The organism is Oscillospiraceae bacterium, from assembly GCA_015067255.1.
GTDB lineage: Bacteria > Bacillota > Clostridia > Oscillospirales > SIG519 > SIG519.
Genome location: SVMS01000017.1, coordinates 1 through 44,445, shown reverse-complemented (window position 1 = coordinate 44,445; position 44,445 = coordinate 1). Strand labels below are relative to the sequence as shown.

At 38.4% G+C, this 44,445-nt stretch carries 37 protein-coding genes; 31 read left to right on the top strand and 6 right to left on the bottom strand.

Annotated features, from left to right (window positions below):
* Positions 1 to 303: 303 nt before the first annotated feature.
* The 4 genes from E7480_05380 to E7480_05365 all read left to right on the top strand — a co-directional run bounded on the left by E7480_05380 (position 304) and on the right by E7480_05365 (position 7,179).
* Entirely contained in the window at positions 304 to 1,185 is an 882-nt protein-coding gene (locus E7480_05380) for a hypothetical protein (protein ID MBE6904021.1), read from the top strand.
* 167 nt (positions 1,186 to 1,352) lie between these two features.
* Positions 1,353 to 3,167, top strand: a complete 1,815-nt coding sequence (locus E7480_05375; protein ID MBE6904020.1) for a DUF4153 domain-containing protein — start codon at positions 1,353 to 1,355, stop codon at positions 3,165 to 3,167.
* Positions 3,168 to 3,455: 288 nt separating this feature from the next.
* Positions 3,456 to 5,075 carry a hypothetical protein gene (locus tag E7480_05370; GenBank protein ID MBE6904019.1) on the top strand — a complete coding sequence of 540 codons (1,620 nt, stop codon included), beginning with the start codon at positions 3,456 to 3,458 and terminating at the stop codon, positions 5,073 to 5,075.
* Positions 5,076 to 5,100: 25 nt separating this feature from the next.
* Positions 5,101 to 7,179 carry a hypothetical protein gene (locus E7480_05365; protein ID MBE6904018.1) on the top strand — a complete coding sequence of 693 codons (2,079 nt, stop codon included), beginning with the start codon at positions 5,101 to 5,103 and terminating at the stop codon, positions 7,177 to 7,179.
* 447 nt (positions 7,180 to 7,626) lie between these two features.
* Here the strand turns inward: E7480_05365 and E7480_05360 are convergent, their stop codons facing one another.
* Both E7480_05360 and E7480_05355 read right to left on the bottom strand, forming a co-directional pair.
* Positions 7,627 to 8,856: an ATP-binding protein gene (locus E7480_05360; protein ID MBE6904017.1), complete on the bottom strand. Its 1,230-nt coding sequence runs from the start codon at positions 8,854 to 8,856 to the stop codon at positions 7,627 to 7,629.
* Positions 8,857 to 9,297: 441 nt separating this feature from the next.
* Positions 9,298 to 11,649, bottom strand: a complete 2,352-nt coding sequence (locus E7480_05355) for a DNA translocase FtsK (protein MBE6904016.1) — start codon at positions 11,647 to 11,649, stop codon at positions 9,298 to 9,300.
* Between the two features lie 142 nt (positions 11,650 to 11,791).
* On the opposite strand from E7480_05355, the gene E7480_05350 reads away from it, so the two are divergent.
* The 6 genes from E7480_05350 (at position 11,792) to E7480_05325 (ending at position 18,964) form a co-directional block, all read left to right on the top strand.
* Positions 11,792 to 13,714 carry an aconitate hydratase gene (locus E7480_05350; protein ID MBE6904015.1) on the top strand — a complete coding sequence of 641 codons (1,923 nt, stop codon included), beginning with the start codon at positions 11,792 to 11,794 and terminating at the stop codon, positions 13,712 to 13,714.
* 14 nt (positions 13,715 to 13,728) lie between these two features.
* Positions 13,729 to 14,889, top strand: a complete 1,161-nt coding sequence (locus tag E7480_05345; protein MBE6904014.1) for an isocitrate/isopropylmalate dehydrogenase family protein — start codon at positions 13,729 to 13,731, stop codon at positions 14,887 to 14,889.
* A 15-nt stretch (positions 14,890 to 14,904) separates the two neighbouring features.
* Complete coding sequence (locus E7480_05340) at positions 14,905 to 15,540, top strand: redox-sensing transcriptional repressor Rex (GenBank protein ID MBE6904013.1); 636 nt, start codon at positions 14,905 to 14,907, stop codon at positions 15,538 to 15,540.
* Between the two features lie 526 nt (positions 15,541 to 16,066).
* On the top strand, positions 16,067 to 16,834 hold the full coding sequence (locus tag E7480_05335) for an ABC transporter ATP-binding protein (protein MBE6904012.1): 768 nt from the start codon (positions 16,067 to 16,069) through the stop codon (positions 16,832 to 16,834).
* On the top strand, positions 16,821 to 17,639 hold the full coding sequence (locus tag E7480_05330) for an ABC transporter permease (GenBank protein ID MBE6904011.1): 819 nt from the start codon (positions 16,821 to 16,823) through the stop codon (positions 17,637 to 17,639). Before E7480_05335 ends, E7480_05330 begins: the two co-directional genes overlap by 14 nt.
* Positions 17,640 to 17,962: 323 nt before the next feature.
* A complete protein-coding gene (locus E7480_05325) occupies positions 17,963 to 18,964 on the top strand; it encodes an ABC transporter substrate-binding protein (protein MBE6904010.1) in 1,002 nt (333 codons plus the stop codon).
* 52 nt (positions 18,965 to 19,016) lie between these two features.
* On the opposite strand, the gene nagA is transcribed toward E7480_05325, so the two are convergent.
* A complete protein-coding gene (gene nagA, locus E7480_05320; protein MBE6904009.1) occupies positions 19,017 to 20,147 on the bottom strand; it encodes an N-acetylglucosamine-6-phosphate deacetylase in 1,131 nt (376 codons plus the stop codon).
* Positions 20,148 to 20,153: 6 nt separating this feature from the next.
* Complete coding sequence (locus E7480_05315) at positions 20,154 to 20,831, bottom strand: UDP-N-acetylglucosamine diphosphorylase (protein ID MBE6904008.1); 678 nt, start codon at positions 20,829 to 20,831, stop codon at positions 20,154 to 20,156.
* 91 nt (positions 20,832 to 20,922) lie between these two features.
* On the opposite strand from E7480_05315, the gene E7480_05310 reads away from it, so the two are divergent.
* The 7 genes from E7480_05310 (at position 20,923) to E7480_05280 (ending at position 27,129) form a co-directional block, all read left to right on the top strand.
* Positions 20,923 to 21,594, top strand: coding sequence for an ABC transporter ATP-binding protein (locus E7480_05310; GenBank protein ID MBE6904007.1), 672 nt, complete (start codon positions 20,923 to 20,925; stop codon positions 21,592 to 21,594).
* A 126-nt stretch (positions 21,595 to 21,720) separates the two neighbouring features.
* Entirely contained in the window at positions 21,721 to 22,752 is a 1,032-nt protein-coding gene (locus E7480_05305; protein ID MBE6904006.1) for an AI-2E family transporter, read from the top strand.
* A gap of 16 nt (positions 22,753 to 22,768) precedes the next feature.
* Entirely contained in the window at positions 22,769 to 23,974 is a 1,206-nt protein-coding gene (locus E7480_05300; protein ID MBE6904005.1) for a CapA family protein, read from the top strand.
* A gap of 12 nt (positions 23,975 to 23,986) precedes the next feature.
* A complete protein-coding gene (locus tag E7480_05295; protein MBE6904004.1) occupies positions 23,987 to 24,706 on the top strand; it encodes a WecB/TagA/CpsF family glycosyltransferase in 720 nt (239 codons plus the stop codon).
* Positions 24,707 to 24,737: 31 nt separating this feature from the next.
* Entirely contained in the window at positions 24,738 to 25,502 is a 765-nt protein-coding gene (locus tag E7480_05290) for an FAD-dependent thymidylate synthase (protein MBE6904003.1), read from the top strand.
* 16 nt (positions 25,503 to 25,518) lie between these two features.
* Positions 25,519 to 26,397 (top strand): DUF2156 domain-containing protein, encoded by an 879-nt coding sequence (locus E7480_05285; protein MBE6904002.1) that lies wholly within the window; start codon positions 25,519 to 25,521, stop codon positions 26,395 to 26,397.
* A gap of 192 nt (positions 26,398 to 26,589) precedes the next feature.
* Positions 26,590 to 27,129 (top strand): NUDIX hydrolase, encoded by a 540-nt coding sequence (locus E7480_05280; GenBank protein ID MBE6904001.1) that lies wholly within the window; start codon positions 26,590 to 26,592, stop codon positions 27,127 to 27,129.
* Here the strand turns inward: E7480_05280 and E7480_05275 are convergent.
* Both E7480_05275 and E7480_05270 read right to left on the bottom strand, forming a co-directional pair.
* Positions 27,115 to 27,363, bottom strand: a complete 249-nt coding sequence (locus E7480_05275; protein ID MBE6904000.1) for a SigmaK-factor processing regulatory BofA — start codon at positions 27,361 to 27,363, stop codon at positions 27,115 to 27,117. The two genes, E7480_05280 and E7480_05275, sit on opposite strands and share 15 nt — an antisense overlap.
* 16 nt (positions 27,364 to 27,379) lie before the next feature.
* Positions 27,380 to 27,604: a DUF2508 family protein gene (locus E7480_05270; GenBank protein ID MBE6903999.1), complete on the bottom strand. Its 225-nt coding sequence runs from the start codon at positions 27,602 to 27,604 to the stop codon at positions 27,380 to 27,382.
* Between the two features lie 78 nt (positions 27,605 to 27,682).
* On the opposite strand from E7480_05270, the gene E7480_05265 reads away from it, so the two are divergent.
* The 14 genes from E7480_05265 (at position 27,683) to ftsZ (ending at position 44,325) form a co-directional block, all read left to right on the top strand.
* Complete coding sequence (locus E7480_05265) at positions 27,683 to 28,846, top strand: amidohydrolase (protein MBE6903998.1); 1,164 nt, start codon at positions 27,683 to 27,685, stop codon at positions 28,844 to 28,846.
* 109 nt (positions 28,847 to 28,955) lie between these two features.
* The gene (locus tag E7480_05260) at positions 28,956 to 30,209 is read left to right on the top strand and encodes a VWA domain-containing protein (protein ID MBE6903997.1); all 1,254 of its coding nucleotides are present in this window, start codon (positions 28,956 to 28,958) and stop codon (positions 30,207 to 30,209) included.
* A gap of 276 nt (positions 30,210 to 30,485) precedes the next feature.
* Entirely contained in the window at positions 30,486 to 30,914 is a 429-nt protein-coding gene (gene mraZ / locus E7480_05255) for a division/cell wall cluster transcriptional repressor MraZ (protein ID MBE6903996.1), read from the top strand.
* Positions 30,914 to 31,846, top strand: a complete 933-nt coding sequence (gene rsmH, locus E7480_05250; protein ID MBE6903995.1) for a 16S rRNA (cytosine(1402)-N(4))-methyltransferase RsmH — start codon at positions 30,914 to 30,916, stop codon at positions 31,844 to 31,846. The genes mraZ and rsmH overlap by 1 nt, the downstream gene beginning before the upstream one ends.
* Positions 31,847 to 31,880: 34 nt before the next feature.
* Entirely contained in the window at positions 31,881 to 32,294 is a 414-nt protein-coding gene (locus tag E7480_05245; GenBank protein ID MBE6903994.1) for a hypothetical protein, read from the top strand.
* A 140-nt stretch (positions 32,295 to 32,434) separates the two neighbouring features.
* On the top strand, positions 32,435 to 34,690 hold the full coding sequence (locus E7480_05240; protein ID MBE6903993.1) for a PASTA domain-containing protein: 2,256 nt from the start codon (positions 32,435 to 32,437) through the stop codon (positions 34,688 to 34,690).
* A gap of 28 nt (positions 34,691 to 34,718) precedes the next feature.
* Positions 34,719 to 36,161 carry a UDP-N-acetylmuramoyl-L-alanyl-D-glutamate--2,6-diaminopimelate ligase gene (locus E7480_05235; GenBank protein ID MBE6903992.1) on the top strand — a complete coding sequence of 481 codons (1,443 nt, stop codon included), beginning with the start codon at positions 34,719 to 34,721 and terminating at the stop codon, positions 36,159 to 36,161.
* Between the two features lie 42 nt (positions 36,162 to 36,203).
* Entirely contained in the window at positions 36,204 to 37,580 is a 1,377-nt protein-coding gene (locus E7480_05230) for a UDP-N-acetylmuramoyl-tripeptide--D-alanyl-D-alanine ligase (GenBank protein ID MBE6903991.1), read from the top strand.
* Positions 37,581 to 37,585: 5 nt separating this feature from the next.
* Positions 37,586 to 38,551 (top strand): phospho-N-acetylmuramoyl-pentapeptide-transferase, encoded by a 966-nt coding sequence (locus E7480_05225; GenBank protein MBE6903990.1) that lies wholly within the window; start codon positions 37,586 to 37,588, stop codon positions 38,549 to 38,551.
* Between the two features lie 113 nt (positions 38,552 to 38,664).
* On the top strand, positions 38,665 to 39,720 hold the full coding sequence (gene ftsW, locus E7480_05220; GenBank protein ID MBE6903989.1) for a putative lipid II flippase FtsW: 1,056 nt from the start codon (positions 38,665 to 38,667) through the stop codon (positions 39,718 to 39,720).
* 14 nt (positions 39,721 to 39,734) lie between these two features.
* Positions 39,735 to 40,853, top strand: coding sequence for an undecaprenyldiphospho-muramoylpentapeptide beta-N-acetylglucosaminyltransferase (murG, locus tag E7480_05215; GenBank protein ID MBE6903988.1), 1,119 nt, complete (start codon positions 39,735 to 39,737; stop codon positions 40,851 to 40,853).
* Positions 40,854 to 40,916: 63 nt separating this feature from the next.
* Positions 40,917 to 42,170, top strand: coding sequence for a UDP-N-acetylglucosamine 1-carboxyvinyltransferase (gene murA / locus E7480_05210; protein MBE6903987.1), 1,254 nt, complete (start codon positions 40,917 to 40,919; stop codon positions 42,168 to 42,170).
* A gap of 14 nt (positions 42,171 to 42,184) precedes the next feature.
* Positions 42,185 to 43,111 (top strand): FtsQ-type POTRA domain-containing protein, encoded by a 927-nt coding sequence (locus E7480_05205; GenBank protein MBE6903986.1) that lies wholly within the window; start codon positions 42,185 to 42,187, stop codon positions 43,109 to 43,111.
* 119 nt (positions 43,112 to 43,230) lie between these two features.
* On the top strand, positions 43,231 to 44,325 hold the full coding sequence (ftsZ, locus tag E7480_05200; GenBank protein ID MBE6903985.1) for a cell division protein FtsZ: 1,095 nt from the start codon (positions 43,231 to 43,233) through the stop codon (positions 44,323 to 44,325).
* Positions 44,326 to 44,445: the final 120 nt, after the last annotated feature.

Below are 44,445 nucleotides of genomic sequence, written 5' to 3'. Positions count from 1 at the left end.
AAATTGTTGAATATATTGAATTGTATTACAATTCAGAAAGATTGCATTCAGGTATCAATTATTCAGTACCAAATCAATTTTTCACTCTTTTATCTGTCCGAAATTCTTGACAAGTTTCGGTACCGAAGGTATCCGCTTCGCGGATGATTTTGAATTTCATGTGAGAGTTCGAATTCATACGCAAAAACGGTAAAAACATCTTTTTTGTAGACTTATCAAAAACAAGAAATCAAAACTTGTTGAACAAATTACGAATTTATACTATAATATACTCATAAATTTATCAGATATAAAGGAAAGAATATGAAGCTTTACGCTCCCGTGTACTATAAAAATTTTAAATGCATCGCAGATAAATGCGAGCACAGTTGCTGTGTCGGTTGGGAAATTGATATTGACAAGAATACTGTTGAAAAATATAAAAATATGAAAAATGATTATGGAACAGTCATCAGAGACAGTATTTCTATGGAAGATACACCTCACTTTAAGCTTGATGAGTCTGAAAGATGCCCCCATCTTGATAAACAGGGATTTTGCAAAATTATTATCAATGCAGGCGAGGAATATCTCTGCGATATATGCCGTGAACACCCGAGATTTTATAATTATACAAGCGTTGCTGAGGTTGGTATCGGTATGTCGTGCATTGAGGCGGCAAGGGTAATTCTTTCTTCGTCGGATTTTGAACAGTCAGAGTATATAGGCGATGTTGATGTAAAAGAAGATAATGCTGATTTTGACGGACGTATATGGCGTAGTGAAATATATGCGGTGTTGCATAATGATTACACCTCAGGACTTAATGAAATTTATCGCAGGTATTCTGTGAATGCAGGGAATGACTGTAACTGGCTTGAAATACTTAACAACCTCGAATATCTTGATATAAGGCACAAAAAATTATTTATGAATTATTCGTCAAAATGCCGTCCTGTCGGACGGGAAGCTGATGAATATCTGAAAAGATTTCTTGCATATCTTGTTTACCGCCACTGTACCGAAGCTTTTGATGCTGAGGACTTTTGTATCAGGTTAGCCTTTTGCTTGTTCTGTGAGAGGCTTCTTGCTTCTTTGATATGCTCTGAAAAAGCAAAGACTTTACAAGAAATTGCAACATTGGCAAGTATTATTTCGGAAGAGATTGAATATTCTGACGAGAACATTATAGCGTTAATGGGTTAATAAATACGGACATTTTTACAATGTCCGTATTTATTATTGTGAGCCCGTATTTTTAATGTGCAGACAGGTAAGACTTTTATTTAATTGTAACCATTTTGTAATGACTTTTTTTTACGGTTGTAATACAATATAGTATATGTATTTTAATCAAAGGAGAAGGGCAAAAAGTGAGGCAAAGTAAATCAGAATATAAAATTTCTGAAAAATTTAAAAATTTAATATATGCCTTTTTCCGCTTTCCTGTAACAATACTGTATTTAACGGTATTTGTAATTCTTATGTGTGTAAGAGAAAACGTGCAGGGAAACGGATTGCAGGTTGTAAAAGCTTTGTCTATGACTTGCGTTGTGGGAGCTCTTTTAAATATGCTCTCTGTTGCAGTAAAGGAAAGATTTTGCCCTAAAAGGTATCATTCAACCATTACGTTTGTAGGACTGTTTATGCCTTTTCTGCTGTTTTTAAGTCTGTATCTGTTCTCCTTGAATGATTTGTGGCTTTTCAGAAGCTATGCCTTTGGATTGATTTTCTTTTTGGGCTTTATGCTTGTACCGTGCATAAAAAGTCAAGAGAATACCTTTGATAAAATGGCAATAATCATTATAAGACATTTGTATTCAAGCTTTTTTTCTACACTGATGATTTATCTTGGCGCTTACGTTGTTCTGTATGGCGTAAATTCTCTTTTTATTATTTCTTCCTTTGAAAAAATAAATGTCTATATATTATATATATGTATATATATTTTTGCGCTTTCCTTTTTAAGTAAGCTTCCGAAATATTCAAATCAAAATGAAATAGAAGCTTTTGAAATGTCCGAAAATATAAAAAAAATAGTTTCCTATATAGTTATTCCTGTTATTTTTATTTTTTCTGCGATTTTTGCAGGCTACTTTGTAAAAATATTTGTAACAGGCATCTGGCCGTCAAATCAGATAGTAAAAGCCGCTGTGGTATATAGCATTGCGGGTATTTGCGTGTATATGATTGCGGGAAATATAAGCTCGGAAATTTGTAAGCTTTTTAAAAAAATCTTTCCTATTATATGTATAGTGTTTAATATAATGTCGGCAATTGCTGTTCTAAAAAGAATATCGGTTTATGCAATAACATATAACCGTTATTTTGCTATGCTTATAATAGCTTTTTCTGTTGTCTGTTGCCTTGTGTATTTGATAAAATCAAAAATATATCTCGTTGCAACGGTTTCTTTGTTTTGCTTTTTCGTAGCCTTTTCCTGCTTGCCTATAGTAAACTTTTTTGACGTGTCCTGCTATTCGCAAATGCTCAGAGCAGAGAAAATTCTCCAAAGAAATTATATGCTTGAAAGCGGCGTGCTTAAAAGCGACGTCGAAATTCCTTCATATGATATGCAGGAGCTCTATAACAGCGTTGAGTATTTAACCTTAAAGGATAAAACAAAAATAGCTTATTGGCTGCCTGACGGTTTTGTGATGAGCGATTTCGAAAGATGCTTTGGCTATTCAGAAAATTCTCAGATAGAGGATAATGATTTTTATTACAGAAATTATATATTAAAGCCCGCCAATTATAATGTGTCGGGCTATGACCTGTGCATAAATGCGCAAACTGAATACCTTGAAACCGGTGTAGTTTCCTCTGCTGAATTCAAAGGCAACAGGGGCGAATATTACTACGAGCTTATAAGCGATAACAGTAACGGCTCCTTGTCACTGGTGCTTAAACGCAACGGTGCTCAGATAATGCAAAGCGATTTTAATGAAATGATATCCTACTTTAAAAATGAAGCTATAAAAGATATAAAAGACTCCGCTGTAAACGTAACGGAAATCCCTCTTCCTCTCGAAAAAATGTCCTGCGTTCTTTACGGCGGCGGCTCAAGACTTTATGTGGTGTTTACAGCGGTAACTGACAATCGTTCTATGGACATAGATTACAAATATCTCGACAGCTTAACGGTAGTTGCAAATGTCTATTTAGATGAATATTACAATGGAAGATAATAAAATTATCCAAAGTTTGTAATTTGTTCCAAATTAACAGTTGCCTTAGAAGGACAAAAAGTAATAATTTACAATAATTTAAAAAAAAACATATTTATTTTGGGTAATTTTTAATTAAATTTCTTTATAAAATGATTGACATAACATTTTATTTGTGTTAAAATTTAGATACTGATATCATTATGCCCTGCTTTTCCGTATAACCACGGGACACGCACGGTCGTGATTATAAATGTAGAAAAAGTCCTTTAGTTCCTAAAGGGCGAACACGAAATTGGAGGAAAGGCTATGAAAAAAAGAATGTTGGCGTTAGCAGTAGCGGTACTTATGATTGTTTCCGTTTTTGCTGCAATGCCCATTTCTGCTGCAAGTGCAAACCTTTCACTTTCTGTTGAATCAGTTGAAACTGAAGGCGGCAGATTGGTTACTGTGTATGCACAATCCGCAGAGGCTCTTCTTGCTGGTTACCACATTGAGCTTACCGATTCCGACGGTGCGTCAATCATCACTGAAGATGTAGTTGACCCTAACGGCGACGTAGAAACATACAAGGACGTAGTTCTTGCTAACGAAGTTGCAGGTCTTGCAACAAGCGTTGATGAGAACGGCGTTGTTTCTTTCGTATACGCTGGTTTCGTTGATAACGGTGAGAATATTGAAGAGATCGCTGATATTGATATTTCTTCAAAAACAGCTCTTTTCAGCTTCTATGTTGACGTAACAGCAGAAGAGGGAACAACAGGAATTGCTCCTGTAGTTGTTTCCAAGAGTGATATGGCATTCGCTGATGAATCCGGCTATGCTTTATTCACAACAGATGTTGCTGTTGAAACCTTTGATACTGTAGTTCCTTTTACAGGTCTTGAGTTCTCAGTAACAGGTGCTACTGCTGAATTAAACGCAGGCGACCTTTATGAAATCGTAATCAACCTTGCTAATTACGATGCTAATGCTCCTATCGTTGACGGATTTATGATTACTCTTGATGTTGATGCAAACTTTGCAATCAACGAAGTAGTAGACCCCGAAGGCGAAGTAGAAGCTTATCAGGACATCGTATTTGCTGATGCTCTTGCAGGCAAAGCAGCAGGTTACTACAATGCTGAAACAGGCAAACTCGTTATCCTCTTTGACGGTGTTGACGCAGCTGAAAATACTGCTGAAACTCTTGCAAAGGGCACAACTGAAATAGCTACAATTAAACTTGTTGCTAAAGAAGTTGCTGAAGAAACAGTTGTTGAAAACGTTGTTGCTATCAACGACGAAGGCACAACTTTCGTAGGTACAGATCTTGTTGCAATCGCTGCTACAGGTTCTGTTAATGCAGCTGCAACAATCGCTGCTCCTGCTCCTACAGGCTTAGAGTCTGTAAACGGCTTATATGCTATTGATAACGATAACTTCACAATCAAAGCTGTAAGACCTATGACAACAGTTGAGGACTTTATTGCTGAAGTTCCCGCTGCTGCAGATGCAATCTTTACAGATGTTTACGGTACAGATATTGCTGAAGCTGGTTCATACATAGGAACAGGTTCAACTGTTGAAGTTAACGGAAATGTATACTATGTAGTAGTATACGGTGACCTTGACGGTGACGGCGATGTTATTATGGGTGCAGACGATGCTTACGTAAATATGATTGCCGAAAACGCTTTGGATCCTGAATTAGGTATGGATTTTGATACATTCTATTCAGACCTTGGTCTTGACCCTGAAAATGAAGTGCTTTATAACTGCCTATTTGAAGCAATCGAGTTAGACTTAGACGGTGAAATTGTAATGGGCGCAGATGACGCTTATTTAAATATGGCTGCTGAGAACTTCTTGGATGCTGAATTAGGTTATGATTATGAAACCCTTTTAGTTGACCTTGGTATTCTTGATAGCTTAGGTTTAGCTTATTAATTTTTAAAAGGAGGATACTTTTATAATGAGAAAGATTATTTCCATTGTATTAGCAGTAAGTATGTTGTTTGCTTTAACAACTACTTTTGCTGTAGGTGTATCCGCTGCTGCTGGAGAAGTTACTTTGAGCTTTGAACTGTATGAAGTTACAGGTGACGGCGAAGTTTTAGTAACAGATATTAAAACTCTTGAAGCTGGCGATACAGTAAAACTTTATCAGAAATTGAGCGGATACAATGAAACAAATGCACCTACTAAGTTTGCACAGATTTGTACTTATATAGACTATAATCAGTCTGCTTTAGAAACAACTCTTTATACAAACAATATGTCAAATACAGGTATTGATGAGATTCCTGATTTCTATTGCTCTGATTATGCTACAACTAAAACATATTATAACATTAAGACAGCTGCTTCTGACTTACGTATAAAGAATATTTTTGCAACAGCATCAAACACTGCAAGATTTCCTTATGCTGAGGATGGCGCTAATTTAGGTTCTTTCACATTCACAGTAAAAGAAGGAATTGCTGATGTTGAAGAATTAACTTTCTCTTATGCAAGAGATGTTGAGTACACAGGTGCTCACATTTTGAAAGCAAAAGTTTTCACCGGTGTTTCCGATAACCAATTACGTGCTCAGGCTAACAATATAGCAGTTCCTGCTATTGAGTCTTTGACAATCACAGAGGCTGCTGAAGCTCCTGCTTTAGGTGCTGACGTTGCTTTAAAAGACAAGACAGATGCTGGTTACGTATATTCCGTAACTCTTAACAACACAACTGAAGGCGCAAGCTACAAGGCATACGCTAAGGATGCTGCTTATGGCTGGACATTAGTTAAGGCATTTGGCACAGAGACAACATTTGATATCGTTGTTGAGAATCCTTGCGATCCCTTCCAGATTGAAGTTCTTGCAGAAGATGCTGAAATCGGAACAGTTGAAGCTCCTACATACAACAAGACTCTTGCTGAATTAGGACAGATTTCACTTGGCGATATTCAAGTTGGTGCAACTAACCTTAACGAAACTGCATTGATTAAGGGTGATGTTATCGTTCCCGAAGGTAAGACAGCTGCTTACACAGTATACTTCTCTGACAGCTATGAGACTGTTACAGGTCAAGTTGCTGCTAACGGTAGCTTCACTGCTACTGCACATGCAACAAGAGCCGGCACATATGTTGCTGACATCACTGTTGCAGTTGTTGGTGAAGAAGATTACAACGTTGCAACAAAGAGAGTTAACTATACAATAGTTGACGTTGCTGCTGCTGAAAAAGCTTACTTTGACGGCACTGCATTAGGTCTTTCCGGAAATAAAGCCGGCGAAGAAATCACTCTTACAATTCCCGGAATTGTAAACGGTGACGGCACAACAACAATTTCAAGAGCTATTGGTGAATTTGGCGATGCTAAATACTCAACATCTACAGATGCTCTTGTATTTGCTAAACCCGGCGTATACAACGTATACACAGATATCAAAGATGCTAACGGCGCAATTGTTGATTCTGTTTACAGAAGAATCAGAATTATGAGAGCTGAAAACAACGTAGATATTACTGCTGTTACAGGCTTAGACGCTGCTGCAACTGTTGATACAACATACACAGCAACAATTGAAGCTGTAAATGCAACTGAATACTTGTTTGTTCGCCGTGAGGCTGACAAGTACGTAGTAGTTCAGAACTGGAGTGCTGACAATACTTGGGATTGGACTCCTGCTAGAAACGGTATCTATGAAATCTACTGCTATGCAAGAGCTGAAGGCGCTGGTGCTTTCGAAGTTCTTGAAATAGTAAAGGTTAACGTTGGTAACGTTTCCGCAACTGAGCCTACATTCGCTATCACAGGTGGCGTAGCTGGTGCTACATCCACAATCGCTGTTACAAATCCTGTAGAGGGTCTTGAGTACAGCTTCGAAATCTATGATAACTACAGCAACAAGAACATCAAGAGCGTATACTCAACAGCAACATCATTTGACTTTGTTGTTGATAAGGCTAGAACATATACAATCAACGTATATGCTAAGTCCGTTGGAAACAACGGTGCTTACGATGCTGTAGGCACAGGCACATATACATTTAAATGGTAAGAAATTACCTCTTTACACATTCAGAATAACTGAATAACCTCGGTTATTTGAATAAAATGTAATTAACATAAGGCTATGCAGAAATGCATAGCCTTATTTTTTGCGTTGTTGTACAACGCAGTGATATAAATCTCTGATGAGATTTATATCATATCGAGTTTGAGCTATGCTTAAACATATCGATTTTACGATAGTAAAAAATATCGAGCAGATGTTAGTCTGCATATAGGCAAAAAGCAAGCCTATCGCTTTTGTTACAACAAATTCAGTAATAATGATTGTAGTTTATGAAACACTTAGAAGCGTTTCAACGAACGATTTTATCGGCTTTACGCAAATAAAATTTCATTTTGCTCGATAGTCATTATAGTCAAAAAAAGAGGACAGAAAATGTAAAACATTATCTGTCCTTTAGAATAAGCATCATAAATTTCCTGAACTTTTTAGTTAAAGATTTTCGTCATTGGAAATAAAGTCAATCAGATTTTTGTGTATTACTCCATCACGTTTTTGCAAAAGAGAATCAAGGGTAATGACATACTTAGGATAGTTATCATGAATTATGCTGAAAGGTTTATATTCTCGTTCCTCGGTTTCCTGACTCATAATTGTCATAGCTACTTGAATATAGCGGTATTCATCGTTAATTCTTGTAATAAAATCGCACTCTAACTTTCCGATACGTCCCACGCTTATTTTATAATTTTTTGTACAAAGATAAGTATAAATTATATTTTCAAGTATCGGACCGTAATTTATTCTTGCATCTACGTTACGGGAAAAATAAATACCAAGATCAGCAAGATAATATTTTTGTTCGCCGCGAAGTGATTTTTTTGATTTAACATCAAAGCGAGGACATTTATAAATTATTTTTGCATTTTCAAGTATTTTTAAATAATTGTTTAGAGTTTCGCTACGGATTTTGATATGCTCCTGCTTGTCAAAGTATTCTGTTATACTTGAAAGACTTACAGTAGCACCGAAATTATTGATAATATAAGTCATAACCTTATCAAATACCGCAGGATTTCTGATTTTCCTATGCTTAATTACGTCTTTTTCAAGGATTTGCTCTATAACATCGGTAATATAGGTATCTTTATCGGCAGGGTTATCAAATTCAAGAGTTTTAGGAAAACCGCCAAAACGAAGATATTCGTTCAATTCTTCGAATTTGTTATCCTTAACGTCTTTTTTGAGAAATTTTTTCATTTCCAAAAACTCACGAAAGTTCAAAGTGAACATTTCAACTTCAATATATCGTCCCGTAAGCTTAGTAGAAAGCTCACCGCTGAGCAAATAGGAGTTTGAGCCTGTAATAAAGATAGAAAAGTTTCCATCTTCTCTGAAACCATTGACAACTTCCTCAAAGCCATCAACATTCTGAACTTCATCTATAAACAGATATTTAAAATCATCATCGGTAATAAGAGCTTCAATTGCTGCTTCTAAAGCATCAGGAGTTTTGATTTTTCTGTAACCTCGCTTATCAAGGTTTAAATATATAATATCCTTTTCGGCAACACCCTCTTTTTTTAGTTCTTCCATAACCGAAAGCAGAAAAAAAGATTTTCCGCAACGACGTATACCTGTAATAACTTTAATAAGATCACTATGGTAAAAACCGCGAATTTTTTCAATATAATATTGTCTTGTGTAAATTTTTTTATTCATCATCAATTCTCCTTTCTTATAAAAGTTGTTTCAAAATCGAAGATTTTGTGTCGAAACACAGATGTTTCGACTAACTATAATCATTATAATGATTATCGAATGTCGAGAAATTGACCCAATTTCTCGACAAAGCCGATGAAAATCGGCTCTATGTTGCAAAAAACATCTTAAAATGTTATTTTGCAACTTCGATATCATTTCAATGAATATGTTCAATTACCGTTGGTAATTGTTTGCGAATTCAAAATTCGCAGTCGAAATAAGGCTTTGCCCTATTTCGACATCCACATAGTCATTATAGCAGAATACTTAGTTAATGTCAAGTTAAGGCGGGTAAATTTAAATTATTATCAAATTCACCCTCGTTAAACGCTGTTTAACGACAAAAAACAACCGTTATTCAAAATCAGAATAACGGTTGTTTGGTTTTTAATTTTAAATTTATTCTTCGCTTTTTTCGGTGTTCATAAGCATTTCCTGATACTGAACCTTAGAAATTAAAACCTGACGGGGCTTTGCGCCTTCGTAGGGACCTACAATTCCTTTTTGCTCTAATTGGTCAACTATTCTTGCGGCTCTTGCATAGCCAAGCTTAAGCTTTCTTTGAAGCAATGAAACCGAAGCCATTCCCGCTTCCACTACAACCTCAATAGCAGCCGGAAGCATTTCGTCCTCGTCGGAAGCATTATCGTCAAGAACCTTCTTGTTTTTCTGCTCAGCCTCGGCAGCCTTTGTTTCAATATGCTCAATAATAGAATCGTCATATGTAACGTCTGCGCTTCCCGAAACAAAGTCGGTTACCGCTTCAACCTCTTTATCGCTTACAAAACAGCCCTGTATACGTGTGGGCTTGCTTTGTCCTACAGGACAGAAGAGCATATCTCCCCGGCCTAAAAGCTTTTCTGCGCCTGCCACATCAAGAATAATTCTTGAGTCAACCTGAGAAGAAACCTTAAAGGAAATTCTTGAAGGAACATTTGCTTTAATAGTTCCGGTAATAACGTCTGTCGACGGTCTCTGAGTAGCAATAACAAGGTGCATTCCCGCAGCTCTCGCCATCTGAGCAAGTCTGCAAATAGAGTCCTCAACCTCGTTGGGAGCCGCCATCATCAAATCTGCAAGCTCGTCTATAATAACTACAATATGCGGCATAGTTTCTAAATTCTCGTCAACCTTCGCATTTTCGTTGTAGCCTGTAATGTCACGTACATTTTGCTCAGCAAACTTTTTATAACGGTCAAGCATTTCAACGACAGCCCAGTTAAGTGCGCCTGCGGCTTTTTTAGGGTCTGTAACCACAGGGATAAGCAAATGAGGAATAGAGTTATAAATCTTAAGCTCAACAACCTTAGGGTCAATCATCAAAAGCTTTACCTGTTCGGGTGATGACTTATAAAGAAGAGAAATAATTATTGAGTTAATACAAACTGATTTACCTGAGCCTGTAGCACCTGCAACAAGAAGGTGAGGCATTTTTGAAAGGTCGGTTATAATATGGTTTCCTGTTATGTCTTTACCTAAGCAAACAGAAAGATTTGATTTTGCTTCTCTGAATTCACGGCTTGCTAAAATATCACGAATGAAAACAGAGCTTATATTATTATTTGGAATTTCAATACCTATAGCCGCTTTTCCCGGAATAGGAGCTTCAATTCTTACTCCCATAGCCGCAAGATTTAAAGCTATATCGTCAGCAAGATTTGCAATTTTACTTATTTTTACGCCTACACCGGGGGCAATTTCATAGCGGGTTACTGACGGACCTCTGCTTATATTTACTATGCTTGCATCAACACCGAAGCTTTTAAGAGTATCAATAAGCTTTTTGCCGTTTTGCTTAAGCTCGTCTGAAACATCTGCTGCAGGAGAAGCTCCTACGTCTTGCTTTAATAAGGTTATAGGAGGGAAGGTATAGCCCTCTGAGCTTTTCTTGGGAGCTTCCTTTTTCTCCTCCTCAATGTCAAACTCCTCAGTTTCCACAGGCTCTTTTTCTTCCTCTTTGGGAGGAATAACTGCTTCTGTTTCGGAAAGTTCTTGCTCATTCTCTATGCTTTCAGAGCCTTCGGAGAGAGTTTTCATTATATTATCAACCTGCTCATCGTCAATTTTTCTCGGCTCATCAACGGGAATATCAATAACAGGCTCTTTTTTCTTACTCTTGGGAGCTTTTTCTTCTTCCTCTTCTGAAACTATTTTTTCACCTACTGCCTTTGCAACATCTTTCATTTTAAAGGGAATGAAGAATTTGTAAATCTGCCTTGCGGTAATACCTGTCAAAAGCATAAAGGAAATAAGCAAAAGAAGAATAATTACAATTAACGAGCCAACAACGTCAAGTAAGGATCTCATACCAAGTCCCAAAGCGGAGCCTATAAGACCGCCTGAAATAATATTTGCAGTACCGTGAGAGAACATTTCGCCTATAACGTTGTTTATTCCCTGTGTTTCCGGCTTGAAATTCGAAATTATCAGCATAAGGGCAGAGAAATTAACAAGAAATACAATGCCCGACCAAAGCTTTATAGAAAATTCAAACTTAATGGCGCTTTTACTGTTTCTTATTGCAAGGAAAAACAAAAAGAAGGGTAAAAAATATGCCGCAGTACCTAAAAAGCCTTTAAAAAAGTTTGAAATAAAGCGTCCTGCAACACCTGTTATATCAAATAAAAAAGAAATTAACAAGAAAATTCCCACTACAAAAAGAACAACTGTAAGTATCTGATTTGCAAGAGGGGTACGCTCTTTACTTTGAACGTCCTTTTTCTTGGAAGCTGTTTTTTTCTTTGCCGCCATAATAAATTCATTTCCTTTCGGATTGTTTATTCTATCCTATTATATCATATATATAGCTCGTTTTCCAGTACTTTTTTTCTTGACAATTAATTAACAATATTATATTATATTTAGTATATGTATTACTAAGGAGGAAAAGCTCTTGGCAAAGAATATTGCACAAAAAATTATAGAGGCACATCTTGTCAGCGGAAAGGCTGTTGCAGGTGAGCCTATCGCATTAAAAATCGACCAGACTCTTACTCAGGACGCTACGGGAACTATGGCGTATCTGCAGTTTGAAGCTATGGGGGTTGACAGAGTAAAAACAGAAAAAAGCGTTGCTTATATCGACCATAATACTCTGCAAAGCGGTTTTATGAATGCTGACGACCATAAATATATTCAGACCGTATGTAAAAAACACGGTATTTATTATTCCCGTCCAGGTAACGGTATCTGCCATCAGGTACATCTTGAGCGTTTCGGCAAGCCCGGAAAAACTCTCGTAGGAAGCGACTCCCATACTCCCACAGGCGGCGGTATTGGTATGCTTGCTATGGGTGCAGGCGGTCTTGACGTTGCTGTTGCTATGGGCGGCGGCGCATATCATATCACTATGCCTAAGGTTGTTAAGGTTAACCTTACAGGCGCTCTTTCACCTTGGGTTTCTGCTAAAGACGTTATTTTAGCTGTACTTAAAAAGCTTACTGTAAAGGGCGGCGTAGGAAACGTTATTGAATATGCAGGCGAAGGCGTTAAAACCTTGTCTGTTCCCGAAAGAGCTACCATTACCAATATGGGCGCAGAGCTTGGCGCTACCACCTCTGTTTTCCCCAGTGATGAGGTTACAAGAGAATTCCTTAAGGCTCAGGGACGTGAAGAGGATTTCACTCCGATATTTGCAGACCCCGATGCTCAGTATGATAAGGAAATTGAAATAAATCTGTCTGAGCTTGCTCCTATGGCGGCTTGTCCTCACAGCCCCGACAATGTTAAGGACGTTACTGAAATAGGAAAGATAAAAATTGACCAGGTTTGTATCGGTTCCTGCACCAACTCATCTTATCTTGATTTGATGCGTGTTGCAACTATACTTAAGGGCAAAACAGTACATCCAGACGTTTCTTTAGTAATTGCTCCCGGCTCCCGTCAGGTGCTTAATATGCTTGCGCAAAACGGCGCTTTATCCGATATCTTAGCGGCAGGCGCAAGAGTTATTGAATGTGCTTGCGGTCCTTGTATAGGAATGGGACAGTCTCCTAAGAGCGCAGGTGTATCCTTGCGTACCTTTAACAGAAACTTTGAAGGCAGAAGCGGTACACAGGATGCAAGCGTATATCTTGTAAGCCCCGAAACAGCTGCTTATTCAGCATTGAGCGGTGTTCTTTCTGATGCAAGAGAGCTTGGGGACAAGGTTGAAATAAAGATGCCCGAAAAGTTTCTTATAAATGACAATATGATTGATGCTCCTGCAGAAAGCTCTGCTGAGGTTGAGGTTGTAAGAGGCCCCAACATAAAGCCCTTCCCCATAAACGAAGCTTTACCCGACACAATAAGCAAGAAGGCTTTGCTTGTAGTTGGCGATAATATAACAACAGACCATATTATGCCTGCAGGCGCAAGAATTTTGCCCTACCGTTCAAATATTCCCTTCCTTTCTCAGTTCTGCTTTGAAAAGTGCGATGAAAGCTTCTCAAAGCGTGCTCTTGAAGAGGGCGGCGGCTTTATAATAGGCGGTCAGAACTACGGACAGGGCTCTTCAAGAGAGCATGCGGCGCTTGTTCCTCTCTATCTGGGAATAAAGGCTGTAATTGCAAAATCCTTTGCAAGAATACATGCAGCTAACCTTATAAACTCGGGAATTATGCCCCTTGTTTTTGAAAATGAGGCAGATTACGATTCTATTTCCCTCAACGATGAGCTTGTTATTGATAAGCTTCATTCTCAGCTTGAAAACGGAAAAATTTCAATACTTAATAAAACAACAGGCAAAAGCTTTAATGTTACAATCGAGCTTTCTGAACGTCAGAAGGGTATGATTTTAGCAGGCGGTCTTTTGAATTACACTAAAAATAACGGTTAAAGGAAGTATTACAAATGGAAGCACAGATAAAAGCAGCAACAGAAAAATTTGAAGCGCTTATTCGTGAACAGTTAGCAAGAGTTGAGCGTATCAACAATTCTAAAGAGGTTACCGATTATGATAAGCTCGATAAAATAGTAATCGGTATTTGCGGCGGTGACGGTATCGGTCCCGTAATTACTCACGAGGCTCAGAGAGTTCTTGAGTTTTTACTTGCAGACGAGGTTAAAAGCGGAAAAGTTGAATTTAAGGTAATTGACGGTCTTACAATAGAAAACAGAGCAAAGGTTTTAAAAGCTATTCCCGACGATGTTCTTGAAGAGCTTAAGGCTTGCCATGTTATTCTTAAGGGCCCCACAACTACTCCCGAAGCAGGCGACGGCTGGCCCAACATTGAAAGCGCTAACGTTGCTATGCGTAAAGAGCTTGACCTTTTTGCCAACGTACGTCCTGTAAAAGTACCTGAAAAGGGTATTGACTGGACCTTCTTCAGAGAGAATACAGAGGGTGCTTATACCTTGGGCAGCAAGGGCGTAAACGTAACTGACGAGCTTGCTGTTGACTTTACTGTAGCTACAACTGAGGGTACAGAAAGAATTGCCCGTCTTGCATATGATTTCGCACGCAAGAACAATAAGGAAAAGGTTTCAATCATAACAAAGGCAAACGTAATTAAAACTACTGACGGAAAGTTCCTTAACCTTTGTAAAAAGGTGGGAGAGGAATATCCCGAAATAGTTACTGACAGCTGGTATATTGACATTACAACAGCTAAGCTTATTGACGAAAAGCGCCGCAAGGATTTCAAGGTATTTATTCTTCCTAATCTTTATGGTGATATTATAACAGACGAGGCTGCTGAATTCCAAGGCGGCGTAGGTACTGCAGGAAGCGGAAACATAGGTAAAAAATATGCTATGTTTGAGGCTATTCACGGCTCTGCACCCAGAATGGTAAAAGAGGGCAGAGATAAGTATGCAGACCCCTGCTCTATGCTCAGAGCAACTGTTATGCTTTTAAACCACATCGGCAGACAGTCTCTTGCTTCAAAGCTTGAAAAAGCTCTTGATATTTGTATGTTTGAAGAGAAGAAAATCGCTATAACAGGAAGAGATACAGGCTGTACCTGTAACGAATTCGGCGATTACGTAATGGAAACAATTACAAAACTTTAAAGAAAGGCACTTAATATGGAAAAAAGTGTTCCGATTGCCGTTATAAAACGAATGCCCCGTTATTTCAGATATTTGAGCGACCTTATGAAAAACAACGTCGAAAAGGTTTCAAGTCAGGAGCTTTCGAGACGTATGAATGTTACTGCTTCACAAATAAGGCAGGATTTCAACAGCTTCGGCGGTTTCGGACAACAGGGATACGGCTACAATGTCCGTTCCCTTTATAATGAAATCGGCTCGATTTTAGGCTACGATATGGGATATACTGCAATTATTATCGGAATGGGAAACTTAGGTAATGCAATAGCTCATAATATCAATTTTGAAAAACGAGGAGTTAAGATTACCGGTCTTTTTGATGTTTCAGATGCCGTGATTGGCAGTACCTATAAGGGCTTAGAGGTTATGCATACAGATAAGCTTGATAAGTTTTGTAAAGATAATAATCCCGATATTGCTATTCTTACACTTCCGAAATTGCAGACTCCGCCTATGTGTCAAAGGCTTGCGTCTTTAGGCGTAAAGGGCTTCTGGAATTTTTCCAATATGGAGCTTGAAAGCATTAAGGGAGTATCAATAGAAAATGTCCATTTGGGCGACAGTCTTATGAAGCTTTGCTTCGATATTAAAAATAATAATGGTTATAGTTAGTCAAAACAGTAACCAAAATTACTGTTTCGACACCAAATCAATGATTTGGAAGCAAATTTTCAAAGAAAATTTGACAATAACCATTGTAATGAGTGTCGTGTGAAATTAAATTTTATAGAATTTAATTTCACAAAGCCGATAAAATCGGCTTGTCGAAACGCTTTTTAGCGTTTCAACAAACTACAATCATTATTGATATTTTTTGTGTCAAGCTGTACTTAATTTGCATAGTATAAAGTGAAATTCGGTTTAAAAGCCGGATAATTATCAATTGGAGGACTTTATATTATGTGTAACAACAACGGATTATTTGGTAGAAACGGCGGCAACTGCTGCAGCTGGATTATAGCTGCTATAATCATCTGGTTAGTTTGGAGCTGCTGCGGCAACGACGATTGCGGCAACTGCTAAAATTAATTGATTGCTTTGCTGAGCTACATCGGCAATACAGGACAGAGATTTTTCTCTGTCCTGTTTTTTTTAACCAAAAATTCAGTATTGAATACAATAGCAAAGGGGGAATTTTTTGGAGCAGATAATAAGTGTTAAAAATATAAAAATGAAATATCAGTCGCCCGAAGGGGAAACAATGGCGATTGACGATGTATCCTTTGATGTAAATGACGGTGATTTTGTAAGCATTATCGGCCCCAGCGGTTGCGGAAAATCAACCCTGCTTTCTATAATTGCAAATTTATTGCCCTATGACAGCGGAGAAATATTGTTAAACGGAAAGCCTGTCAGCAGCAATAATGAGTCTATAGGATATATGCTTCAGAAGGACTGCCTTTTTGAATGGAGAACTATAAGAAAAAATGTGCTTTTAGGGCTTGAGATAAAAGGATTAAAAACCAAAGAAAACATTGAATATGCAGATGAGCTTCTAAATACCTACGGACTTTACGAGTTTAAAGATAAATATCCAAGACAGCTATCAGGCGGAATGAGACAGCGCTGTGCTCTTATCAGAACCTTGGTAACACGTCCGCGTCTTTTGCTTCTTGATGAAGCTTTTTCGGCGCTTGATTACCAGACACGTCTTTCAGTTGTAGATGATATATACGAAATTATAAAAAAAGAAAAGAAAACTGTTTTAATGGTAACTCACGATATTTCCGAAAGCATTTCGGTTTCCAACCGTATAATCGTGCTTACAAAGAGGCCTGCTTCAATTAAAAGTGTTCATTCCATAAGCTTTTCTCAGCAGGGGCTGTCGCCATTTAACAGACGTGAACAGCCGGAATTTCGTGAATATTTCAACAAAATTTGGAGTGATATAGATGTTCATATGTAAAGAAGACACTCAGATTTTATCTGAGGAAAGAAAACGATATTTAAAATCTGTAAGAAGAAAAAAGATAGCAGTTAACATTACAAAAATAATAATTTTAGTAGCTTTTTTTGCTGTATGGGAAATTGCAGGACAGCTTAAAATTATTGATACCTTTATAATGAGCAGTCCTTCAAGAATAGTAAAAACTCTGATAAATCTTTATAATCGCGGCGACTTGTTTTTGCATATCTGGACAACTACCTCAGAAACAATAATAGGCTTTTTGATAGGCACTGTGCTGGGTACTCTTATTGCAGTTTTGCTCTGGTGCTCTAAATTTCTTTGCGACGTATTAGAGCCGTATCTCGTTGTGCTTAATTCTTTGCCTAAAATAGCTTTAGGTCCTATATTTATCGTCTGGATAGGCGCAGGCTCTACCGCCATTATAGTTATAACGCTTACAATTTCAGTAATTGTAAGTGTGCTTGAAGTGCTAAACGGATTTTTGTCCACCAACGAGGAGCAGATACGGCTTGTGCAAACCTTCGGAGCAAACAAAATGCAGGTGCTAACAAAGGTTGTTCTTCCTTCAAACATTACAACTATTGTAAACTCTTTAAAAATAAACGTGGGTATGTCCTGGGTAGGTGTAATTGTAGGAGAGTTTCTCGTTTCAAAGGCGGGACTTGGATATCTTATTGTATACGGAAGTCAGGTCTTTCAGCTTGATTTGGTTATGGCAAGCGTTTTAATTCTTGCAGTTATTGCAACTCTTATGTATCAGAGCGTTTTACTTTTTGAAAAGGCTGTTTATAGAAAAATGTGATTTGATAGCTTTTTAGGGGCTGTAAAAAAGTGCAGAGCGCATAAAACAAGTAAATAAAATGATTATATACTATCATCTTCTGAAAGAGCAAAATTTAACAAAAAACATCTTTTTGCTGATTCTTTTAAGAAATATACGTTTTATGCTATCTGCCAATTTCGCCCTTGACGTACCTCTGTACGCCGTCGGGTAACCGCCGACAAGGCTTTGTCGGCGCGAAATTGACAGATTCTGCACCTTTTTTCCTATCCCCTAAAAATAAGCTGTAAAAAGCTTTCGTTTTTTACAGCTACTTAATATTTATTATTGAAAGGAATGTATTTATGAAAAAATTTATTTCTCTAGTGATTGTCTTGGGACTGATACTTACGCTCTTTGCAAGCTGTAAAACTCAGGACACAGATGAGCTTGTTAAAATATCCTTGAGTGAGGTTGCTCACTCGGTATTTTATGCGCCTCAATATGCGGCTATGGAGCTTGGCTTTTTTGAAGAAGAGGGCATTGAGTTAGAGCTTATAAACGGTCAGGGCGCTGATAAGGTTATGACCTCAGTTGTTTCGGGACAGGTGCAGATAGGACTTGCAGGCCCCGAAGCCTCTATTTATGTATACAACGAGGGCAGAGAGGACCACGCAGTTGTTTTTGCACAGCTTACTCAGCGTGACGGCGCTTTTTTAGTGGGCAGAACAAAGGAAGAAAATTTTGCTTGGGAAAATGTTAAGGGCAAATATATCATAGGCGGAAGAAAAGGCGGAGTGCCTGAGATGACACTGGAATACGTTCTTAATAAAAATGGAATTGTTCCAAACAAAGACGTTACTGTAGATACAAGCGTTCAGTTTGCCCTTATGGCAGGAGCTTTTACAGGCGGTACAGGGGACTATGTTGCACTTTTTGAGCCCACTGCATCAATGCTTGAAAAAGAGGGCAAGGGCTATGTTCTCTGCTCTATCGGAGAGCAAAGCGGAGAAATTCCCTATACGGCATATTTTGCTAATAAGAGCTATATTGAAGAAAACAGCGATATAATCGAAAAATTCACAAGAGCTATTTATAAGGGACAAAAATGGGTTGAGGAAAATGAAGCTTCCGAGATAGCAAAGGCAATAGTAAATCATTTCCCCGACACATCTCTTGAAATTCTCACAATGGTTGCTCAGCGCTATAAGGATATTGACGCTTGGAGCACAACTCCCGTAATGAAAAAAGAAGCCTTTGATTTGCTTCAGACAGTAATGGAGCAGGCAGGAGAGCTGTCAAAGAGAGCGCCTTTTGAAAATATCGTTGATAATTCCTTTGCTCAAAAAGCAGTTGACAATAAGTAAAAACGGCATTTGCCTATGAAAAAAGCACCGCTTAGTGCGGTGCTTTTTAGAGCTATTTGCTGTAAATTTTTTTGCCCTGTAAATAGGTTGACAAAATATTAAAGTTTTTATCGGTAATTACAAAATCTGCATCCTTGCCGATTTCAAGGCTTCCCTTTTTGCTGTCAATATTTATTGCTTTTGCGGGAATTATTGTAAGTGAGGGAATAATGTCCTTTGGCTCCATTTGAGTAAATTCAAGAGCATTTTTCAAAGCGTTTGACATTTTAAGAGCACTTCCTGCAAGATTGCCGCCTTGCTTGAGCGTTATTTTTTCGCCGCACTTCTGGATAGGTAAGCCTGCAAATAAGTAATCTCCGTCAGCACACCCTGCAGGAGAAACTGAATCGGTTACAAGGGCAAGCTGATTTTTCTTTGTTTTAAAGAGATATTTTATAAGGTCCTTGTGAATATGATATCCGTCGCAGATTATTTCAAGAGTAATATCCTCATTTATAAGACCTGCGCCAACTATTGAGGGGTTGCGGTGATTGAGGGGCTCAAGGCCGTTGAAAAAGTGGGTTATAACGCTTGCGCCTGCAGAAATTGCCTTACACGCTGTATCATAATCTGCGCAGGAATGACCTAAAGAGCAAACAACGTCACGGCTTTTTAGATATTCTATGCTTTCTATTGCATTATTTATTTCGGGGGCAATAGTAATCATTTTTATATTGTTATTTGAAATTTCTATAAGCTCGTCAAACTCGGCAATATCGGGCTTTCTTATATAGCTTTCGTTTTGAGCGCCTTTCTTTTGAGGGCTGATATAAGGACCTTCTATATTTATTCCCACTATGTTTGATTTACCTATATAGCTACTAATTCTTTTTATGCTGTCCTTTATTTTCTGATAATCCTCGGTATAGGTAGTGGCAAGCACGCTTGTTGTGCCGTTTGAGGCATAATATTTTATAAGCGTTTCAATAGCCTCAGGACAATCGGACATAAAATCCACATTCATAGCGCCGTGGGAATGAATGTCAACAAAACCGGGAAGAATATAGTTATTGTTAATATCAATGCAAGGACAATCAGAATTTTCAATATTTCCGATTTGTTTTATAACGCCCTTTTCAACCAGAATATCGCCGTCAAAAAAATCGCCGTTATAAAATATTTTTGCATTTTTAAAAAGTATCATTTAAAATCACTTCTCTCTGTTTCTTTTTGCCCAGCCTTCTTTTATAGTCTGACGGGAACGGGCAATTGCAAGAGAGTCCTTAGGAACAGTATCGGTGATTGTAGAGCCTGCGGCAATATAGGAGTCGCTTTCTACTGTAACAGGGGCAATAAGATTTGTATTACAGCCGATAAATACGTTATCTCCAATGGTGGTACGGAATTTGTTTTTACCGTCATAATTGCTTGTAACTGTTCCGCAACCGAAATTACAGTGGCTTCCCACATCGCTGTCGCCTATATAGGTTAAATGAGCAACGGAGGTTTTTTCGTCAATAGTTGAATTTTTAACCTCAACAAAATCGCCGATTTTTACACGCTTGCCTATATGGGAATTGGGACGAAGCTGAGAAAAGGGACCGATGCTTGCTTCATCGTCAATAGTGCTTTTATCGGTAAAGGAAGCTTTAAAGGTAACAGTATCTCCTATATGAGTATCGCAGACATAGGAGTTAGGACCTATAACACAGTTTTCACCGATTTTGCTTTCACCCATAATAATAGTGCCGGGTAAAATAACAGTACCTTTTCCGATAGGTATTGTTTTTTCAATAATAATTCCGTCTGAGCAAGGAATTTTAACTCCGCTTTTGCGAAGCTTTTCTATAATTTCAAGACGCTGAGCATCATTTTCAATATCAAACATTTTAAAATCTCCGTTTCATATTTTTAATATAGTTATATAATACCATTCTTTACAGACAAATGTCAAGAATACCAAAGGAAAGGAAATAAAAATGATATCTTTAAAAAACATTAAGAAAAGCTATAATTTAGGTTCGGAAAGAGTTGATGCGCTGGCAGGAGTTTCTTTTGAGCTTAAAAATGGGGAAATGGCGGCAATTGTAGGAGCTTCGGGAAGCGGAAAAAGTACGCTTATGAATATTATAGGCTGTCTTGACAGCTCCGACAGCGGAGAATATTTTTTGAACGGATATGACATTTCAAAAACAAGCGAAGCTCAAAAGGCAAGGATAAGAAGTAATGAAATAGGCTTTGTTTTTCAAAGCTTTAATCTTTTAGAGCATCTGACGGCGGTAGAAAACGTTGAATTGCCTATGATATATGCGGGAATAAGCGCAGCTCAAAGACGAAGCAGAGCAATAGAGCTTTTAAAAAAAGTAGGTCTTGAAAACAGAATAAACCACCGTCCCAATCAGCTTTCAGGAGGACAGCAGCAAAGGGTATCAATAGCAAGGGCTTTATCCAACAATCCCAATATAATTCTGGCAGACGAGCCCACAGGCGCTCTTGACTCAAAAAGCGGCGCCGAAATTATAGATATACTTTCCTTTCTCAACCAAAAAGGAAAAACCGTTATAATTATAACTCACGATATGAAAGTGGCATCAAATGCAAAAAAGATATTTACAATGGCAGACGGAAAAATAATGGCTGAAAAAATTTGACTTATAGATAGATAAAGTATATAATGGTTACAGTTAGTCGAAACAGTAATTAAAAATACTGTTTCGACAAACAACAATCATTATAATAATATAAATAATTATATTTAAAATCAAGCCGGTGATGTAATGTCAAATAAAAAAATCTGGATAATTACAATATTTATGATTGTTATAGGAGCGCTTTTTATTGCAGTCGCTCCTGCATTTCCGCCCTTTATAATTGCGGCTTTTCTTGCTTTTATTTTAAATCCTGCCGTAAAATATTTCGAGAAAATTCTCAAGGTTAAAAAGTGGCTTGCCATACTTATTGTATTTGTTTTGCTGATTGGAGTTTTAACTCTGTCGGTGGTTTTGCTTGTTCCTATTATAAGCACTGAAATAAACGCTTTTTTAGACAGTGTTCCCGAGCTTACCCAAAGAGCAACCGTTTTTGCAACAGACGTTAAGACCTTTCTTGCAGAGAAAAATGTTCCTGATTATATTGTCAATGCAATTGACGGTATTTCCGTTACACTTTTGGACGAGGTTGCGAAATTCTTAACTAAGCTTTTAGGCTTGCTTATGGGCTGGATATCTCAGATTTTTGATATCATAGTAATAGGTGTCAGCCTTGTTTATTTCCTGGCAGACGGAGAAAAAATAATTACACGCATTTTCAACCGTATTCCGCAAAAATATTCCGATATAGGAAGAAAGTTTTTCTACGATGCAATTAACAGAATGAAGGCATATTTAAAAACTCAGGTTATTATTTCGTTGCTTACAGGCTTGATTATCGGAATAGCCTTGGCAATATTAGGCGTTAAGTATGTTTTGATTTTAGCCTTGCTGACCTTTGTTTTGAATTTCATCCCCTATTTTGGTTCCATTATTGCGGGAGTTATTTCCGCCTTGGTGCCGCTTCTTACTGGACAGGGCTGGATTCTTGCTTTGATTACTGCTCTTACCTGTCTTATAATTCAGCAGTTTACAGGAAATATTTTAACTCCTAAGCTTCAGGCAAAAAGCAGCGGACTTCACCCAATTACCGTTCTTTTCTCGGTTATAGCCTGCAATTTGCTTTTCGGTACGGTGGGGATGTTTTTTGCAGTGCCCATAGCAGGCGTTGTAAAGGTTGTTCTTACTGACAGTATGGAGATTATAGGAAAGATAGAATAATTAAGGATGTTATAATATGAAAAAGATATTTGTTTTGCTTGTTGCGGTTTTAATACTGTTTTGCTCCTGCTCTCAAAGCATTCCCGCAGATGTGGATTTGGGAAATGAAAATGTAAGCACTGAGCCTCAAAAGCCCGAAATCCCTAAGGACACTGAAATTAAAATAAGCTTCTACGGAGATTTGCTTATTCACGATACTGTTTTTAAGGCTGCAAAGCAGGCAGACGGAAGTTATAATTTTGAAAATCAGTTTTCATCAATAGGCCCTTACTTAAAAAGAAGCGATGCAGTAGTGGGTAATCTTGAAACTACCTTTGCAGGCGCGGACAGAGGATATACAGGATATCCTTGCTTTAACGCTCCTGAGGATATGAGATTTTATATGAGAGATACCTTGGGCACAACCTTAATTGCAAGTGCAAACAATCACTGTCTTGACAGAGGTTATTCAGGACTTGTAAAAACTATAGAGTATCTTGACGATGCAGGTATTGCCCATACGGGTACATATGTAACCGAGGAGGAAAGCCTTAAGACTACGATAATAGACATAAAGGGAATAAAGGTAGGCTTTGTAAACTATACCTACGGAACAAACGGAATAAATCCACCCTCTGACAAAAAGTTTTGTGTTAATTATATAGACGAAGAAAAAATTAAAAATGATGCTCAGAAAACAAGAGAAGAGGGCGCAGAGTATATTATCTGTGTAATCCATTGGGGCAACGAATATCAGAGAGAGCCTTCAAGCACTCAGAAGAAGCTTGCAAAATGGATATTTGAAAACACAGAGGTAGACACTATTGTAGGACATCATCCCCACGTTGTTCAGCCTATTGAAGAAATTGTTTATGAGAAAGATTCTCAGGAAAAAACGGGCATTGTTGCCTATAGCTTAGGTAACTTTACCTCAGACCAGACAAAAGTTGATACTGACTGGGGTCTTGTAGTAACTATCGGAATTAAAAAGAACGGTGTTACAGGTAAAATTTCAATGAATAATTACAGCTATTTCCCAAGCTATACAGATAAAAGTCCGAGAACACCGTATCATTTCAGAATATTAAATGTTTTCGAAGGAATAGATATGTACGAAAACAGGGGCGATAAATATATAAATGCTACAGAATATAACAGGCTTAAAGAAATACGTGACGAAAGTCCCGATGTTTCAAGAACTGCTTTTGTAAAGCTTGATACTGAGTTTTTTAATGCTCAATAAACGAGGAATATAATGGAAACAAAAAAAATAATCAATATCAATGTTTCAAATGTTGATATAGAGCAGGCGACAGAAGAAATTTTTTCTCTATGTGATGCACCTGAAGCGTCATATGTAGTTACACCCAATGCCGAAATTGCCCAAAGAGCATATGAAGATAAAGAGTTTGAAGAGATTATAAATAATGCTTCCGTTGTAATTCCCGACGGTATAGGAGTTATAATTGCTTCAAAAATAGTAAAGAATAAGCTTAAGGGAAAATTGGCAGGAGTAGAGCTTGCGGCTGAACTTTTAAGAAAAGCGGGAAGCAGAAAATTCGTATTTTTCGGCGCCGGTGAAGGTGTAGCTGAGCTTGCGGCTCAAAAGGTCAGAGAAAAATATCCCGATATTCAGATAATAAAAACCATTAACGGCTACTTTGAAAATGATGAAGAAAAAATAAAAGAATTGGCACAGCTTGATGCGGATATTATTTTTGTTTGCCTCGGTGCTCCTAAACAGGAGTATTTTATGGCAAAGGCTGTTTCCTCTTTAAAAAGAGGGGTTATGATAGGTCTTGGAGGGACTCTTGACGTTCTTGCAGGAACGGTTAAAAGGTCTCCGAAAATTTTTGTAAAGCTTAATATCGAATGGCTTTACAGAATAACAATGCAGCCTAAAAGACTTATTCGTGCAGGAAAGCTCCCAAAATATATATTAACTGCATTAAAATACAGATTTTTAAAAAAATAACGGCAAAAGTTGCGAAAGGAAAGTGTGAAAAATGTCACAAAAGGTAATATTGCTTGCATATACTCCCGAGCCCGAAAAAACAGTTGCATCAGCGGCAAAGCTTTGCTATTCATCATCGGGAATAGTGGAATTAAAAAACGGACTTGATGATGAGGCTACTGCAAAATTTGTAAAAATGCTCTCATCCTTGGGACACGACAGTCCCACAGAACACGCTTCCTTTACCTTCGGAATAGAGGGAGTTTCCCGTTCTCTTTTAGCGCAGATAACAAGACACAGGATTGCTTCCTTCAGCGTTAAGAGTCAGAGATATGTTACAGAGGGCTGTTTTGAATATGTAATCCCTCCTGAAATAGAAAAAATCCCCGAGGCAAAAGAGGAATATATAAAAGCTATGGAAGCTGACCAGGCGCATTATGACAGTCTTACAAAGGTTCTTTATGAAAAGCATTATAAAGATTTTATTGCTAAAGGCTTAAGTGAAAAAGAGGCTTCCTCAAAGGCTGAAAAGATGGCAATAGAGGATGCAAGATACGTGCTTCCTAACGCCTGCGAAACTAAAATGATACTTACTATGAATACCCGTTCTCTTAAAAACTTTTTTGCTCACCGTTGCTGTAACAGAGCACAGTGGGAAATAAGAGAGCTTGCTGAAAAAATGCTTATGCTTGTCAGAGAGGTTTCCCCTTCTCTTTTTGCGACAAGCGGACCTGCATGCGTATCGGGAAAATGTCCCGAAGGAAAAATGACCTGCGGTCAAATGGAATTTATGAGAAATAAATATTTAGGTAAATAGGTGAAGTTTAAAATTTATGCTTTCTTTTAAAAGATTAGCTTTAGAAGATGCTCCCATAATAAGAGCTTTTTTTGAAAAATATCCCTCAAAGCAGTGTGATAACACAGTAGGCGCTTCTCTTATGTGGAGAGATTATTTTAAAACAAGCTATGCAATATATGAAAATACAATTATTTTTAAAACAGAGTATTCTGAAAATAAGACAGCCTTTACTGTGCCTGTAGGAGAGAACAGAGAACAGGCATTAGAGCAGATACAGAGATTTTGCGAAGATAATAATATTCCTGTTGTTTTTTTCTCTGTAACTCTGGAGGACTTGGAATTTCTTAAAGGCTTTTTTAAAAATTGCAAAGAAACTTTGAATCGGGAATGGAGCGACTATATATACAATATGTCAGACCTTTCCACCTTTAAGGGAAAGAAGTTCAACGGTCAAAGAAACCATATCAATAAATTCAAAAGTCTTCATCCCGATTATTCCTTCGTTGAAATAACAAAGGATAATCTTAACGATATAAAAGAATTTTTTAAGAAATTTACTGATTTAAGAGAGATGAACGGCACCGAAACAGAGGAGAGCCAAAAGGTCTTAGAGGTGCTTGACAATTTTGAAATCTACAAATTAACAGGCTACGCTTTAAAGGTAGGAGAAAATATAGTTGCTTTTTCTATGGGTGAGGTAATAGGGGACGTTTTGTTTGTCCATATTGAAAAGGCAGATATTTCTTACAGAGGCGCATATCAAATGACGGTCAAGGAATTTGCAAGCCGTTTTGAAAACATGGCTACGCTTATTAACCGTGAAGATGATTCGGGAGATATGGGGCTAAGAACGTCCAAGCTGTCATATCAGCCCTGTGAAATTTTAGATAAATACACAGTGGAAATTCTGTAGGATGAGCGAAAATCCACAAAGCAAAAAAAGAAGCCACCCCGCCGGGATGACCTCTTTTTTTGAAAGTAAAACCATTATAGTATATACAAATTACAAATGTCAACAAAAAAACAACTGAATGTTAAAATTTTGTTAATTTGCATATATTAACGGTCCAAAAAATGTGCTAAAAAACGAAAAAAGGTGAAAAAAATGAACCTTATTGAAAAAACGCTTGGAAAAGAATACAAATACAAGGGCAGAATAATAAACTTAAGAGTAGACGATATAGAGCTTCCCGATAAGCAAAAAGCGACGAGGGAAGTAATTGAGCATAACGGCGGTGTAAGCGTTGTAGCTGTAACTGAGAACAATGAAATTCTTCTTGTAAAGCAGTACAGATATCCTTACAGCGAAGTGATAACAGAAATCCCCGCAGGTAAGCTCAACAAAGGAGAGGACCTTCTTGAGTGCGCAAAGCGTGAGCTTGCGGAGGAAACGGGAGCAACAGCAAAAGAGTGGGAATTTTTAGGTGAAGTTTATCCCACTCCTGCTTACTGTGAAGAAATATTATATATTTATATGGCACAGGATTTATCCTTCGGAGAGCAAAATTTAGATGAAGATGAATTTTTAGAGGTTATGAGACTTCCTATAAGTGAGGCAAAAAGAAAGGCTCTTTCGGGAGAATTTAAAGATGCAAAAACAATAGTGGGTATTTTGCGTGCCTGCGACAGACTAAATCAATTTTAGAATAAGCATAAGAACAACGCCGGGAAGCCCGAGAGTAAGGGTAAAGGCTAATGTCAAAAGGTTTATTCCTATCCCTACACCTGTGAAAATAGAGGATAAATTTACAGCTAAAAGGCCTATCAGACCGTAAAAGGCACTTTTGATTACAGATGGCTTTTTAATTATCAAGTATGTAATGCCGCCAACGGCAAGCAGACAGGCGGCGACAATAATGGCAGTTTTCAATATTCTCACTCCGTTATTTTAAATTTTATGCGCTGGCATCGGTTTTTGCGCATTTGAGAAGATAGCGATAGCGTGCATTGAGTGAATTGATTTCAAAGATACACGCTTCTGCAAGGTCGGAATCGTAAGCTTCAGAAAAACGGTTTTTGGCAGAATCGAGCATTATTTTGAGTTCTTCAAGCTCTTTTTTAATGTCTTGTTTCTTTTCTTTTTTGTTGTCATTTAAAAAATCGGAAAAAGAAAAATTCATTCTAAGCACCTCAGTATTAAATATACTGATATTATTTGGCAAATATTCTTTTTTTATACTTTAAGGAGGGTATATTTTATGCAGATAATCAATGCAAAAATATTTACAATGGTTGGCGGAGAATTTATCGAAAACGGCTTTGTCAGCATAAATGACGGCATAATTACCGCAGTGGGAGATATGTCGGAGTTTGAAGATAATTTTGACGATAAGCTTGATGCAGCGGGGAAAATACTTGTTCCCGGATTTATAGATGCGCATACTCACGTGGGTATGTGGGAGGACTCTTTAGGCTTTGAAGGAGATGACGGAAACGAGGATACCGACCCTTCAACCCCTCATCTCAGAGCAATTGATGCAGTAAATCCCTTTGACCGTTGCTTTGACGATGCGTTGAGAGCAGGAATTACCACTGTTTTGATATGTCCGGGAAGCGCAAATCCCATAGGCGGACAGGGTGTTTTAATGAAAACCTACGGAACAACCACCGAATCAAGACTTGTAAATGAAGCATCTGTTATGAAAATGGCATTGGGAGAAAATCCTAAAAGCACCTATCATTCCAAAAATCAGACTCCCGTTACAAGAATGGCAACGGCGGCAATAATAAGAGAACAGCTTTCAAAGGCTATGCGCTATAAAAAGGATTTAGAAACGGGAATAAATGACGAGGATTGTGACGAGCCCGAGCTTGATATTAAGTGCGAAGCTTTACTGCCCGTGCTTGACGGGGATATGAAGCTTCATATTCACGCTCACCGTGCCGACGATATTATGACAGCCTTGAGAATTTGCAAGGAGTTTTCTTTAGAGCCTGTAATAGTACACGTAACTGACGGAGAAATAATTAAAAATGAGCTGAAAAATGCCAATGTTGCAGCTCTTTGCGGTCCTGTACTGTGCGACCGTTCAAAGCCTGAGCTTAAAAATCTTTCCCCGAGAACAGCGGCAGTTCTTTCTGAAAATGATGTTTTGACAGCTATTATTACAGACCACCCCGTAATTCCTATTGAGTATTTGCCTATATGTGCCGCTCTTTGCGTTAAAAACGGAATGGATTATATGAAGGCTTTAGAGGCAATAACAATAAATCCTGCCAAAATATTAGGTATTGATAAAAATGTCGGCTCTGTGGAAGTGGGAAAAAGCGCCGATATAGCAATATTTGACGGCGATCCGTTAAATATAATGAGCAAATGCGAATACGTATTTGTAAACGGCGAAATGACCGTATTTGCATAATATAGTGCAAGGGTATTAAAAAATATCCTTGCATTTTTTTACAATTTCGGGAACTTTTTTTGTTTTTAAAGGTCTAATGTAGTAAAAGACATAAAAAGGTGGTTAAAAAATGAAAAAGACAAGAAAAATTTTCGCAATCCTTATTTGTGCTATAGCTGTGCTTTTGTGCGCCTGTTCAAAGCAGAGTAATTCTTTTGAGTTATTTGACGCAGGAGATGAAACTATTATCGCCACTGACGGAGAAGCTACCGATGAGAGCTATGAATATACAGAGGACATAGCTACAGAGGATTTTGCCGCAGATACAAAAGAGGTAATCGGAGAAAACGGTAATTCTTCTCAAGGACAAAGTGAAATTACAGCAGGAACTTTAACTGCGGGACAATGGAACGACAATCTGAACTTTGACTTTTTTAAAGCCCTGCTTCAAAAAGAAGAATGGAATAAAATGATGACTCAGTGGAACATAAATCCCACCCTTCGTTATGCTGTTGATACGGGAGTAAAAAATGCAAAGGTTGTGCTGTACGACGAGCAGGGGAGCGCAATATGGAAAGCTGTTACAGATGCTAAGGGGAAAGCCTATCTTTTTTATGATGTTTTTTCAAAAAGTAATACTAAGCCTCAAAAAATAATTGCCTATTCTTCAGATGAAAGCGTAAGCTATACAATAAACGGCAACGAAGAAAACAATGAAATAAAGCTTGATTTAAAAGCTCAAAATGAAAAGACAAAAAAGCTTGACCTTATGCTGACAATCGACACCACAGGCTCTATGGGAGATGAGCTTGAATACCTCAAAAAAGAGCTTCAAAGCGTTGTTTCTGCTGTTGCAAGTCAAAACAGCGAGCTTCAAATAAGATTAAGCGTTAACTTTTACAGAGACACTCAGGATATATATGTAGTAAGAGCCTTTCCTTTTACAGAGGATATAAACAAAGCTGTTAAAAACCTAAATGCGCAATTCAGCGGTGGCGGCGGAGATACTCCCGAGGCTGTTGACGAAGCCTTGGCGGACAGCATATTCGGACACGAATGGGAAAAAGAGTCTGTAAAAATTATGTTTTTAGTGCTTGATGCTCCTGCCCATTATGAAAGAAAAGAGGTCAGAGAAAGCCTTGCTAAAAGCATTAAAGAGGCTTCAAGTATGGGGATAAGAATAATCCCCATAGCTTCCAGCGGAGTTGATGAAAATACCGAATTTTCTTTGAGATGCCTTAGCACGCTGACAGGCGGTACCTATACCTTTTTGACAAATCACAGCGGAATAGGAAATGACCACTTGGAGCCTACAATAGGTCAATACAATGTTGAAAAACTTAATGAACTTATGACAAAAATAATAAACGAATATTGTGCATAAAGCCGAAATTTTTTTCGAATTTTTTTGATGCCGTTAAAGCTCTCAACAAGCTTTAACGGCATTTTTGGAATATATACGCATTTCCGAACGTTGTATATACTATATATAGTGTTTTAGATAGTAAAAAAATGTCTAAAATTGTAAAACTTTAAAATAGAAAAAACACTTGATTTTTTCTTGTTTAGTGGTATAATAATAACAAATGGTGGTGAATTAGCCCATTTTGTGAAACAAAGTGGTAAATCGACCGATTTTTGAAAGGGGGAATAACTGCATATGTCATTTATGGGAAAGTATTTTCATACCCTTGATGCCAAGGGCAGAGTAATTATTCCCGCTAAGTATCGTGAAGAGCTGGGAGAGGGCTTTGTAGTAACAAAGGGCTCGGGAAGATATCTTGATATTTATCCTGCTTCTCAGTGGGCAATTCTCAAAGAAAAGATAGATTTGATAAGCGGAACCAAGGGTAAGGAGCTTCGCCGTCATTTTTATTCAAATGCCATAGACGGTGAGTATGACAAGCAGGGCAGAATAATTATTCCTCAGGATTTGAGAGAGTATGCAATGCTTGATAAAGAGATAGTAATTGCAGGTGTTTCCAAGAACTGTGAAATCTGGGACAAAAACTCCTGGAATGAGCATTACGGAAATGATATACAGGTAAATATTGAAGCCCTTATAGACGATAACGATTTGGATATATGATAGATTTTGTACATATTCCGGTGCTTGCGAATGAATGTATTGAAGCGCTGAACATAAAGGAAAACGGAATATATGTTGACTGTACTATGGGCGGAGCAGGGCACAGCAGTCTTATTGCACAAAGGCTGAAAAGCGGAAGGCTTATAGCCATTGACCAGGACGACGATGCCATAAAGGCAGGCAAAGAAAGACTGAGCAAGTTTTCCGACAGAGTAACAGTTGTAAAAAGCAATTTTTCACGTCTTCGGGGAATTCTTGATGAGCTTCAGATAGACAAGGTTGACGGAGTGCTTATGGATTTAGGCGTTTCCTCCTTTCAGCTTGACAGTGAAGAAAGAGGCTTTTCTTATAATTCAGAGGCAAGACTTGATATGCGAATGGACAGGCAGCAGTCCTTTGATGCATACGAGCTTGTAAATACATATTCATATGAGGATTTAAAGAGAATACTTTTCACCTATGGGGAAGAAAAGAATTCTGCTAAAATCGCTTCGAAGATTGTTAGTGTTAGACAAAAGGCGCCCATAGTGACGACGGCAGACCTTTCCGCCATAATTAAGAGCGCCTTTCCTCCATCTTCAAGATGGGAAAACAAGCACCCTGCAAAACGAAGCTTTCAGGCAATCCGAATGGAAGTAAATTTAGAAACAAAGGTATTGGAAGAGGTTTTATCACAGCTTACAGATTGCGTAGCAAAGGACGGAAGAATAGCGGTGATAACCTTTCATTCTTTAGAGGACAGACTTGTTAAAACAGCTTTTACCTCTTTGGCAACGGGTTGTATATGTCCAAAAGAGTTTCCTGTATGCGTTTGCGGCAACAAGCCCAAGGTAAAGCTTATAACAAAAAAACCTATAACGGCAACACAGCAAGAGCTTGAAAATAACAGAAGAGCGCACAGCGCAAAACTGAGGGTAGCGCAAATATTATAGAAATTGAAATTTTGAAAAGAACGGAAGTGAGAAAATGAGCAGTATTACAAGGGAAACTCAGGTTGTTCCCAAGAAGAAAAAGAAAAAATTTGTAAGTGCATACACTGTTGTATTTACACTGCTTATTGTCGCACTTTTGGGAATAAAGGTATACGGAGATGCTCAGCTCAATGAGCTTACCTTAAAGGCATCAAGCTTAAAAAATGAATTGAGCGAGCTTCAGAATGAAAAGAAGCGTCTTAATATTTCATTAGAAAAAAGAACCGATTTATCCACAATAGAATTAAGGGCTCAGACAGAATTAGGGCTTATTAAAATCGACAAAAATCAAATAGAATACATAAGTATTCCGTCGGAGGATAAAGTCGAATATATAGAGGATGTGTCGAGTGGTATATTTGACGAAGCTTTAAGACAATTTTCGATTTTTTTGGAATTTTTAAGCTAAAGATAAATATAATTTATATGTAATGCAGAATGCAAATGAGTTGAGCAGAATTGCCCTAAAAACAAAGGAAATCTAAAATCGGCAATATAGCTGCAAAAGTTGTGTTCTGCATTTTGACATTAAATGAGGAGAGTGACAGGATGGCTAAAGGTGCTACAAAACCTATGTATAAAAGAATAATTGCGTTGGCACTCGTTATAATTATCGGCGGTTTTTCCGTGCTTCTTGTCAATCTTTTTAAATTGCAGATTTTGAATTATGAATATTATCAGAAAAAGGCAATTGACCAACAGACAAGGGATATAAGCATAGCGGCGCAAAGAGGAACTATATACGACAGAAACGGAAAAATTCTTGCCGCTTCCGCAACTGCATATCTTGTATACGTAGCTCCTGCTTCTATAAAAAACGATACACAAAAGCAGGCTATAATATCGGGACTTCCTGAAATATTGGGAACTACTCCGGAAGAGGTTTCGGAATATCGTGAGAAAATTATAAAAATATGCGAAAAGAAAACCTTTTACGAGGTAGTTGAAAGAAGAGTTGAGCAGGAGGTTTCCGATAAGGTTCTTGACTTTATAAAAGAAAATAAGCTAACTCTTTGTGTAAATATCGCAGAGGACCCCAAAAGATATTATCCCTTTGGAAATTTTGCATCTCACGTAATAGGCTTTACAGGCTCAGATAATCAAGGTCTTGCAGGTGTTGAACAATATTTTGATTCTTATCTTTCAGGCGTTCCCGGAAGAATAATAACAGCGACAAATGCAAAGGGAAGCGAGCTTGACTACGACAATCAGATGTATATTGAGCCTCAGAACGGCGACAGCATAGTGTTGACTATTGATGAGGTTATTCAGCATTTTCTTGAAAAAACATTGGAACAGGCGGTAGAGGATTATAACGTTGAGGAACGTGGCGCCGGAATAATTATGAATGTAAAAACCGGTGAAATTTTAGCTATGTCGGTAAAACCCGATTTTGACCTCAATGAGCCTTTTACAATAACCGACGAAAAGGTTTTGTCAGCTCTTTCTGAGCTTAGCGAAGAAGAGTATAAAACAGCAAGAAGCAAAGCGCTTAATGCTATGTGGAGAAACAAAGCAATAAGTGACCAGTATATGCCCGGCTCTGTTTACAAAACCATAACCGCAGCAATAGCCTTAGAAGAAGACGTTACTACTTTTAACGATAGCTTCTACTGTACCGGAGGAATAAAGGTAGAGGGCTGGGGAAGGTCAATAGGCTGTGATAAGAGAACAGGACACGGACACGAAAACTTTGTTCAGGGCTTTTACAATTCCTGTAACCCCGTGTTTATTACAGTAGGCTTGCGTGTAGGCGTTGCTAAAACATATAATTACGCTTCTGCTTTTGGATTTTTCTCTAAAACGGGCATACAGCTTCCAGGTGAAGCTGCAAGAGCATCTTATGTTCAGCTCAATGAGATGACTAATGTCGATTTGGCGGTTTATTCCTTTGGACAGAACTTTAAAATAACTCCTCTGCAAATGATAACAGCAGTTGCCGCTTCGGTAAACGGAGGTTATTTGCTTGAGCCTAATATAGTAAAAGAAATTGTAGACGAAAACGGAAATGTAGTGGAAAGCTTCTCCAAAAAGGTAGTTCGTCAAGTTATTTCAGAGGAAACATCGACACAGGTAAGAACTCTTTTAGAGTCTGTTGTAACAAACGGCTCGGGAAGAAACTCTGCAATTGCAGGCTACCGTATAGGCGGAAAAACGGGAACGTCGGAGAAAACAGATAAAAAGAACGAAGCGGGTATAGCCGATAAAAGACTTATTTCCTTCTTATCTGTTGCGCCGGCAGACGACCCGGAAATAGCATTGCTTTTATTACTTGACGAGCCCAACATTCCTACAAGAGTTTCCGGCGGCTTGCAGGTAGCGCCTATGTCAAGACAAATTCTTTCAGACGTGCTTCCCTACTTGGGAATAGAGCCTACTCTTTCCGTTGAAGAGCTTTTGAAGAGTGAAGTCAATGTTCCGAATGTTGTTAATATGAGTGTTGACGATGCAAGAAACACCTTGAAAAATTCAAAGCTTTCAATAACGGTGGTAGGAGACGGAGACACAGTAAAAAATCAGCTTCCTTATGCTGGACAGAAAATGGTTGCAAACGGAAAAGTAGTTGTATATACAGGCGATGCAGTACCGCCCGAAAAAACTACTGTACCTAATATAAAAGGGCTTTCGGCATCAAAGGCAAATCAAGCTCTTATAAATGCGGGACTGAGTGCGAAATTCAATTCCACAGGAGGAAACGGCGACTTTGTCGTTTATTCCTGCACTCCTGCAATAGGAGAAATGGTTAAGACGGGAAGCACCGTTACTGTAGAAATGAGAATTGTTTCCGACGAAATTACAAACTGACGGCCTTGTCTGAAAGGAAGGGTAATAAATGCTTTTATCCAAGCTTATAAACGGAATAAAATATTTCGGAGAATTTGAAGATACAGAGATAAGCTCAATAGTGACAAACAGTAAAAAAGTAACTGAGGGAGCGTTGTTTGTTGCCATTGAAGGAGTAAGTGTAGACGGCCACGATTTTATTCAAGAGGCTGTGCAAAACGGAGCAGTTGCAGCTGTAGTTACAAAAAAATGCGATGTAAGCTGTACACAGCTTATAGTTGAGGACACAAGAATAGCAATTGCAAAGCTATATGCAAACTTTTTAAATAATCCCGTAGAACAGCTCAGCGTTTCAGGAATAACGGGAACAAACGGAAAAACCACAACAGGATATCTGAGCCAATATATAATGTCTAAAAGCGGCATATCGGCAGGACTTATAGGCACTGTGGAAAATATAACGGGAGAGGGAAAAGAAGCTTCAAATTATACTACTCCCGAGCCTGTAGCTCTGCAACAGCTTTTTAAGAAAATGGTAGATACCGAAATAACTGACGTAGTTATGGAAGTTTCATCTCACGCTCTGGCGCAAAACAGAGTACACGGTATAGATTTTAAGGTAGGCGCTTTTACTAATCTTACAAGAGACCACCTTGACTATCACGGCACAATGGAAAACTATCTGAATGAAAAGCTAAAGCTTATTGATATGTCGGAAATTGCGGTAATAAATGTTGACGATGAAAGCGCACCCGCTTTTCTTGAACGTGCGGGAGATAAAAAGCTTATTACCTACGGAATAGAAAACGAGGCAAGACTGAGAGCGCAGAATATTGTAAGCCGTGCAAACGGTTCGTATTTTACTATGTGCTTTGACGATAAGAAATACAATACCTTTATAGGTATTCCCGGTAAATTTTCAGTATACAATGCTCTGTGTGCTGTCGCTATTGCAATAGCTAACGGAGTGCGTTCAGACGTTGCGGCAAAGGCGTTGAAAAGCGCACCGGGTGTTTGCGGAAGAATGGAAATTGTTCCTACAAACAAGGATTTTACGGTTATAATAGATTATGCCCATACTCCCGACGGACTTGAAAAAGCAATAACAACCTTAAGAGATATTCCCAAAGAGGGAAAATTAACTGTACTTTTCGGCTGCGGAGGGGACAGGGACAAAACAAAACGTCCGATGATGGGAAAAATAGCCTGCGAGCTTGCAGACAATATAATAATTACCTCCGACAATCCCAGAACAGAGGAGCCAAACAAAATAATAATGGATATTCTGGCAGGAGTTCAGCCTGAAAAAGCAACTCAAACGGTAATTCCTGACAGACGTGAGGCTATTGCCTTTGCGCTTGGAAGCGCACAAAAGGGCGACGTTATATTGCTTGCAGGAAAGGGACACGAAACCTATCAGATACTTAAAGATATGACAATACATTTTGACGAGCGTGAGGTCATTAAAGAAATTCTTATGAAGGAAAGCTGAGTTTTGGCAAAAACACGGCCACCTTGGAAGGTGTGATTTTAATTGGAAATTATTACAACAGGAGATATTGCAAAAAGCTGTTCGGGAGAAATAGTTTTCGGCAGAGAGGATACAACTGTTTCAAACGTTTGTATAGACAGCAGAAAAGCTAAAGAAGGCTCTTTATTTATAGCGATACAGGGGCAAAAGGCTGACGGACATGATTTTTGTCAGCAGGTTGCACAGAGCGGTGCAACGGCAGTGCTTGTGGAAAAGGATATAGAGGATTGCGGAATAACCGTTATAAAGGTGTCCTCTACTCTTTTAGCCTTACAAAGCCTTGCCGAAAGCTATCGCAAGAAATTTGCAGTACCCGTTATAGCGGTAACGGGAAGCGTTGGAAAAACTACAACAAAAGAGCTGTGCGCTCTTGTTATGAATCAAAAATATAAAACTCTTAAAAACGAGGGAAATCTCAACAGTACAATAGGTATGCCCTTATCTGTTTTTGATTTGGACAGCAGCTTTGAGGCTGCAATCTTTGAAATGGGAATGAGCGGCTTGGGAGAAATTGCGGCTATGTCCCATATTGCAAAGCCCGACGTTGGAGTAATAACAAATATAGGTGTTTCCCATATTGAAAAGCTGGGAAGCGTTGAAAATATTTTAAAGGCTAAGCTTGAAATAGAAAACGGAATGTATGCAGACGGAGTTCTTGTTATCAACGGCGACGATAAAAAGCTTTGGGAAGCAAGAAATAAATTCGTGCATATGTATATTTCCTACGGAATTGACAACAGCGAATGTGATGTTCGAGCCAACAATATAAAAATATATAATGACAGGACAGAATTTGACATTATATATAAGCAAAATACTATAAACTGTTGTATACGTGCCGTCGGACTTCACTATGTATACAACTGTCTTGCGGCAACTGCGGCAGGCTCTGCTTTGGGACTATCCTTGCAGGAAGCGGCTTCGGGAATTTCTCTTTTTAAAACTGTAGGACAAAGACAAAATATTATTAAAAAAGAAAATTTTACAATAATTGAGGACTGCTATAATGCAAGCCCTGACAGTATGAAAGCGGCGCTTGACGTTTTAAGAACCTTAGAGGGCAATAAAAAAATAGCGGTGCTGGGAGATATTCTTGAGCTTGGCAAAAGCGCTCCCATTCTTCACGAAAAGGTTGGAAAATCAGCCTTTGGAATTGACACTCTTATTTTATACGGTGAGTATGCTCAAAGCTATAAAAAAGGAGCTATGAGCGTAGGACTGAGTCAAGAAAAGATTTTTTGCTTTGAAGCAGCAGAAAAGCAAAAGTGTATTGAAAAAATTAAAGAGCTATCAACAGACGGCAACTGCGTGCTTGTAAAGGGAAGCCGTGGAATGAAAATGGAAGAGTTAATAGAAGGAATAGTAGGAGAAGAGGGATAAAAGGAATGTTAAATATAGTAATATCAGCGTTAATATCTTTTGCTGTAACAGCGGCAGCGGGACCTTTTATAATTCCCTTGCTTCGCAGACTGAAATTCGGACAGAGCATTAAGGACATAGGACCTGCATGGCATAAAAACAAAAACGGCACACCTACAATGGGCGGACTTATGTTTATTGCGGGAGCTATTGTTGCTGTTGGTGTAACAGCGTTCAGCTGGGCATCACAAAAGGATTTCAGAGTGATTGCTACTGTAACTGCCTGTCTTATTTTCGGCTTGATAGGCTTTGTTGACGATTTTATAAAGGTTGTCAAGAAAAGAAACTTAGGCTTGACAGCATTACAAAAGCTGATATTACAGGTTTTGACGGCAACAGCATATATTGTGTATCTTGCCTCAAACGGATATATTTCTACTAAGCTTCAGATTCCTTTTTTTGAAAACGGCATAGAGCTAAGTTGGTTTTATTATATTATTTCTGTTATAGTAATAGTCTTTGTTGTAAATGCAGTCAATCTCACTGACGGTGTAGACGGTCTTGCGGCATCTGTTACTTTAGCGCCTATGGTATGCTTTTGCGCAATAGCACTTGATATGAATGCTGTGGGAATATCCTCTGCGGCGGCGGCTGTGTTGGGCGGTTGTGCAGGCTTTCTGATTTACAATTTCAATCCTGCAAAGGTCTTTATGGGCGATACAGGCTCCCTATTTTTAGGCGGTGCGGTAGCTCTTGTTCCCTTTGCACTTAATAAACCTTTGCTTGTAATTATTGTTGCAATTGTCTTTATTTGCGAGGCTTTATCTGTTGTTATACAGGTTCTTGTATTTAAGCTTACTAAGAAAAGAGTTTTCAAAATGAGCCCTATACATCATCATTTTGAGATGTGCGGCTGGAAGGAAACCAAAATCGTTTATGTGTTTACGGCAATCAGCTGTGTATTTGCTGTAATAGGATATATTTTATTTTAAAATAAAGATAGGAGGTTAAGCCTTTGGATAATACAAATGCTATAAAAAAGCAAAAAAAATTAGCTCTTTTAAATAAGTCGGTATCATTCGATTGGCCTTTTTTCCTCCTTGTTATGCTACTGCTTGTTATAGGACTTGTAATGATGTACTCTGCAAGCTTTGCAAAGGGCTATTTTGAATATGATGACAGCGCTTATTATATAAAAAAACAGCTTGTTTTTGCCGTTATAGGTTTAGTTGCAATGTTTTTTGCATCGAGAGTTCATTATAATATGTGGCGTGTTGCGGCATTCCCTCTGTTTATAGTTTCCAATGTTTTATTGGTAGCCGTAAGGCTTATAGGACAGACCTCAAAGGGTGCAGGACGTTGGCTTGAAATTGCGGGAGTACGTTTTCAGCCCTCAGAGGTTGCAAAGCTTGCCGTAGTCATTATGCTTGCTTTTTATATTTCAAAAAACTATAACAAAATGAACAAATTTAAAAACGGTCTTCTTTATCCCGGAGCGATTTTGGGAATAACCTGTCTTTTGGTTGTTATTCAGCCTCACCTTTCGGGAACCGTTATTATAGGTCTTACAGGACTTTCTCTTATGATTATCGGAGGCACAAAGGTAAGGTGGCTTGCAATAATCGGTGGTTTGGGCGGCAGCGGCGCTCTGTTTATGATTTTTAAAATGGGATATATGCAGAACAGAATAGCTGCTTGGTTAGACCCTGCCTCCGACCCCTTGGGAAAAGGCTTCCAGACATTACAGTCCCTTTATGCCATAGGCTCAGGCGGTCTTTTCGGCTTGGGACTTGGACGTTCAAGACAAAAGTATTTATATTTGCCCGAGCCTCACAACGACTGTATTTTCTCTATAATATGCGAGGAATTAGGCTTTATAGGAGCTTTTATTATAATAGTTATTTTTGCGCTTCTTATTTACAGAGGCTTTGTAATTGCATGGTCTGCACCTGATAAATTTTCATCTCTTATGACTGTGGGAATAATGGCACAGCTTTCCTTCCAGGTGCTTTTCAATATAGCGGTTGCTACAAATACTGTTCCCGTAACGGGAATTTCGCTTCCTTTTTTCAGCTATGGCGGAACGTCGCTTATGATGCTGCTTGGCGAAATGGGAATTGTGCTTTCGGTATCACGAAGCGCAAGGCTGAATAAGACGTGATACCGTAAAATTTTTTGGGGGTAATTATCATAAAGGTATTGATATCGGGCGGCGGCACAGCGGGACATATAAATCCTGCTCTGTCAATAGCCAATGAAATAAAAAGAAAAAATCCTAATGCAAAAATTATGTTTGTGGGAACAAAAAGAGGTCTTGAATCGACCCTTGTTCCTCAAGAGGGATATCCTATAAAATTTATTGATGTTTCGGGATTTTTGCGCTCACTTTCCCTTAAAAATATTAAAATTGCATTCAAAGCTTTAAAGGCAAAAAGCGACGCTAAAAAAATAATAAAAGAATTTTCTCCCGATTTTGCAATAGGTACTGGCGGTTACGTTTCAGGACCCTTACTCAGTGCGGCTCAAAAAATGGGTATAAAAACCTTTATTCACGAACAAAATGCGTATTGGGGCGTAACGACACGGCTTCTTGCAAAAAAAGCGGACAAAATATTTGTAAGCTTTGAGCCTAATGAAGAACAGAAAAAGCAATATGGGGACAGATTGGTAGTTACAGGTAATCCCATAAGAAACGATATTTTAAGCCTTGATAAATCTTCATCAAGAAGAGTGCTTGGAATAGATGAAAGGCCTTTTGTAGTATCCTTTGGGGGTAGCTTAGGCGCAAAAAGAATAAACGATGCCGCTTTAGGTATGCTTGAAGAGTCAAAGAAAGACTCAAGGTTTATACATCTTCACGCCACAGGAAAACGTGATAAGGAGTATATGAAGCAGGAGCTTAAAAAAAGAGGGCTTGGCTTTACCTCTTCGGGAGATATAAGAGTTATCGAATATATACACGATATGCCAAGAGTTCTTGCGGCGGCAGATTTGGTTATATGCAGAGCAGGTGCAATAACTCTTGCAGAGCTTGCGGCAATAGGAAAGCCTGCAATTATAATTCCTTCTCCCAATGTATCTGAAAATCATCAGTATAAAAATGCAAAGGTTTTTGCAGATAAGGATGCCGCTGTTTTAATTGAAGATAAGGATTTGACAGCAGAGCTTTTATACACTACTGTAAAAGAAATCATTTCACAAAACAGGCTTGAGCAAATGTCTTCCAATATGCTCAAATTCAAAAAAGAAAATGCTGTTTCTGATATAGTGTCAAGCATTTTCAAAGAAATATAGTTTTTCACTAAAAATGTTATTTTGCATATTATAAATCGAACAGATTTTTTGGAGGTTTATAATATGCCCAAGCTACTTATCAATTCGGGAATAAGGCTTGACGGCACCATAGATGTTCAAGGTGCAAAAAACAGCCTTTTACCTATACTTGCAGCAAGCCTTATGGGAAGCGGAAAATCAGTTATACATAATTGCCCGCGCTTGTCAGATACACAGGCGGCAACTGAAATTCTTGAAGAGTTGGGCTGTAAAACCGACTTTTCAAACGGCACGGTGTATATAGATGCCGGGGACGCTTATAAATGGGAAATACCTGATAACCTTATGAGAAAAATGAGGTCATCTATAGTCTTTTTAGGTGCAATTCTGGGAAAATTCAGAAAGGCTAAGGTAAGCTTACCGGGTGGCTGTGAGCTTGGCCCACGTCCCATAGACATTCATATAGAAGCACTTAGGAAAATGGGTGTCAGTGTAAAGGACGAGTACGGGTATTTATATTGCGAATGTCCCAAAGGGCTTAAGGGTGCAAGCATTGACCTGAGATTGCCCTCGGTGGGAGCAACTGAAAATATTATGCTCTGCGCCTGCTGTGCAGAAGGTACGACTGTAATAAACAATGCGGCAAGAGAGCCTGAAATTGTTGATTTACAAAGCTTTCTTGTTAAAATGGGAGCAAAAATTACAGGCGCAGGAACTGATACAATAATTATAGAGGGTGTAAAAAAGCTTAACTGCGCAGAGCACAGCGTTATGCCTGACAGAATAGTTACAGCTACCTATCTTATGTGCGCCGCCGCAACAGGCGGAAGAGTAAAGCTTTGTAAAACAAAATATACGGACCTTTCGGCAGTGCTTTCTGCGATGTCTGATGCAGGCTGCCGTTTTAAGCTATATAATGACAGTATTGAGCTTTTAAATGCTCCTGTTCCAAAAGCTTTGAATACGGTAAGAACAATGCCTTTTCCGGGCTTTCCCACAGATGCTCAGGCGTTGCTTTGCGCATATTTAACGGTTGCAACGGGAACAAGCATAATAGTTGAAACTGTTTTTCAAAGCCGATATAAGTATATACAGGAGCTTGCAAGAATGGGTGCGAAAATTCGCACAGAGGACAGACTTGCTATAATTGACGGCGTTAAATATCTTACAGGCTCAAGCGTTGAGGCGACCGATTTAAGAGGCGGAGCCGCCCTTGTTATTGCAGGGCTTATGGCTAAAGGAACTACACAGATAGATAAAATTTTTCATATTGAAAGAGGATATGAAAACATAGAATATGCTCTTTCCTCATTGGGAGCAGATATCAAAAAGATTTAGGAAGTGAAACAAGATTGGCTATTGTCAGAAAAGCGCCGGAACCTAAAAAGACACAAGTTCAAGCTCCGTCTGAAAGACAAAGAAGAAAAAAACGCCGCAAAAAGAGAAGCAAAGCCTTTTTTGTTATTCTTTTTGTGCTTTTGATGCTTGCGGTTGTAATAACCTCTATAACACTGTTTTTTGATGTCAAGGAAATAAAAGTAGAGGGAGAAAGTATATATATTAATGAAGAAATTATCGCAGCTTCGGGCATAGAGCTTGAAGATAATATGTTTGCATTAAATAAATTCAGCATATGCGATAAAATAGAAAATCTGCTTCCTTTTGTTGAAGAAGCAGTTATTGAAAGAAATTTACCCAATACCATTATCATTAAAATTACACAGGCAAAGCAAGCGGCATATCTTGAAACAACGGGCGGTTACGTGCTTTTAAGCAGTAAGGGAAAGGTACTGGCAAATAAAAATGAAAAGCCCGAAACAAGTATGCAGCTTTTTGGCTCGGGAATAGTTGCAAATACAGTGGGAGAAATCCCTCAGTTTAAGGATAATATAACCTATGAAATGTATTTGGCACTTATGGAGCAGTTTGAAAGCTTCGGAATTACCGAAAAAGTAACTATGCTCAACATAGGAAGAGCAAGCAGACTTGCTTTTGAATATGAGGGCTGTATCGTTGTAAATTTAGGCACGAATGAAAATTTGACACGTAAATTTGAGTTTTTCAGATATATAATGGACAGAAATCCAAAACCTCAGTTTGCCCTTATGGACCTTACTGAAACCGTGTCAAATAAAGCTACATACAGCGGAGATATACCGCAGTCAAAATATTTGACCGAGAGAGGTCTTCTTATAACAGATGCGCTTCCAAGCGATGAAAACGAGGAAATTTCCTCTGATTTACCTGAGGAAAACGTTTCTTCGGAAATATCTGAATAATAAACATAAATTTTGTGGAAATTTTTTTAAAAAACACTTGCAAAATACAATATCTTGTTATAAAATATAATAGTATATTTGTGAAAAATAAGGAAGTTTATATAAGGAGGATTTTTAATATGCCGGTTCGTTTAGCACCCACAAGTGATGAAGCAGTGCTTATTAAAGTTATAGGTGTCGGAGGAGCAGGAAATAACGCTATTGACCGTATGATTGAAGCGGGTATTGAGGGCGTTGAATTTATATCTATCAATACAGATATTCAGGCTTTGTTCCGTTCCAGAGCTTCTAATAAAATTCAAATAGGAGAAAAACTTACAAAAGGTCAGGGCGCAGGTGCAGATCCTGAAAAGGGTAAGCGTGCAGCCGAAGAGAGCAGAGAGGCTATTGCCGATGCTTTAAGAAATGCCGATATGGTATTTATAACTGCCGGTATGGGCGGCGGCACAGGAACAGGAGCAGCTCCCGTTGTTGCTGAAATTGCAAAGGAAATGGGTATACTTACAGTAGGTATAGTAACAAAGCCCTTTACCTTTGAAGGCAAAAGCCGTATGAGCAAGGCAACCACCGGTATTGAAACCCTCAAGGCAAGAGTTGACTCTCTTGTAGTTATCCCCAATGAAAGATTGAAATTCGTTTCTGAACAGAAGATAACCTTCCAGAACGCATTTATAATTGCAGACGATGTTTTGCGTCAGGGCGTTCAAGGTATTTCCGACCTTATTATGAAGCCCGGTATAGTAAACCTTGACTTTGCTGATATTTCCGCTGTTATGACAGATGCAGGCTATGCTCATATGGGCGTAGGTAAGGCTGCAGGAAAAGACAAGGCAGAGGCTGCTGCAAAAATTGCTATGTCATCTCCCTTGCTTGAAAGCTCAATCAACGGTGCAAAGGGTGTTATTATCAACATCACTGCATCTCCCGATATTACTCTTGATGAAATCGAAACAGCTTCCGGACTTATCTACGAAGCGGCTCACGATAATGCAAACATTATCTGGGGTACTTCCTTTGACGAAAGCTTTACCGATGAAATGTGCGTAACTGTTATTGCTACAGGCTTTGAGGGAAATATCAATAATATGTTTAATCCCAATGCAAAGGCTTTGAACATTGAAACACCCAGCGAAGAGAATGAAGCTGACGGAGAAATGGGAATTGACGACGGCGGCTTTATTGACCTTATAAACGAATTGAGCAAAAACAAATAAAAAACAGACTGTCGAAAAAGGCACAGACCGCAGAAAAGGAAAAAACATAAGCGGTTGAAGCTAATTTTTAAAATTGATATAGGAAAGGAGTTCTACTCTTTTCCTATATTTTTTATGGAA

Bases quoted from the DNA above. Each gene is read 5' to 3' on its own strand.
- murA (MBE6903987.1), top strand. From the start codon at position 40,917: ATGCCCAAGCTACTTATCAATTCGGGAATAAGGCTTGACGGCACCATA.
- E7480_05260 (MBE6903997.1), top strand. From the start codon at position 28,956: ATGAAAAAGACAAGAAAAATTTTCGCAATCCTTATTTGTGCTATAGCT.
- E7480_05355 (MBE6904016.1), bottom strand. From the start codon at position 11,649: ATGGCGGCAAAGAAAAAAACAGCTTCCAAGAAAAAGGACGTTCAAAGT.
- E7480_05380 (MBE6904021.1), top strand. From the start codon at position 304: ATGAAGCTTTACGCTCCCGTGTACTATAAAAATTTTAAATGCATCGCA.
- E7480_05270 (MBE6903999.1), bottom strand. From the start codon at position 27,604: ATGAATTTTTCTTTTTCCGATTTTTTAAATGACAACAAAAAAGAAAAG.
- E7480_05370 (MBE6904019.1), top strand. From the start codon at position 3,456: ATGAAAAAAAGAATGTTGGCGTTAGCAGTAGCGGTACTTATGATTGTT.
- E7480_05245 (MBE6903994.1), top strand. From the start codon at position 31,881: ATGAGCAGTATTACAAGGGAAACTCAGGTTGTTCCCAAGAAGAAAAAG.
- E7480_05280 (MBE6904001.1), top strand. From the start codon at position 26,590: ATGAACCTTATTGAAAAAACGCTTGGAAAAGAATACAAATACAAGGGC.
- E7480_05225 (MBE6903990.1), top strand. From the start codon at position 37,586: ATGTTAAATATAGTAATATCAGCGTTAATATCTTTTGCTGTAACAGCG.
- ftsW (MBE6903989.1), top strand. From the start codon at position 38,665: ATGCTACTGCTTGTTATAGGACTTGTAATGATGTACTCTGCAAGCTTT.
- E7480_05360 (MBE6904017.1), bottom strand. From the start codon at position 8,856: ATGAATAAAAAAATTTACACAAGACAATATTATATTGAAAAAATTCGC.
- E7480_05295 (MBE6904004.1), top strand. From the start codon at position 23,987: ATGGAAACAAAAAAAATAATCAATATCAATGTTTCAAATGTTGATATA.
- E7480_05310 (MBE6904007.1), top strand. From the start codon at position 20,923: ATGATATCTTTAAAAAACATTAAGAAAAGCTATAATTTAGGTTCGGAA.
- E7480_05365 (MBE6904018.1), top strand. From the start codon at position 5,101: ATGAGAAAGATTATTTCCATTGTATTAGCAGTAAGTATGTTGTTTGCT.
- E7480_05300 (MBE6904005.1), top strand. From the start codon at position 22,769: ATGAAAAAGATATTTGTTTTGCTTGTTGCGGTTTTAATACTGTTTTGC.
- E7480_05290 (MBE6904003.1), top strand. From the start codon at position 24,738: ATGTCACAAAAGGTAATATTGCTTGCATATACTCCCGAGCCCGAAAAA.
- mraZ (MBE6903996.1), top strand. From the start codon at position 30,486: ATGTCATTTATGGGAAAGTATTTTCATACCCTTGATGCCAAGGGCAGA.
- E7480_05285 (MBE6904002.1), top strand. From the start codon at position 25,519: ATGCTTTCTTTTAAAAGATTAGCTTTAGAAGATGCTCCCATAATAAGA.
- ftsZ (MBE6903985.1), top strand. From the start codon at position 43,231: ATGCCGGTTCGTTTAGCACCCACAAGTGATGAAGCAGTGCTTATTAAA.
- E7480_05240 (MBE6903993.1), top strand. From the start codon at position 32,435: ATGGCTAAAGGTGCTACAAAACCTATGTATAAAAGAATAATTGCGTTG.
- E7480_05265 (MBE6903998.1), top strand. From the start codon at position 27,683: ATGCAGATAATCAATGCAAAAATATTTACAATGGTTGGCGGAGAATTT.
- E7480_05315 (MBE6904008.1), bottom strand. From the start codon at position 20,831: ATGTTTGATATTGAAAATGATGCTCAGCGTCTTGAAATTATAGAAAAG.
- E7480_05235 (MBE6903992.1), top strand. From the start codon at position 34,719: ATGCTTTTATCCAAGCTTATAAACGGAATAAAATATTTCGGAGAATTT.
- E7480_05305 (MBE6904006.1), top strand. From the start codon at position 21,721: ATGTCAAATAAAAAAATCTGGATAATTACAATATTTATGATTGTTATA.
- E7480_05325 (MBE6904010.1), top strand. From the start codon at position 17,963: ATGAAAAAATTTATTTCTCTAGTGATTGTCTTGGGACTGATACTTACG.
- E7480_05345 (MBE6904014.1), top strand. From the start codon at position 13,729: ATGGAAGCACAGATAAAAGCAGCAACAGAAAAATTTGAAGCGCTTATT.
- nagA (MBE6904009.1), bottom strand. From the start codon at position 20,147: ATGATACTTTTTAAAAATGCAAAAATATTTTATAACGGCGATTTTTTT.
- E7480_05330 (MBE6904011.1), top strand. From the start codon at position 16,821: ATGTTCATATGTAAAGAAGACACTCAGATTTTATCTGAGGAAAGAAAA.
- E7480_05340 (MBE6904013.1), top strand. From the start codon at position 14,905: ATGGAAAAAAGTGTTCCGATTGCCGTTATAAAACGAATGCCCCGTTAT.